We start from the raw sequence: 55,379 nt of genomic DNA on the forward strand, positions 1-55,379 counted from the left end.
AGCACTATGCGCGGCAGAACGCGGATGCCAAGCCCGGCGCCTATGTCCTGCTGGCCGTCAGCGATACCGGCTCCGGCATTCCTGCCGCCATACTGGACCGCGTGTTCGAACCGTTTTTCACCACCAAGGAAACCGGCAAAGGAACCGGGCTCGGATTAAGCATGGCCTACGGCTTCATCAAGCAGTCGAATGGTCACATCAAGATCTACAGCGAAGTCGGGCACGGCACGACCGTGAAGCTCTATTTGCCGCGGAGCGAGGCAGCGGCGCGCGTGGAGGCGCCCGCCACGGCGGTCGAACTGGATTCGACAGGCAATGAGACCGTGCTGGTGGTCGAGGACGACGCGATGGTGCGCGATTTCGTCGTCCAGCAGTTGCAGCAGCTCGGTTACCGGACGCGACTGGCCGAGAATGGCAGGGATGCCCTGGCGGCTCTCGATGGTGACGCCGAGATCGATCTGCTGCTGACCGACGTGATTCTGTCGGGTGCGCTGACGGGCAAGCAGGTCGCCGACGCAGCCCAGCGGCGGCGGCCGGACCTCAAGGTGCTGTTCATGTCCGGCTATACCGAGAACGCGATTGTGCATCACGGCCGGCTCGACCCGGGCGTCCTGCTGTTGTCGAAGCCGTTCCGCGCCACCGACCTCGCGCGGATGGTTCGCAGGGCGATTGCAGGCAACCAGCCCAGTAACGCGTGAGCTGTTGCCCAGCGCCGCCTCAGCCGAAGAACGCTTCGAACAAGAGTTTTACGTTCAGCGCGACGATCACGCCGGCGACGATCCATGCCACCGCGGCGACCGAACGGGAGATAGCGAACTTGCCCATCTTGCGCCGGTCGGAAACGAACTTCACCAGCGGGATCACCGCGAACGGCAATTGCATCGACAGCACGACCTGGCTGAACACCAGCAATTGGCTGGTGCCCCGCTCGCCATAGAGTGCGGTAACGATTACGACCGGAACGATGGCGATGCCGCGCGTGACGAGCCGCCGCGCCCAGCTCGGCAGGCGCAGGTGCAGAAAGCCTTCCATCACGATCTGGCCGGCCAACGTCGCCGTGACCGTCGAGTTGAGGCCGGAGGCAAGCAGCGCCACCGCGAACAGGGTGGAGGCGATGCCGAGCCCGAGTAGCGGCGACAGCAGCTCAAACGCCTGGCCGATCTCGGCCACTTCGGTGCGGCCGGTCGCGTGGAAAGTGGCGGCAGCGACGATCAGGATGGCGGCGTTGATGAACAGCGCCAGCATCAAGGCGATGGTCGAATCCGTCGTCGCCCATTTGATCGCCTCGCGGCGGCCCTTGTCGTTGCGTTCATAGGCGCGGGTCTGCACGATCGAGGAGTGCAGATAGAGGTTATGCGGCATCACGGTCGCACCGATGATGCCGATGGCGATGTAGAGCATTTCAGGGTTGGTGACGATCTCGGTCGACGGCATAAATCCCCGCAGCACCGCGGCCACCGGCGGCGCGGCGGCCGTGATCTGGATCGCAAAGCAGATCGCAATCACGATCAAAAGCGAGATGACGAAGGCTTCGAGGAAGCGGAAACCCTTGTTCATCAACAGCAGCAGCAGGAAGGCGTCGAGCGCGGTGATCAGCGCGCCGCCGATCAAGGGAATGCCGAACAGGAGTTTTAGCGCGATCGCAGTGCCGATCACTTCCGCCAAGTCGCAGGCGATGATGGCGGCCTCGCACGCCACCCAGAGCATGAAGTTGACCGGCCGGGAAAAGCTGGCGCGGCAGGCCTGGGCGAGGTCGCGGTCGGTGACAATGCCGAGCCGCGCCGCGAGCGCCTGCAACAGGATCGCCATCAGGTTCGACAGCAGGATCACCGACAGCAGCGTGTAGCCGAACTTGGAGCCACCCGCGAGGTCGGTGGCCCAGTTGCCGGGGTCCATGTAGCCGACCGAAACCAGGTAACCCGGGCCGAGGAAGGCCAGCAGCCGGCGCGACCAATGCCCACCAAAGGGCACCAGGATGGTCGAGTTGACCTCGGGCAGGCTGGCTTGGGCACCGGCGGCGGCATCGGCGCGCCAACCGGCCGCAGTCGTGTCGGTCATAGATACATTCTCGATCGCGGGCTTCGGGCCCAATGCGGGCGTTCGGGCGTCCATTTCAGTAAGATGGCCGATATCCACTTTTATTGCAACTCACTTGCAACTGCATCTAGCCAACTTCGCGACGGAACTTGGCCCTCGAAGGTGGACGCTTTGTCGGTAAGCGGGTGGGTTTGACCAGCCCGGAAGCCGACAATGCCGGCAAATCCATCCTGGAAGGGAATACCGCCATGTCACCCGCCGCCGACACGCCTCGCCTGCCCGCAACTTTCAACCGCCTGGCATGGTCCAACCTCGCCGCACAGTCGGCCGAGCAGATTGCGCTGGCGGCCGCCCCCATCGTCGCCGTGCTGCTGCTCGGGGTCGGCGAAGGTCAGACCGGCCTGCTGCAGACCGCACTCACCCTGCCCTTCATCCTGTTCGCGATCCCTGCCGGCCTGCTCGCCGACCGCATCTCGCGGCGCTGGGTGATGGCGGGCTCCGAGGCGCTGCGCGCCGCGGCGCTGGCCGGAATCCTGCTGCTGATCTGGCTCGGCCAGATGACGCTGCCGCTGCTTTCGCTGCTCGGCTTCATCGCGGTGTGCGGAACGGTCGCTTACAGCGTCGCCGCGCCCGCGCTGGTGCCCTCGCTGGTGACGTCGGAACAATTGCCCGCGGCGAATGCGCGCATCGAACTGGCGCGCACGATCGCGTTCGCCAGCGGCCCGGCGCTCGGCGGCGTGCTGGTCGGATGGGTCGGGGCCGCACCCGCCTTCGGATTTGCCGCGGCGTTGTCCGTGATCGCAGTCGTGCTGCTGTCGGGCATCTATGAACCGGCGCGCGCCCCTGCCCCGCGCCGCCATCCGCTGCAGGAGATCAGGGAAGGCGCCGCGTTCGTGCTGCATCACGCGCTGCTGCGGCCGGTGTTCATCACGCAGTTCATCTTCAACACCGCCTCGTTCCTGCTGCTCGCGGTGTTCGTGCCCTACGCCGTGCGCCACCTCGGCCTGTCGGCTACCGGCGTCGGCGTGACGCTTGGGATGTATGGCGTCGGCATGGTGGCGGGCGCGCTCGCGGCGACGCGGATAATGAAGCGGCTGACCTTCGGAATCGTCATCGGGCTCGGACCCGTCACCGGCTTCGTCGCCGCGCTGGTGATGGCGCTGACGACCATCGCGCCGACGCCATGGCTCGCGGCCTTAAGCTTCTTCCTGCTCGGCGCCGGTCCGATCCTGTGGGTGATCTCGACCACCACCTTGCGGCAATCGGTGACGCCGCCATCGTTGCTCGGACGTGTCTCCGCCATCAACATCATGAGCTACGGCGCCCGGCCGCTCGGCTCGGCGCTCGGCGCCGTCGTCGGCGGCCTCTATGGCGCCGAAACATGCCTCTATCTGGCGGCCGCGATCTTCGGCGCACAGGCGCTGGTGATCCTGCTGTCGCCGGCCGTCTCTCTGGCGCGACAGCCGGACATGGTGGGCGAGCCGGCGCGGTGTTAGCTGGCTGGTTCGTGCGCGAACTGAAATCGTCATTGCGAGCGCAGCGAAGCAATGACGGGGCAAAGCAGGCCTATCCTGCCAGATACCGCTCATACTTCCCCGCCACCACCTCATCCGCCGCAATGTCCGGATCGAGCGTGTAGAGGTCCTGTGCCCGGCCGATGCCGCGCAGGGCATAGCGGCCGGTGGATACCAGGTAGTTCCGCCCCGCGGCATCGAGGCCTGCGCGGAACGCCGACGACATCAGCAATTCCCGCTCGACCGAGCGGCACATCGAGGCGATGCGGCTGACCTCGTTGACGGCCGGCCCCACCACGGTGAAGTCAAGCCGGTCATCGCTGCCGATATTGCCATAGAACACCTCGCCGACATGCAGGCCGACATGGGCCGACGTCACCGTGCGGCCCTCGGCGGTGCGGCGGGCGGTGAGCGCCTTCATGTTGCGGCGGAAGCGATGTTCGGCGCGCAGCGCGGCGCGTTTTGCCACAGCCATGTTGTCATGGGTGAACATCGCCAGCACGCCGTCGCCGATCAGCTTCAGCACCTCGCCGCCGGCGTCATGGATGGCGTCGATCGAGGCCTGCGCATAATCGTTGAGGAACGGAATGATCTCGCCGGGCTCGATGCTCTCGCTGATCGTGGTCGAGCCGCGCAGGTCGGAGAACCACAGCACAGCGTTGATGCGCTCGGTGACGCCGCGCGCGATTTTTCCGCGCAACACTTGCTCGGCAGCGTCGCGCCCGAGATAGACCCGCCCAAGCGTCTTGGCGATATCGGCCTGCGCCGCGGTCTTGATCGCAAGGCCCAGCACCGGCACGAGGTCGCGCAGCGCTGCCAGCCCCTGCGCGCCAAAGCCCTCGTCGCGGCGCGTCACCCAATATGAGTAGACGCAATCCATCTGCCCCATGGTGCCGGCGTCACCGAAGCGGTGCGTATAGGCGACCAGATGCTTGTGACCCTTCTCGGCGAGTTCGTTCACGAACTTGAACCTGTGAGTCCCGCCATCGCCGAGGTCGATCGGCAACTCCTCGTAGCCGTTTTCGAGCATGTGATAGAAGATCGAACTGCGCCAGGCCTCCGCGGCTTCGCCCTCGTTGGTCGAGCCATATTCGAAGACGTCGCTTTCGTTGGTCTCGGCGTCGTTCCAGCGAAAGCCGCGGCCCTCGAAAATCGGATGCAGCGTGTCAATGAAGACCATCCCGCGCGATACGGGGAGGCCTTCGGCGCAACAGCGTTCGCAGAAACCGCGGATCAGGTCATTTTCGGGGAGGCCTGTGAGGCCCTGGCTGACCAGCCAGTTCATCAGGCGCAGACGAGGCGTGAGTTCCATGCGGCCATTATGCCGCGCAATCGTGACAGGCGAAAGCCTCGCGCCCCTCAACCCTTCGCGCGCGTCACCGCCTCGCCGTCTTCCTTGACGAAGGCTTGGACGGGGTTGTCGAGCAGATCGAGCACCAGCTCCGACGGCCGGCATAGCCGTACGCCCTTGGGCGTCACCACGATCGGCCGGTTGATCAGGATCGGGTGCGCCATCATGAAATCGATCAGCTCGTCGTCGCTCCATTTGGGATCGGCGAGGCCAAGCTCGGCGTAAGGCGTGCCTTTTTCGCGCAGCAGCTCGCGTGGCGAGATGCCGAGCGCTCCGATCAGTTCGACCAGCCGCGTGCGGCTTGGCGGCGTCTTCAGGTACTCGATCACCTCAGGCTCCTCGCCGCTCTGCCGGATCATTGCCAGCGTGTTGCGCGAAGTCCCGCAGGCGGGGTTGTGATAGATCGTGACGCTCATGGCCGGGCCTCCCTGGTCTTTACCGCCTCGTCCGCCCCGCGCAGCAGCCAGCTCATGAAGATCAGCGCCACGACCGCGCCGCACAGCTCCGCCGCGATAAAGCCGGGAAGATCGGCGGGGCGAATACCAGAAAACGTATTGGTCATCGAGCGCGCGATGGCAACGGCCGGATTGGCAAACGAGGTGGATGCTGTGAACCAGTAGGCCGCCGTGATGTAGAGGCCGACCAGCCAGGGCACAGCGGAACGGTTGAACCGGATGCCGGCGAGGATGGTCGCGACAAGGCCGAAGGCGGCGACGCCCTCGGCGAGCCATTGCGCGCCGCCGGTTCGGATTTTCAGCGAGGCATCGATCAGCGGCAGTGCGAACATCGCATGCGCGATCATGGTTCCGGCAAGCCCGCCCGCCACCTGCGCAGCAACGTAGCCCAGCGCATCACGCGGCGTCAGTTCACCCTTCAGGGCAAAGACCAGCGATACCGCCGGATTGAAATGTGCGCCCGAGATGGGCCCGAGAATGGTGATGAGAACCACGAGAATCGCGCCGGTCGGCAGCGTGTTGCCGAGCAGCGCCAGCGCGACGTCCTTGGTCAGGCTCTCGGCCATGATGCCCGAGCCGACTACGGTCGCAACCAACAGCGCAGTGCCGAGTGCTTCGGCCGCGAGCCGGCGCGGTAGATCAAATTCGGACATTAGCTCGCCTTCTCTTGGCCTGACGTCGAGCCAGCGATGCGGCCGATGTCGCGCAGCCGGGTACCCAGCGACAGGGCGTCGATGCTCTCCAGCGGCAGGCTCGTAAAGGCGGCGATCCGATTTTTGAGATAGCGGAACGCCTCGACGAAAGCCGCTTCCTTCTCGATGTCCGTTCCCTCAACGGCCGCCGGGTCCTCAATACCCCAATGCGCCGTCATCGGCTGCCCCGGCCATATCGGACAGGCCTCGCCAGCCGCATTGTCGCAAACCGTAAAGACGAAATCCATCACGGGTGCGTCGCTGCCCGCGAACTCCTCCCAGCTCTTCGAGCGCAATTCGTCTGTAGGGTAATCGAGGCGGTTGAGCACCTTGATCGCAAACGGATTGACCGTCCCTTTCGGCTGACTGCCGGCGGAGAAGGCGCGAAAATTGCGGCGACCGTCCTTGCGGAGGATCGATTCCGCCAGGATCGAACGGGCGGTGTTTCCAGTGCACAGGAAGAGAACGTTGTAGATGCGCTCAGGCATTGGCCTTCCTCCTCGGCTTCGGTGGACAACAAGGCGTGAGATCTTCGATCAATGGCCCGCAGATCTCGGGGCGCCCATCGCAACAATCCCGGAGCATGAAGAGCACGACGGCCTGAAAGGCCTTGAGATCGGCGCGATAGACGACCGATCGGCTGAAGCGCTGCGCCGTCACAAGCCCGGCGCGGGACAGGATTCCCAGATGCGACGACATGGTGTTTTGCGGCACCGCGAGTGCCCTGGCGATGTCGCCGGCAGGGAGCCCCTCCGGCTCGTGCTTCGTCAATAGGCGAAACACATCGAGCCGGGTGGATTGCGCAAGGGCGGCCAGCGCTAGAATGGCTTTTTCCGATTCCATATATCTAGACTTATCGATATATTATTTCCTGTCAACTCCAAGACAAGGATGCCGGTCGCCGATATTTCTATACTTCTAGAAATACGGTTGACGGGACTGGATTCGCGTGAAAGGATGGCCGCCATGAAAATCGACGACGCCGCCGCACATCTCGAAGCGCTGGGCAATCCGACCCGGCTCAAAATCTACCGCGCGCTGATCCGCGCCGGCGGTGCCGGGCTTGCGGTCGGGCGTCTGCAGGAGAAGCTGAAGATCGCGCCCTCCACCCTCTCCCACCACATCAAGGCGCTGGTGGTGGTGGGCCTTGTGACCCAGGTGCGCGATGCGACCACGCTGATCTGCCACGCCAACTACGAAGTGATGCGGGAGCTGGTGGGATTTCTGGTCGCCGAATGCTGCACCGAAAGCGCCGAAACAAAGGATGCCAAGACGGCGGCATAAGCGTCATCGTTTACGACCTGTATTTCGATATTTCCAGTTTTATGGGAGAATGCCATGAGCGAAGCGAAGACCGTCGCAATCATCGGAGCCGGGCCGGTCGGCCTCGCCGCCGCCGCCCATGTTCTGGAGCGCGGCCTGCAGCCGATCGTACTGGAAGCAGGCGACAAGGTCGGCCACGCCGTGCGGCAATGGGGCCACGTCCAACTGTTCTCGCCCTGGGAATACAACGTCGACAAAGCGGCGGCGCGGCTGCTGGCGACGACCGGCTGGAACTCTCCCGAACCCGAGCAGTACCCGACCGGCGGCGAAATGGTCGAGCGCTATCTCGAGCCGCTCGCCAACAACACCGCGCTCAAGGCCCATATCCGCACGTCGAGCCGCGTCACCGGTATCAGCCGGGCGGGCTTTGACAAGCTCAAGACCAGGGGCCGCGAAACGGCGCCGTTCGAAATCCGGTATCAGAACGGGAAAGGTCCTGAAATCGTCAAGGCCGATGCGGTCATCGACGTATCCGGCACCTGGCATTCGCCGAATCCGGCGGGCGCGAACGGCCTCCCCGCCATCGGCGAAACGGAGGCCACCGACAGGATCGTCTATGGCATGCCCGACGTATTGGGTAAGGACCGTGGGCGCTATGCCGGCAAGACCGTCGCGGTGCTGGGCGCCGGGCATTCCGCGATCGGCACGCTGACCGATCTGGCGAGGCTTGCGGCAGAAGTACCCGAAACCCGACCGGTCTGGCTGTTGCGCGGCAGCGATCCCGCCAAGGCATTTGGCGGCGGCGCCAATGACAAGCTGGTCGCCCGCGGCGAACTTGGCGCAGCCTTTGCCGCGCTGGTAACGGCAGGCCGGGTCAGGGTGGAAAGCGAATTTCGCGTCTCGCATCTCGTCGCCGACGGCCCTCGCCTTGTCGTCGGTGCCATATCGGGCTGCAGGGCCCGTCGGGCTGTGGTCGACGAACTCATCGTCGCGACGGGCTTTCGCCCGGACCTCGACTTTGCGCGCGAGTTGCGCATCCGGCTCGATCCGGCGATCGAATGTCCGGTCGCGCTGGCGCCGCTGATCGATCCCAACGAGCATAGCTGCGGCACCGTGCGGCCGCACGGCGCACGTGAACTGGCACAGGACGAACCCGGCTTCTATTTCGCGGGCATGAAATCCTACGGCCGTGCGCCGACCTTCCTGATGCTCACGGGATACGAGCAGGTGCGCTCGATCGCCGCCGACATCGCCGGCGATCGCACGGCCGCAGAGCGGGTCGAACTTGTGCTGCCGGAGACCGGCGTTTGCAACCGGTCGCTTGCGCCAGATGCCAGCAATTGTTGCGGTGGCCCTGCATTATCGGATGTTGACGCGTGTTGCGCCGCGGACGAGAAAGCAAAGCAGGACGGCAAGAGGGGGTGCGGTTGCGCGTCCTGACCAACGGGGAGTGAGCGGAATCTCGCTGGAAGGCCGATCCATCATTGTCGCGATGTGCCTGGGGCGGCTCGGCAGCCTGCTCCCGCACGTCGTCGTGCCGTCTACTCTCGCCGCATTCCTGATTCCGGAATGGAAGTTGAGCGGCGCGCAGGCGGGCTTGCTGGCCGGCTCGGGTGCTGCCGGCTACATGCTGACAGTGCCGGTTATCCTGCTCGGGCCGCTGGCGCTCTATTGGTCGAGAAGAGAGATGCCGTGAATCGCAGCCAGCTTTCCATCATTGTCGCGCTCGGCACCACGCAGACCCTGGCCTGGGCCTCGAGCTATTACCTGCCCGCGATCCTCGCCGATCCGATCGCGCGCGATCTCGGCGTGTCCTCGAACTGGATCTTCGCCGCCTTTTCCGCTTCGCTGGTCATTTCGGCCATGCTCGGGCCGCGGATCGGCCGGCAGATCGACCTGGTCGGCGGCCGGTCCGTATTGTCACTTTCCAACCTCGTGCTGGCCGCGGGGCTGACGCTGCTCGGCCTCACCTATTCGATACCGGTGCTGCTTACGGCCTGGCTCCTGCTCGGCATCGGTATGGGTGCGGGGCTCTACGACGCCGCGTTCGGCGCACTCGGCCGCATCTACGGCGACGCGGCGCGGCGCTCGATCACCGGCATCACCCTGATCGCGGGCTTCGCCTCGACCGTCGGATGGCCGCTGACCGCGTGGGGACTCGAAACCATCGGCTGGCGCAACACCTGCTTTGCGTGGGCGGCGGCGCACGTCCTGATCGGGCTGCCGATCAACTGGCTGATGCTGCCGCCGGTTGCCGGCGCGAAGGCGGCGGTTGCCGCTGCCGTCAAGCCGCACATTCCGCTCGACCGCACCATGATCCTGCTGGCGTTTGCCTTCGCCGCGGCGTGGAGCGTCACCGGCGCGATGGCCGCGCATTTACCGCGGATTCTGGAAGCCGCCGGCGCGACATCGCTGCAGGCAGTCGCCGCTGGCGCACTGATCGGTCCCTCGCAGGTAGCGGCGCGCATCTTCGAGGCAAGCTTTCTGTCGCGGTATCACCCGCTGGTGTCGGGCCGGCTGGCCTGCCTGACGCATCCGATCGGTGCCGCCATTATCGGATTGGCAGGCGGCGGCGCGGCGAGCGTGTTCGCCGTCTTTCACGGCACCGGCAACGGCATTTTGACCATCGCGCGCGGCACCATGCCGCTCGCAATCTTCGGTCCGCAGAATTACGCCTACCGCCTCGGGATCATCGGCGCCCCGGCGCGGATCGCGCAGGCCGGCGCCCCGCTAGCGTTCAGCCTCTTGATCGACGTCATGGGTAGCCACATCCTGATCGTGTCGTCGGCGCTCAGTCTCTCCGCGCTGCTGGCACTGTTGCTGCTGCGCGCACCGCCACCTCGAAGCGCGACGAAAGAGGAGGATGCCTGAATGATCACCCGCATCAATCCTCCCGAACTCGGAACGCCGCCCGGCTATTCGCAGATCGTCGAGGTGAAGGCGGGGCGCATCGTCTTCATCGCCGGCCAGACCGCGCTCGATCGCGACGGCAATGTGGTCGGCGGGAATGATTTCGCCGCCCAGGCGGAACAGGTGTTTCGAAACCTCACGATTGCGCTGGAGGCGAGCCAGTGCACGCCGGCCAATCTGGTAAAGCTCACGGTATTCCTCACCGAAAGGATAATCTCGGAGCCTATCGCGAAGCCCGAAACCGCTTCTTCGCCTTGGTGACGCCGCCAGCCGCGCCTGCGGTCACGCTGGTCGAGGTGTCGAAGCTCTACGGCCCGGATTTCCTGATCGAGATCGAGGCCATTGCGGCGGCGTGAGCGTCACGCGCATTCAAGGCTTCCTGACTTCCGACGTTGCGATCCAGATGCCGGCGAATACCGCAATAAGACCGAGCACGAGATTGGGCGTGATCGGCTCGCCGACCAACTGCGTCGCGAGCAGCCCCGCCGCGAGCGGATTGACAGTCATGGTGTTGGCGACACGCGTCGGCGACGCCCGTTCCAGCGCCAGCACCCACAGGATGAACGCCAGCGCGCCGCCGGCAACGCCGAGATAAATGCCGGCGGTCCATTGCGGCGTGCTGAACTGGCTCAACGCCGTGACGCTCTCCGTCAGCGACCCGACCACGATCAGCGCCGCGGCACCAGTTCCCATGCCGACCGTCAGGAAGCCAAGCGCGCTCGATCGCTGGATGAAGGGGCGAGACCAGACATTGTAGAACGCCATGCACAAAACAGCCGCGGTCATGATCAGTTCGCCACGCCAAGCTCCCGGCGGCGCGGCCGACAATCCCGTCGCGAGCGCGGCGGCGACACCGAATACCGCGACGCAGACCCCGATCGATTTCCGTTTCGTCAGCGGCTCGATGCCGAGCAGCGCGCCGACCACCATGGTGTGCAGCGGCAGCGTCGCCAGCGCGAGCGAGGCGCGCGCCGCGGTCGTGTAGGACATCGCGATGTTGTAGAGGACGAAGAACACGCCGAAGAAGCAAAAGCCCAGCGCGGCGACGGCCGGCCAGTCCCGGCGTTGCGGCCATCGCGCTTTCAGCAATAGCGTCACTGGCAGCACGCAGCAAAAGCCAATTCCCCAGCGCAGGATCGCAAGCGTAATCGGATCGGTGTTGCCGGCGAGATAGCGCGTGATCGCCGCCGCGGTGCCGCCGAGGCAACTCGAGACCAGCGCGATCGTGACCCCAACCCATTCGCCCACGCCGTCTCTCCGCATTCTAACGCGCCATCGGCCGCAGCGCTTGGCTGAACATATGATCGCAACAGATCGGTGCGCGAGCAAAAAGCGTTTGTCGCGTGAATCTTTCTGCCGGATGGCGACAGGTGTCAGCATGGCAGCAACTGTCAGCAGCGCGGTCATCGCCAGCAGGCCAGACGGTGCATCTTGCGCGCGAGGTCATGCCGGGCATAACCTGACTGCGGGGATATCGCAGCCTCCCCGTCAAATGGTGATCCCATTCAAGCGCTGCTCGCTTTTTTGTGGAGCGGGCACATGGATGGCACGACACTCGAACTGACGCTGTTTCTTCTCGCGACCTTTGCCGGCGCGGTTGTCGCCGGCCTCACCGGCTTCGCCTTCGGCCTCGTCGTCTCGGCGATCTGGCTCTACTTCCTTACTCCCCTGCAAACCGCGACGCTGATCATCGCATTCGGGCTGCTCGTGCAGGGCTATTCGGTCTGGAAGCTGCGTGGCGCGCTAGACTGGAAGAAACTCTGGCCGTTCGTGGCCGGCGCCGCGCTCGGCGTTCCCGTCGGCGTCGGCATCCTGACCTGGGCGAACCCCGCCCATGTGCGCATGGGCGTCGGCGCCTTCCTGGTGCTCTACAGCCTCTATGCGCTGCTGCGTCCCGCGATCCCGAAGGTCGAAGCCGGCGGCGCTGTAGCGGACGCCGGCATCGGATTCCTCAACGGCGTGCTTGGTGGCATCACCGGCCTCGCAGGAATCCTCGTCACCATCTGGTGCGGGCTGCGCGGCTGGCCCAAAGATCTACAGCGCACGGTGTTTCAGCCGGTGGCCGTTGCGATCTTCCTGATGAGCGCGCTGTGGATCGGCGCCAAGGGCGCGATCACGCCGGACACGATCAAGCTGTTCCTGATCGGATTGCCGGCGTTGCTCGCCGGCACCTGGCTTGGGCTGAAACTGTACGGCCGGCTCGACGAGGCTTCGTTCCGGAAGGTCGTGCTGCTACTGCTTCTGCTCTCAGGCGTCGCCCTGACGATTTAAGCGTGCGCGTGCGGACAGGTCTCGACCTCGATCGTGACGTGGCTAAGACCGCGCAGGCCGTCGAGCCGGCGCTTGTAGGTTGCCGGCGGCAGCGGGTGGTCGGAGACCACGGAAATCACCGCGGCACGATGGCCCGGACCGACCTGCCAGAGGTGCAGATCCGTGACGCGATCGCCCTTGGTCTCGAGCCGGTCGCGGATGACCATTTCGAGATTCTTGTCCGCATTGACGTCGAGCAGCACGGCACCGGACGCGCGCAGCAACCCGTAGGCCCAGCTCGCGATCACGAGGCTGCCGATGATTCCCACCGCCGGATCGGCCCACACCCATTGCGCATACATCGCCACCAGCAACGCCGCGATGGCGAGGATCGAGGTTGCGGCATCGGCCATCACGTGGACATAGGCGGCGCGCAAATTGTTGTCGTGATGATGATGGCTAGGGGAGTGAGCATGATCATGATCGTGGCCATGACCATGATGATGGTCGTGATCATCGCGCAGCAGCCAGGCGCTGACGATATTGACGACGAGACCGAGGGCTGCGACCGCAATCGCCTCGCCATAGGCGATCGGCACCGGACGAAGCAGCCGGACCGCGCTTTCATAGGCGATCTGAACCGCGATCATGCTCAGGATGATCGCGCTGGAAAAAGCGGCGAGATCGCCGAACTTGCCGGTGCCGAACGTGAAATGCGAGTTGCCTGCCTGCCGGCGCGCGAACAGATAGGCCAGCGCCGCAATCCCGAGCGCGGCGGCGTGGGTCGCCATGTGCCAGCCATCGGCCAACAGCGCCATCGATCCGGAAAGCCATCCGACGACGATCTCGCCGACCATCATGGTCGCGGTCAGCGCGACCACGAGCCGGGTCCGGCGCTCGTGACGGTCATGGCGGGAACCCAGAAACACGTGATCGTGGGTCCACTGGTCAATTGAATGTGAGTGCATGGTCATCCTCGGAGATATCGCCCGAATCCTGCGCCCAAATATCGGATTCGCGCCCGCAACTTCCAGGCGGCCGCGGCGTTAACGGCCCGGTTATTTGACAGCCTATCACGGTTTGGCTGTGATGCTGCCATGGGGGCTTGCGATCCCCCCACGAGGCGACATGCCCAAGTATCGCGTCCCGGTTCAACGAGGGGGCGCACGCGCATGTCCTTTTCCAGCTCATCCGACATTCAGTCAAAATTCGGCCGCGCAGTAGCGCGCATCGCCGGAAATATCGCTATGGCGGCCGAACATTCTTGGGGCGCACACGCAATCCGGAGAGACGCCATGAAACACCCCATTACGCTACTCGCGCTCGGCACCGTGCTGCTGTCTCAGGCCGCCCGCGCCGATGCCCTCGATTGGAAGAAAGTAGACGCCGCCCTCGGCAAGACCGCCACGGTGAGCGGCGAAGTGCACCGTTACGGGCTGCCGCGATCCGACCTGCGTGTCACGCTCGACGGTGTCGCGATCAAGCCGGCATTGGCGCTCGGAGGCTGGGTTGCCTTTGCGCCCATGCAGGGAGAGGCCATGTTGATGGGCGACCTGGTGCTGCTCGATACCGAGATCTCGCCCGTCATGACCAAATTGCTGGACAGCGGGCTGGAGATCACCGCCATCCACAATCACGTGCTCCGTGCCTCTCCGGCGACCTTCTACATGCATGTGGCCGGGCACGGCGATCCCGAGAAGATGGCAAGCGCCATCCGTGCCGCGCTTTCGTCGGCGAGCAAGACGCCGTTCGATCCGCCGGCCACCACCGCCACAGCCGCGCCGCCGGCGATCGATCTCGATACCGCAGGGATCGACGAGGCGATGGGCGCCAGGGGTACCGTGAATGGCGGCGTCTACCAGTACGGCATTCCACGGCGGGACCCGGCCAGGGAAGACGGAATGCAGGTGAACGCCGCGCTTGGCGGTGCGAATGCCATCAACTTTCAACCGACTGGCGGCGGCAAGGCCGCCATAACAGGCGATTTCCTGGTGACGGGGAGCGAGGTCAATCCGTTGATCCGGGCGCTGCGTGCCGGCGATATCGAAGTCACGGCGATCCACAGTCACATGCTCGCAGAAGAGCCGCGGATGTTTTTCGTCCACTTCTGGGCCAACGACGATGCCCTGAAACTGGCGCGCAGCGTTCGCACCGCGCTCGACAAGACGGCCGTCGCACAGCATTGACCGGTCGGCCGGTCAGACCCTTTTTCTCAGGCGGCTTGGTGCGCGCCTGAGATGGCCGGGCTGATGGCGGGGTGCGAGGGTTCCGCCAGATCGCGGTGCTTCTTTCCAGCGCCGCGAGGCATGCTGATCGGGCAGACAGTCGTTTGCGGACCAGTTTGCGCCTGGATGCGATCGCACGCACAAGCATCGCATCAAACCATTCCATAATTTCAATAAATTGCCATGGACATCCCTAGCGTGCCGCTAAGAAGTTTTTGGCATGAGGAAAAGCCAACCCTCGGAATTGGGCCATGGAAGAAGAAACCCGCCTACGTGAATTGGAAGCTGAGTGTCGACAGCGCGCGCTCAGCCAACCCGACAAAAAATGGTACTGGCTCGCCCAAGCGGCAAAATACCAGGTCCAGGCGAACCAGAAAATCGCCTTTCGTTCCGAGGAGTGCCACACAACCGACTCTCCCGAGGTCATCCTGGCGCACTGGCCGCATCGCCGTGACGAACGACGATTGATGGAGCCCCTTCCCCATGAGGGACGAACGGCTGACGAAGTGATCGCCCTGAAGACCGCCAACAAGAACGGCGCGCCAGGCTGGTAGTCTAACGCCCCTGCTCCTCCGGCGGCTTGATATGGCGGAACGAGAACAGTAGCGCCAGATCGTAGGCGATCTTGAGCGTGCCGCAGACCACCAGCGGCAGCCCCGTAAAAGACGTCATCAGTAGCGCGCCCGCAATCGCCGGGCTGATCGCGGATGCGAGGCTGCGCGGCACGGCGGTGACGCTGGCGGCCGTCGGGCGTTCCGCCGGCGTTACCACGGCCATGACGTAGGAGGTGCGGGTCGGCACGTCCATCTGCGACAGCGCCGAGCGCAACAGCAGCAACCCCAGCGCCAGATAGAGGTTCGGCGAAAACGCCGCCAGGATCAGGAAGATGCTGGAGGGAATATGCGTGAACACCATCGTGTTGACGAGCCCGATGCGCTTCGCAATCCAGGCCGCGACCGGATAGGAAAACGCGCTCAGCGTGCTCGACCAGAAGAAAAACAATCCGGCCGCGGACAGCGAGAGGTTGAAGCGCTCGAACAACCAGAGCACCAGCAACGACTGGGCGACGAAGCCGCCCGCGAAGGCGTCGATACTGAACAGCGCCGCGAGCTTGTAGACGGTGCCGCGCGAGGGGCCGAGCGGCGTCTGTGGCGCCCTCTCCTCACCGCGGGCGTGCGGCACGTAACGATACAGCGCCGCGCTCAGCATCCCGAGCGCCGCGTACGCATAAAACATCAGGCGGAACGCGCCGAGCGTGGTACTGCCGTGCGAAATCAAGAGATCAGGCAAGGTTGCTGCAAGCGAGCCGGCGGCGGTGCAGAGCGCGCCGATGAGGCTGTAGCGGGCAAACACCTGCGTGCGTCGGTCGTCGGTTGCGCTCTTTGCCAGCACAGCGTGCTCGAGCGGAACCAGCACGCCGAGATCGCCGCCGGAGGGGTTGATGGTGCCGATAAACGCGACGAGCGCGATCAAGGCGAAGTGCTCCACGGCCGGAAATGCAAGGCCGGTGGCAGCCATCAGACCTGCGCCAAAGATCAGGAGCGCGCGCAGATCATGGCGCGGCGCGATCCAGCCTGTGATCAGCGTCAGCAGCGCCGTTCCCAACAGCGACGCCGTCGCCACGATGCCGACCGCGACGGCGTCGTATCCGAGCGCCGTCATATAGGCCGGCAGGATGATGATGGCAAAACCGTCGCCGAATCCGCGTAGACCGCGCGCAACGTAGAGCCGCGAGATCAGCGCGCTTCCGGCGGAGGCCTTCGGTTCGGTCGCGATATCGGTCATCCCGGCATCCCATTAAGGCAAGACGTTCATCTTCACCTGGTCAAAGCGCGTCACGCTGTCCGACTTGGTCCACAGGGCCACGCCGCCGGCCTGCACAAAAGTCTTGTCCGTTGCGCTGAATAATTTCTTGCCGTCAAAGGAAACGGTGAAGCGATGGCCCTCTGCGCGGAGGCCCAGCGTATGCCATTCATTCGGCGCGACCTTCAAATTGGCGCCATCGAGTTGTTCGCGCCGGCCATTCACGACGCGATAGAAGCGGACGTTGTCCTCCAGCGCATTGGCGCGGGCCACATAGTAGTTGTCCGCGTCCTGCAGCCGCACGGCAATGCCGCCGGCCTGATCCGTCTTGCCGGCTACCGCCTTGAAGTGCACTTCGACGTCGACATTGGCAGCCGACAGGCCCTCAAGGATCGCCAGCGGAAACCGGTAGTCCGTCCGGTCGGTGCTGGTCTGCTCGATGGTCTGCCCCGTGGAAGACGTTCGATCCGGCGTGACGGTCCATTCGCCTTGCTGGCCGCGGCCGGTCCGCGCGAACTTGAATCCCGCCGGAGCTGATCCCGGCGTCATGCGATCGATGGCTATCATGGCGGCTCCTGTCTCAGCGCTCGCGGACAACGGCGCGAACGCGAGCGTGCACGTGGCAAGGACGGCGCTCAGATACAGCTTGATGATTTGAAAAAGATTCGGCCGGTTTCCGTACATGCGCAATCCTCGACACGTCGAGTGCGCAGAGCTTGGACGGTGGCCGTCTGACGGGGAGCCTGCTTTGTCCCCGGTGGGGAGAAGCTACGTCCGAACTTGGCGCTTCGCAAGCACAATGAGAAAACAGCACAATGAGAAAACCCGCCCGACGGCCAGGCCGCTCGGGAACCGTTGACAGATGAAGCCGCAGGCGGTTAATTCGACCCATGGGGATTTTTGCGATCTCCCCACGAGGCGACATGCCCAAGTATCGCGTCCCGTTTCATTTGACGAGGGCGCAGCCATGTCATCCTACACCACGATATCATCAGACAAGCTTTCCAAATTGATCGGCACGGCGAACACGCCTGTCCTGATCGACGTTCGCACCGACGAGGATTTCACCGCCGACCCGCGGCTGATTCCCGGCGCCGTCAGGCGCAACCACGAGCAAGCCGCCGATTGGGGCGAGGAGTTTTCCGGCCGCCCGGCCATCGTCGTCTGCCTGCGCGGCCAGAAACTGGCGCAAGGCACCGCCGCCTGGCTGCGGCATCTCGATGTCTCGGCCGAAGCGCTGGAAGGCGGTTTTGAAGGCTGGAAGGCGGCCAAGCTGCCGCTGGTGCCGGCGGAAAAGCTGCCCGCGCGCGACGCGAAGGGCCGCACCGTCTGGGTCACCCGCGCCCGGCCGAAGATCGACCGCATCGCCTGCCCCTGGCTGATCCGCCGCTTCGTCGATCCGAACGCGGTGTTCCTGTTCGTCACGCCGGCGGAAGTGCTCGCGGTTGGCGAGCGCTTCAACGCAGCTCCTTTCGACGTCGAGAACGTGTTCTGGAGCCACCGCGGCGAACTCTGCACGTTCGACGTGATGATCGAGGAATTCGGCCTGGCGACACCGCCTTTGCTGCGGCTGGCGGCGATGGTGCGCGGCGCCGATACCGGGCGGCTCGATCTCTCACCGGAAGCGCCCGGACTGCTCGCGGCCTCGCTTGGCCTGTCGCGGATGTTCGATGACGATCTTGAACAGCTCGAGGCCGGCATGACGCTGTATGACGCGTTCTACCGCTGGTGCCGCGACGCATCAGGCGAGACGCACAACTGGCCGACCAACAAGGCGAAATCGTAATGGATGCGACGATCGACAAGACGACCGAGGCAGGTGCAAGCCACGACCTCGGTCACGGCATCGGCTTCGGTGAAGCGTTCCGGGTCTGGCTGCGGGTCGCCGTGCTGAGTTTCGGCGGCCCGGCCGGGCAGATCGCGGTGATGCACCGAATCCTGGTCGAGGAGAAGAACTGGATCTCCGAGAGCCGGTTTTTGCATGCGCTGAACTACTGCATGCTGCTGCCGGGTCCGGAGGCGCAGCAGCTCGCGACCTATATCGGCTGGCTGCTGCATCGGACCGCCGGCGGCATCATGGCCGGCGGCCTGTTCATCCTGCCCGGCATCGTCGCCATCATGGCCTTGAGCTATATCTACGCAGCCTACGGCAATGTCGGCTTCGTCGAGGCGGTGTTCTTCGGGCTGAAGGCCGCGGTGCTCGCCATCGTGGTCCATGCCGTGGTCCGCGTCGGCAAGCGCGCGCTGCGCAACCGGGTGATGATTGCACTCGCGGCAATCGCCTTTGTCGCGATCTTCTTTTTCAACGTCCCCTTCCCGATCATCATCATCGCAGCCGGTGTGATCGGCTATATCGGCGCGCGCAGCGGACGGCCTGAATTCGCCGCCGTCGAGCACGGCGGCGGCAACAAGAAGACCGCCGCGGTCGACATCCTGCTCGGCGAGGAATTGCCCGATCACGTCCGCCCGAGTGTCGGCCGCGCGCTGCGCGTAAGCTCGGTCTGGCTGTTATTGTGGGTGGTGCCGGTGGCGGCGCTCCTGATCGGGCTTGGACAAGCCAATGTGTTCAGCCAGATCGCGCTGTTCTTTTCCAAGATGGCGATGGTGACGTTCGGCGGCGCCTATGCGGTGCTGGCCTATGTCGCCCAGCAGGCGGTCGAGCATTATCACTGGTTGCAGCCGCGCGAAATGCTCGACGGCCTCGGCATGGCCGAGACGACGCCGGGCCCGCTGATCATGGTGCTGCAGTTCGTGGGCTTCATGGCCGCCTATCGCGATCCTGGCACGCTGTCGCCGATGCTAGCGGCGACGCTCGGCGGCTTGCTGGCGACCTGGGTCACCTTCATTCCCTGCTTCCTCTGGATCTTCCTCGGCGCGCCCTACGTCGAGACGCTGCGCGGCAACAAGGGACTCGCGGGCGCGCTGACCGCGATCACCGCCGCGGTGGTCGGCGTGATCCTCAATCTATCGATCTGGTTCGGACTGCACACGCTGTTCCGGCAGACCACGCCGTTCCGCTCGCTCGGGCTGTCGTTCGATATGCCGGTGTGGGGAAGCCTCGATCTCGCAGCCTTCGCGCTGGCAGCGGCCGCGGCGACGGCGATCTTCCGGCTCAACGTCGGGATGTTGTGGGTGTTGGCGGGGTCGTGCGCGGCAGGCGTGGCGTTGAGGTTTGCGGGGATGGCTTGAACTCGGCCCGTGATCTCGTTTTGCGTCACACCCGCTCTGCCGGCGCCAGCTTGCAGACCTCGGCGGCGACCTCGATCTGCAGCGTGGAATGGTGGATGTTGAAACGGCGCGAGAGTTCCTCGCAGACCCCGTGCAGAAAGGCGTCGTCGGTGCCGCCGGGGCGCACCAGATGCGCGGTCAGCGCGGTCTCGTTGGTGCTCATGGCCCAGATGTGCAAATCGTGCACCTCCGAGACGCCTTCCAGCCCGGCGAGATAGTCCCGCACTTTCGCAAGCTCGATACCACGCGGCACGCCGTCGAGCGCAAGGTTGACACTGTCGCGCGTCAGCCCCCATCCGCTCCATAACACCACGGCGGCAATGACGAGGCTGATTGCGGGATCGAGCCACAGCCATCCGTTCAACATGATGATGAGCGCCGCGGCCACCACCCCGAGCGAGACGCCCGCATCCGCCGCCATGTGCAGATAGGCACCGCGAATATTGAGGTCGCCGTGACGGCCGCGCATGAACAGCAAGGCGGTGAAGCCGTTGATGGCGACGCCGAGCGCTGCGACCGCCACGACTGTCCAGCTCGCGACGGCCGCTGGGCTGTAGAGCCGATTGACCGCCTCGACCACGATGCCACCGACGGCCACCAGCAGCAGGCCCGCATTGAACAGCGCCGCCAGGATCGAGACACGGCGATATCCGTACGTATGCCGCTGCGTCGGCTGCTTCTGCGACAGCCACGCCGCGCCCCATGCCAGCAGCAGCGCGATCACGTCGGAGAGATTGTGGACGGCGTCGGAAATCAGGGCGAGCGAATTGGCGGCATAACCGAAGATCAGCTCGGCAATGACGAAGGCGGTGTTGAGCGAGGCGCCGATCGCGAATGCGGCGCCGAAATTGTCCGGCGCATGGCTGTGGCCGGCATGGCCATGGGAATGATCATGCACGTGGGAGTGATTGTGATGGGCGTGATCGTGCGCCATTCCGCCTCGATGAATTTCAATGGCGATTTATATAGCGCGCGGATTCTCGAATACTATTACAGTGAGGAGATGACGATGTCGCGGCCACCTCCTCCGTCGTCCCGGCCTTGAGCCGGGATCACCGCTCTCAATTGTTGAAGCGAGCTGGAGCTTCAGATCGTAGGGTGGGCAAAGCGAAGCCTGCCCACCCTTCGCGACGAACATACCGATAGATATGGTGGGCACGGCACTATTGCGCCTTTGCCCACCCTACATCTACTCCACCCCGCGCAAGAACTTGTTCGACTTCGGCAGGCCGTGTGCGAGGCGGCCGGCGTCGGCGCGGTTGCCGCGCCAGTCGGACAATTCCCTGGCGCTCATGCTCTGCTCACGACCGGCGGAATCCTTCCACGTCAGCCCCGCCTTGAGCTCGAACACCGTGACATCCGAGAGCTTGGCGCTGGAATATTTCTGCAGCCGCACGCCGCGGCCGCGCGCCATCTCCGGCACCTGGTCGAGCGGGAACAGCACCATCTTGTGGTTGGTGCCGATCGCGGCGACCGTATCGCCCGAAACGGTCGCGATCGCGCAAGCCTCGTTCGGCATGGTGACGTTGAGCACCTGCTTGCCCTTGCGGGTGTTACTGACGCAATCCTCTTCCTTGACCACAAAGCCCTGGCCTTCGCTGCTCGCGATCAGGAATTTGCGTTCGCCCTTGTTGACGAACAGCGACACGATGGCGGCGTCCTGCTCGAGGTCGATGAACATGCGGATCGGTTCGCCGTGGCCGCGCCCGCCCGGCAGTTTTGCGACGTCGAGCGAATAGAATTTGCCGTTGGTGGCGAACAGCAGCAGCTTTGACGTGGTTTCGGCGAAGAAGGCGTGGTCGAGCTTGTCGTCGGTCTTGAAGGCAAGGCCCGAGATATCCTCGACATGGCCCTTCAGCGTTCGTACCCAGCCCTTTTCGGAGATCACCACCGTGCACGGTTCGCGCTCGACAAAGGCTTCCTCGATCGCGGCCAGATCGTGCTCGGGCGCGTCGGCGAACATCGTACGGCGCTTGCCGAGCGGCGTCTTCGGCCCAAAGATGTCGCGAACCTTGCGGACCTGCTCGCCGACTTTGGACCACTGCTCGGTCTCTGAACCGAGCAGCGATTTGATGCCCTTCAACTCGCCGCGGAGGTTCTTGTCCTCGGTGCGGATTTCGAATTCCTCGAGCTTGCGCAAGGAGCGCAGCCGCATGTTGAGGATGGCATCGGCCTGGATTTCCGTGAGCTTGAACGCCTTGATCAGCGCCGGCTTCGGCTCGTCCTCGGTGCGGATGATCTTGATCACCTTGTCGATGTTCAAGTACGCGATCAGGTAACCGCCGAGTATTTCGAGCCGGTTCTCGATCTGGGTCTTGCGGTAGTTCGAGCGGCGCACCAGCACGTCGCGCAAATGGTCGAGCCATTCGCGCAAACATTCCGCAAGCCCCACCACTTTGGGGATCTTGCCCTTGATCAACACGTTGAGGTTCAGCGAAATCTTGCTCTCGAGCTCGGTGAGCCGGAACAGCGATTCCATCATCAGCGCCGGATCGACCGCACGGGATTTCGGCTCGATCACGAGGCGAACGTCTTCGGCCGACTCGTCCCTGACGTCGCCGACCAGTGGCAGCTTCTTCTCGTTGAGCAGTTCGGCGATCTTCTCGACCAGCCGGGACTTCTGCACCAGCCACGGGATCTCGGTGATGACGACGACCCAGGTGCCGCGCGCGCCCTCTTCCTGGATCCATTTGGCGCGGGTGCGGAACGAGCCGCGCCCGGTCATGTAGGCTTCGGCGATGCTTTCCTTGGAGTCGACAATAATGCCGCCGGTCGGGAAATCCGGCCCCTTGACCCACTTCAAGAGCGACTTCGACTTGGCGTCGGGCTTGTCGATCAGATGCAACGCAGCGTCGCAGAGCTCGGCCGCATTATGCGGCGGGATCGAGGTGGCCATGCCGACCGCGATGCCCTGCGCGCCGTTGGCGAGCAGGTTCGGGAAGCCACCGGGCAGAACCACCGGCTCCTTGCTCTGGCCGTCGTAATTCGGACGAAACTCGACACCGTCCTCGTCGATACCGTCGAGCAGCAGCCGCGCGACGTCGGTCATGCGCGCTTCGGTGTAGCGGTAGGCGGCCGGATTATCGCCGTCGATATTGCCAAAATTGCCCTGGCCGTCGACCAGCGGATAGCGCGAGGCGAAATCCTGCGCCAGGCGCACCATGGCGTCGTAGATCGCCTGGTCGCCATGGGGATGGAACGAGCCCATCACGTCGCCGACGATTTTTGCAGACTTCTTGAACGGCGTGCCGGGGTCGAGCCGCAACAGGCGCATGCCGTAGAGGATGCGCCGGTGCACCGGCTTCAGCCCGTCGCGGGCGTCCGGCAAAGCGCGGTGCATGATGGTCGAGAGCGCGTAGGCGAGATAGCGCTCTTCCAGCGCATCGCGCAGCATCACCTCGTGGATTTCGGCCGGTTCTTCCGGCGGTAGCTGTCGTTTTCCCATGGGGAGGCGTTAAACTTTTCGAGTGAATCGGGCAAGACGCGAGTGGGGGGAAACGATGGCACTCACCGTCGTCCCTGCGAACGCAGGGACCCATAACCACAGGTGTTTGTGGCGAAAAACGGCTGGGGCCACCGCGCCAATGGATGGGCCGCGGCGTATGGGCCCCTACGTTCGCAGGGGCGACGTCTGAGGGTGGCGTCTCAGGCGGATGAACTGATTCGCGCCCGATTTCTCGTCACCGCATTGATAAACCCATCCCTCGCGTCGGAATGGCCCTGCCCGCGCGGTTCCAGCACATGGCGGAGCAGGAACAGCCCGGTCAGCCGAAAGCCGTCCTGCAGGTCCTGGTCCGACCAGCTATTCGCTCCGCCCTCACCTTCGCGCAAAAAGGGCGGCAGCCGCAGCAGCCGGTCGCGGTAGGGCTCGCCGGCCCGCCGCGACACCGCGCCGCCTGATTTCGGCGAGACATAGATCAGGTCCGTGGTCTCGCCGGTGGCAGCGCAGTTTTCCAGATCGAGGCCGAAGCCTAATTCGGCGAGCATCGCGAGTTCGAACCGGATGAGGTGGGCCGCCGCGCCGCCGGCATCGTCAAAGTCGTCCAGCGTGCGGTCGAGCATTTCATAGATGTCTTCGTGCGGATCGCGCTCCGGCAACAGCCGCGCCAGCGAAGCCAGATGGGTGACGCCAAAGACCGCATGCGAGGACGCCAGCAGCGTTGCCGCGCGCAGCCGCGTGCCTTCGATCGCGTAGGTCCCGAGATGCTCGTCGAGCCGCGCCCGCCACACCGCGGTGACACTGTTGCCGGGCTGCAGCAGCGGCCGCATCCGCGACGAGGCGCCGCCGCGCACCAGGCCCAGATGCCGGCCATGCTCGCGCGTCAGCAACTCGACGATGGCGGAAGATTCGCCATGCCGCCGGACGCCCAGCACGATGCCTTCATCGGTCCATTCCATGGGGTGGAGTTTACAGGATTTGGGATCGAAGCGCAGCTCCCGCAGCTGCGTTCCCCGGATGCTGCGCAGCGCTTTCGGGATCGCGCTTCGCGCGCGACTCCGGAGGTGCGCTGCTGATCCGGGGTCCATCCGCATGGGTCCCGGCTCTGCGCTGCATCGCTTCGCGCTGCACCGCATCCGGGACACAAGCGCATCTCACGCGTTGAACCAGCCCACCGCATCGCCAGTGAAGGAGAAATACAGCCCCGCTGCGGTCAGCGCGCAGGAAATCACCTCGATGCCGCTGTCGAACGCCAGACCCTTCTGCCCGATCACCTGCACCAGCGAAATCACCGACAGCACGAGGGCTGCCGCCAGCACCCAGCGCGGCCAGTTCTTGCGGCGTTCGGCGGCGAGCCAGACGAAGTAGACCAAAAGCAGGGTCAGGCCGGCCGCCACCAGGGTGCCGACATTGATCATCTGCGCGGTCATATCGGCCCTCGGCGTGCGGTCCTGAAACGCCGCCGACACCGAATCCAGCGTCAGCGACAGATACAGCAGAACCTCAAACCACAGCACGTTTCGGGGTACGGTCATTCAGCCTGTTCTTCGTTGTTGTCTGATTGCGGCCTGACCATTGCAGATCATTCCTTGGGGAATTCCAGTCCCATTTCCCGGTAGCGGTCGGGATCGTCGCCCCAGTTCTCGCGCACCTTGACGAACAGGAACAGGTGCACGGGCTGGCCTACGATCTCGGCGATCTCCTTGCGCGAATCCGCGCCGATCGACTTGATGGTGGCGCCGCCCTTGCCGAGCACGATCTTGCGCTGGCTTTCGCGCTCGACAAAGATCGTCTGCTCGATCCGCACCGACTTGTCGTTGCGCTCGGTCCAGCTATCGGTTTCGACAGTCGACTGATACGGCAGCTCCTGGTGGAGCTGGCGGTAGATCTTTTCCCGGGTGATCTCCGCCGCCAGATGCCGCAGCGGCGCATCCGACATCTGGTCTTCGGGATAGTGAAACGGCCCCGGCGGGACGCTCTTCGCCAGCGTCTTGCGCAGGTCGTCGACGCCGTCGCCCGACAGCGCCGAGATCATGAAGGTGTGCTCGAACTTCATGCGCTCGTTGGCGGCCTGCGCCAGCGCCAACAGTTTTTCGCGCGGGATCAGGTCGATCTTGTTCAGCACCAGGATTTTCGGGTGTTGAACCGTCGCAAGCTTGTTGAGGATCGCATCAGCCTCCTCGTCGATCCCAGCCTTGGCATCGAGCAGCACGCAGACGAGGTCGGCATCATGAGCTCCGCTCCAGGCGGTGGACACCATGGCGCGGTCGAGCCTGCGTTTGGGCGCGAAAATGCCGGGGGTGTCGACCAGAATGATCTGGGCGTTGTCCTCGATCACGATGCCGCGGATCAGCGCCCGCGTGGTCTGCACCTTGCGCGAGACGATGGTGACCTTGGAGCCGACCAGGGCGTTGACCAGCGTGGACTTGCCAACATTGGGCGCGCCGATCAGCGCGACAAAGCCGCAGCGGGTCTCGCCGGACGAGCCGGGTGCAGGTTCAACTGTCATTGCTGCCGCCACCGACGCCTTCGCGTTCGATCATCACGGAGGCCGCGACCTTCTCGGCGGCGCGCTTGGAACCGCCGACGCCTTCGGCTGGCGCCAGTCCCGGCAGATCGACGGCGACGCGGAATTGCGGGTCGTGATGCGGCCCGGTGCGCTCGATCTCGCGATAGACCGGCGTCGGCAATCCCTTGCTCTGGGCCCATTCCTGCAGCACCGTCTTGGGATCGCGCAGCGGCCGGCGCGGCTTGCGCATCCGCTCCAGCCAGTTGCGCTCGACGAACTGCGACGCCGCCGCATAGCCGCCGTCGAGATAGATCGCCCCGATCACCGCCTCGCAGATGTCGCCGAGCACGGATTTGCGCAGGCGCGCGCCCGCGCCGGCCCCCACCGCGCCGAGCTTGATGTCGTCCAGCAGCCCGAGCGATTTTGCGACGTCGGCGCAGCTTTCCTTGCGCACGAGATCGGCGAGGCGCTTCGACAATTCGCCCTCGTCGGCCCTGGGGTAAGCCCGATACAGCATGTCGGAAATGATCAGCCCGAGCACGTGATCGCCGAGAAATTCCAGGCGCTGATAGCTGTCCGCGCGATGCCGCGTCGCGGGCTTCAGCGCGGAGACATGGGTAAAGGCGGTCGCCAGCAGCGCGGGGTCAGAGAACTTGTAGCCGATGCGCCCCTCGATCGCCGCAGCCGCCGCCTTGGCGCCGGCCTTGCCGCGCTTCTTCTTCGGCGCGGCCTTGCCGCCGGCATCCACCTGCTGGCCCGGCTCGTCCGAGGTCGATGCTTCAGGAATGATCGCGGTCTCGTCGTTCATCGCACGATTGTGAATAGGCGATTCCAGCGCACTGCGGTCGGCCAGCGCCAGAACATCCAGGCATGTTCGCCTTCGGCAATGGAAAAGAAGATCATCTGTGCCCGGCCGACGATATTCTCGAACGGCACATAGCCTACCGCCGACAGCACGCGGCTGTCGGTCGAGTTGTCGCGGTTGTCGCCCATCATGAAGAAGTGGCCGGCGGGCACGGTGTAGACATTGGTGTTGTCGTAAAAGCCGTTGTCGACGCAATCGAGCGATTCATAGCTGACGCCGTTCGGCAGCGTTTCCTTCCAGCGTTTGACGCGCGCGGTGGCGTCCGAGCCGCAGGGGTCCTCGCCGATGAAGTCGGAAAGCCGCTCGCGCTTGACCGGCTTGTCGTTGATGTGGAGCAGGCCTTCCCGCATCTGGATGCGGTCGCCGGGCAGCCCGATCACCCGTTTGATGTAATCGGTGGAGTCGTCCTTCGGCAGGCGGAACACCACGATGTCGCCCCGGTTCGGCTCCGAGCCGAAGATGCGGCCCGAGAACAGCGGCGGCGACAATGGTATGGAATAGTGGCTGTAGCCGTAGGAATATTTCGAGACGAACAGGTAATCGCCCACCAGCAGCGTCGCCTTCATCGATCCGGAGGGGATATTGAACGGCTGGAACAGGAAGGTGCGGATCACAAGCGCGATCAAGAGAGCGTGGATGACGACGCGGATGGTTTCACCCAAGCCGCTTTCAGATTTTGTGCTGGAGGTCACGCTCATCGCTTTCCCAATTCCCGCAGGCCTTTGCCCGCACGGTGCAGAACGTTTTCCGCACGCGAATCGCCTGGTACGTTCGCGTCAGGAAAATGGTCTCGATACTGATGTTGAGAGCCAATTCCGGCGCTAACCTTGAATCGGCCCTGGCTCGAACACGTTGCTTGCGGCGTTTTAGACGGTTGTTCGTGGGCGCGCAATCAAGCGGCTCGTGAAAACTTCGTAATCCATTGATAAATCAATGTTTTTTAGTTTTGCCTCGCTTCCCCGGCGCAAACGCCTGCGCGGCTCAAGATTTGCCGGGAACGACCGCCGAAATTATGACGAAGGCCTGCGCCAGCGGCCAGTCGTCGGTGATCGACAGATCGATCCGCGCTTCGAACCCCTCCGGCGTCAACGCCTCAAGCCGGGCCAGCGCGCCGCCGGTGAGTTTCATGGTCGGGCGGCCGCCCGGCAGGTTCACCACCCCCATGTCCCGCCACCAGACGCCACGCCGGATCCCGGTGCCGAGCGCCTTGGAACAGGCCTCCTTGGCGGCGAATCGCTTGGCATAGGTCGCGACCACCATCTTTTCGCTGTTGGCGCGGCGCGCCGCCTTGCCGCGTTCGGCGTCGGTGAAGATGCGGTCGAGAAAGCGGTCGCCGTGGCGTTCGATCACCCTGGCAACCCTGGTGATGTCGATCAGGTCGGAGCCGATGCCGATGATCATGCATAGCCTGCGATTTTCTGGCGGCCGCGGTCCATGGCGGCGCGCATCTGCCGCACGGTCTCGCCGAGGCCTACGAACAGCGCCTCCCCCATCATGAAATAGCCGATGTTGAGTTCGGCGATCTCGGGCAGTGCAGAAATCGTCTCCGCCGTCTGGTAGTCGAGGCCATGGCCGGCATGGACCTCCAGCCCCGCGGCGCGCGCCAATGCGGCGCCCGTGACTATACGCTGCCATTCCGCCTCGGCCTTCGCCGCATGGCCATCGACCACCGCGTCGCACCAGCCACCGGTGTGAATCTCGATCACGGGCGCGCGCAACTTCGCCGCCATCTCGATCTGGGCGGGATCGGCGGCAATGAACAGCGACACCCGGATGCCGGCATCGTTCAGCCGTGCGATGAAGGGCGCCAGCGCATTGTGCTGGCCGACGACGTCGAGCCCGCCCTCGGTGGTGAGCTCCTCGCGGCGCTCCGGCACCAGGCACACGGCGTGGGGTTTGGTGGCCAGCGAGATCCGCAACATGTCCTCGGTTGCCGCCATCTCGAAATTCAGCGGCTTCGATATCTCGGCCTTAAGCCGGGCCATGTCGTCGTCGCGGATATGGCGGCGGTCCTCCCGCAGATGCGCGGTGATGCCGTCGGCGCCGGCCTCGATCGCGGCCAGCGCCGCGCGCACCGGATCCGGCCGCGCACCGCCCCGCGCGTTGCGCAGGGTGGCGACGTGGTCGACATTGACGCCAAGGCGGAGCGGAAGTGCGGGCATGACGGTCTCACGGACTGAATTGCAGCAGCAGAGATAGCACGGCTGTCATGCGCGGGCGTGGCCCGCGCAGCCGCAATAACGATACCGCCTATCCATTGACGCGCTCAACCTTGGCGACGACGGCCTTGGCGCGCAATTGGGCGATAATTGCACTGAGATGCTTGAGGTCATAGACCTCGAGATCGATGGTCAGCTCGGTGAAGTCAGGCGAGCGGCGCGACATGCTGATATTGTCGATATTGCCGTCATGCTCGGCGATCACCGTGGCGACCTGGGCGAGGCTGCCGGGCTCGTTGACGTTGTGGACCAGGATCCGCGCCGGAAAGCGCTGCGGCATGGTTTCATCGATATCCCAGCGCACGTCCAGCCAGCGCTCAGGCTCTTCCTCAAAGTCCTTCAGCGCCGGCGACTGGATCGGATAGATCGTGATCCCCTCGCCCGGCGTCACGATGCCGACGATGCGGTCGCCCGGCACGGCGCCGCCGTTCGGCGCGAACTTCACCGGCAAATCGGAATTGATGCCGCGCACCGGGATGACGGACGTGCTGCGCGCCGGATGCGGCGGCGATTTCAGCTTCAGTTTGACCGCGAGGCTCTTCTTGGCCCCGTAGCGCACCATTCGCTCTTCCTTGTAGTCCGGATACATGGCGCGAGCGACGTCGGAGGCCTTCAGCTCGCCGCGTCCGACGGAAGCCATTACGTCCTCGATCGAGGCGCGCGCCAGCCGGGGCAGCGCGCCCTTCAGCTTGTCGTCGGCATATTCGATCTTGGCACGGGCAAACAGGCGATCGATGATGCGGCGGCCGAGGCCCGCATATTGATCGCGCACCGCCGTGCGGGTCGCGCGCCGGATCGCGGCGCGGGCCTTGCCGGTGATCGCAAGCGATTCCCAGGCCGAGGGCGGCGCCGACTGGGCCTGCGAGGTCAACACCTCGACCTCGTCGCCGTTCTGCAGCTCCGACGACAGCGGCGCGAACTTGCCGTTGATCTTGCAGCCGACCGCCGAGTTGCCGACATCGGTGTGCACGGCATAGGCGAAGTCGATCACATTGGCCTGGCGCGGCAGCGCGATCAGCTTGCCCTTCGGGGTGAAGCAGAACACCTGGTCGTGGAACAGCTCGAGCTTGGTGTGCTCCAGAAACTCTTCCGGATTGGCGCTTTCGGACAGGATGCCGACGGTATGGCGGAGCCAGGCAAAGGCATTGGATTCGTGCTGCAGCCGCTCGGTCGGCGAGCCCATGCCTTCCTTGTAGAAAGCATGCGCGGCGATGCCGAATTCGGCGATCTGGTTCATTTCCTCGGTGCGGATCTGCAGCTCGACGCGCTGGTTGCCGGGGCCGATCACGGTGGTGTGGAGCGAACGGTAGTCGTTCTGCTTCGGCGTCGAGATGTAGTCCTTGAAGCGTCCCGGCACCACCGGCCAGGTGGTGTGCACGACGCCGAGCGCGCGGTAGCAGGCCTCGACATCCGGCATCACGACGCGGAAGCCGAAGATGTCGGACAACTGTTCGAAGCCGACCGACTTGCGTTCCATCTTGGTCCAGATCGAAAACGGCTGCTTGCGACGGCCATAGACGCGCGCGGCGATGCCGTTCTTCTGCAGGTTCTTGGAAAGCTGGCTTTCGATCTCGCCGATCAAATTGCGGTTGCGCTCGGCCAGCGCATCCAGCCGCTGCATCACCACCGCATAGGCTTCCGGATCGAGCGTATGGAACGAGAGGTCCTCGAGCTCCTCGCGCATCTCCTGCATACCCATGCGGCCGGCGAGCGGCGCATAGATGTCCAGCGTCTCCTCGGCGATGCGGCGGCGCGACGCGTGCGGCACGAATTCCAGCGTGCGCATATTGTGCAGCCGATCGGCGAGCTTGATCAGCAGCACGCGGACGTCGTCGGCGATCGCCAGCAACAGCTTGCGCAGGTTCTCGGCCTGCTTGGCCTCGCGCGAGACCAGCTCCAGCCGCTTCAGCTTGGTGAGCCCTTCGACCAGCGCACCGATCTCGTGGCCGAAGATGTTGTCGATCTCGGCGCGCGTCGCTTCGGTATCCTCGATGGTGTCGTGCAGCAGCGCGGCTACGATGGTGGCGTCGTCGAGCTTCAGATTGGTCAGGATCGCCGCGACCTCGAGCGGATGCGAGAAATAGGGGTCGCCGGACGCGCGCGTTTGCGTGCCATGCGCCTTCATGGCGTAGACATAGGCGCGGTTGAGCAGGTCTTCGTTGGTGTCCGGGTTGTATGTCCGGACGCGCTCGACCAGATCGTATTGCCGCATCATGCGCGAGCGCGATTTCGGCTTCTCCGTCACAGGCGAGGTCGGCGCGACCGCGACCTGGCCGGTCGCGGCCTGCATTTGCCGGGAGTTGCGGCGCCAATACGCCATTCAATCACTGCCTTCTTCCACCAGACCCGGATCGGTCCCGCCCTCTGCGTATCTAATGCGTTTTCGAACGGCGATGCACGCCGCTCGGGCCGCGAAACGGTTCAATTTCGCTTGGGCCAACGGCCATCCAACGCCCAACCCGATGGCCCGCCGTCGAGGCGAACCAGCCGATTTCGGCCGCGCCGGCCAAGGACGCATTGTAACCGCAAAAATGTCAACAAAAGCAAAGGCCCGGACGGATGTCCGGGCCTTTGGCAGATCGGGGAGTTCGGGACGGGCCGATGTTCCGGATTATTCGTCCTCTTCGGGCTGCTCTTCCGGCGGCGCCAGGCCTTCCAGGCCCTTGAGGAGTTCTTCCTCGGTCATGCGCTCGACCGCGACCTCGGTATCGTCGGCATCGACGCTGGCGCCGGCTGAGCCGATCAACGGCACGGTATCGGGCTCTGGCTCGTCGACCTCGACGAATTTCTGCAGGGAATGAACCAGTTCCTCGCGCAGGTCTTCCGGGGAAATGGTGGAATCGGCGATTTCCCGCAGCGAAACGACCGGATTCTTGTCGTTGTCCCGATCAACCGTAAGTTGCGACCCGGACGAGATCATACGGGCGCGATGTGCCGCCAGCAACACCAGGTCGAACCGGTTGTCGACCTTATCAATGCAATCTTCCACGGTGACGCGCGCCATAGACTGTCGCTCCGTTGTTTGGGGCCAAATATGTCGGTTATGGGGGCTAGTTATAGCGGTGGAGGCCGTTTCGCAAGACTAAATTTGTGATTTGGCCTTCCTGATGGGCTCTGCTACCCCAACTCCGGGGCCAGAATGGGCCAGAGCGTCCAGACGCGGCGAGGTTGCCGTACAGGACAAGTAAATCTCTTCATTGCACTGTCAAAAGTATAGGTTTTTCGCCCTCCCCTCACCATAATTGCAGTGGTGACTGTCGTGGGGCACGATTCACTGAACTTTAGGCAACCGAACCAGAAAGTGCGCGCGGTCGAACGCCGCTGCGCTAGAAAAGCTAACAACAACGTGAGAACCATTTGATGTCACCCGCTTCCAACAAGATTGCGCTCTTCATCGATGGAGCCAACCTCTACGCAACGGCCAAGACGCTCGGCTTCGACATCGATTACAAGCGCCTTCTCAAGGAATTTCAGAGCCGAGGGACGCTGTTGCGTGCGTTCTACTACACGGCGATCATCGAGGATCAGGAATACTCCTCGATTCGTCCGCTGATCGACTGGCTCGACTACAACGGCTACACCGTCGTCACCAAGGCGACCAAGGAATTCATCGACGCTTCCGGCCGCCGCAAGGTGAAGGGCAACATGGACATCGAACTCGCTGTCGATGCCATGGAACTCGCCGAACATGTCGACCAGATCGTGCTGTTCTCGGGCGACGGCGATTTCCGCTCGCTGGTCGAGGCGGTGCAGCGTCGTGGCGTTCGCGTCACGGTAGTTTCGACCATTTCGAGCCAGCCGCCGATGATCGCCGACGAGCTGCGCCGCCAGGCCGACGTCTTCACCGACCTCGTCGAACTGCAGTCAAAACTGGGCCGCGATCCGTCCGAGCGCCCTGCCCCGCGCGAACCGCGTCATCACTCCCCGCAATTCCTGCAGCGCGCGACCACGGTGGCGCCGCGAGGCGGCGAGGATGATTTCGACGATTGAGAATGCGCCAGCACGCTGCTAGAGCCTCGGTTCTGATTGGAACAGAACCGGGGCTTTTTGTTTTGGCGCGCGTTCTCGACGCGAACCGGTATCGATCCCGGAACAGGTCCGGGGCGGGCTTTCGCTCGAAAACGCTTTGGAAACATGGCTAGTTTACCCGCCCCCGTAGCTGCCGAACCCGGCCGCAATTGCCCGCTCTGCCCGAGGCTCGCCGAATTTCGCGCACAGGCGCGCGCGAAAGCGCCGGATTGGCACAATGCGCCGGTGGCGTCGTTCGGCGATGGCAACGCGCAACTGTTGATTGTCGGGCTGGCGCCGGGCCTGCAGGGCGCCAACCGGACCGGACGCCCGTTCACCGGCGACTATGCCGGCGACTTGCTCTATGCGACCTTGCTCGAATACGGCTTTGCGAAGGGCGTCTATCAGGCGCGTCCCGATGACGGCCTGAAACTGGTCGATTGCCGGATCAGCAACGCGGTGCGCTGCGTGCCGCCGCAGAACAAGCCGTTGCCTGCCGAGATCAACACCTGCCGCCAATTCCTGGCCGCGACCATTGCAACCATGCCGCGGCTGCGCGCGATCGTGGCGCTCGGCCGGATCGCCCATGAAACCACATTGAAGGCGCTCGGGCTTCGCAACGGGGCCGCCCCCTTTGCACACGGTGCCGTGCATAGCGCGGGCGCCGTCAGGCTTTACGACAGCTATCATTGCTCGCGCTACAACACCAACACGCGGGTGCTGACGCCGGAAATGTTTCGCAACGTGTTTGCGAAGGTGCGGAAGGATCTGGATTCGCAGGATTCGTAGGGTAGACAAAGAGAAGCGTGCCCGCCGCCGCTTCGAAATCGTTGGCGTCAATGGTGGGCACGCTTCGCGTTGCTCACCCTACAAGGCACGCTTACGCCGGATTTTCCCTCAGCCACGCCAGCACGTCGGCGGCATTCCGGTCGGGCGGAAACACCGGATAGAACACGTGGGCAACGCGGCCGTTATCGATGATCAGCGCCAGCCGCTTGATCAGCGTCAGTCCGGCCACCTGCATGGTCGGCAGATTGAGGGCACGCGTCAGCGCCAGCTTCTCATCCGACAGCACCGGGAACGGCAGATGCAGCCGTGACGCCATCTCGGTCTGGTAGACGTTATCCTGCGTCGACAGGCCGAACACATGTCTGGCGCCGGCGGCTTTCAGCTCCGCAAACAGATCGCGAAACGAGCAGGTTTGCGGCGTGCAGCCGCGCGCGCCGGGGATCATGTCCCAATCATCGACGAGACTGATCTTGCCGGGCTCGCCGGTGCGCGGATAGGCGAACACCACCGTACGGCCGGGAAGCACCGAGAGCATCACCGAATTGTCGTCGGTTGCAAGCAGCGTGACCGGGGGGATCGCCATGCCGGCCAGATGGGCCGCCGCACCGTCGTCCTCCGGCGCCGGGATCTTGCTCCAGTCGACTTCGAGCAGGTTGGGTTGAGCCATCATTTCTTCCTCCAGGTGGCGAATGGCGAGTGGCGAATAGCGCTTTCCACTCCCCATTCGCCCGCTTCATCCCCGCGCCCGCATCAGGCGGCCCTTTTCCCGGCCCCAGTCGCGTTTCTTTTCGCTCTCGCGCTTGTCGTGCAGCTTCTTGCCCTTGGCAATCGCCAGCAGCAGCTTGGCGCGACCGCGTTCGTTGAAATAGAGTTTGAGCGGGATCAGCGTCATGCCCTCGCGATCGACCGCGCCCATCAGCTTGTTGATCTGCTTTCGGTGCAGCAACAGCTTGCGCGGCCGCTTCGGCTCATGGTTGAAGCGGTTGGCCTGCAGATATTCCGGGATATTGGCGTTGATCAGCCAGATCTCGCCGTCCTTGGAATCCGCATAGGATTCCGCAATTGTTGTCTTGCCGTTGCGGATCGACTTCACTTCGGTGCCGGTCAGCGAGATGCCGGCCTCGATCGTGTCCTCGATCGCGTAGTTGAACCGGGCCTTGCGGTTTTCGGCGACAACCTTGATCGGGCGCTCGTTCTTGTCCGCCACGTTAGCCCTTCTTGAGGAGATCGCGGATCTCGGTCAGCAGTTCTTCCTGCCTGGTAAGCTTCGGCGCCGGCGCGGCTTCGTCCTTGCGCTTCAGCTTGTTCATGGCACGAATGACCATGAACAGCACGAACGCGATGATGAGGAAGTTCAGCATCAGCGTCAGGAAATTGCCCCAAGCCAGTACGGCGCCCTGCTTTTTGGCGTCGGCCAGATTGGTCGCCGTCACCGACTTCGACAGACCCGTGAAATAATTGGAGAAGTCGAGACCGCCGGTAATCGCGCCGATGATCGGCATGATGACGTCGCCGACCAGCGAAGTGACGATGGCGCCGAAGGCCGCACCGATGATGACGCCGACAGCGAGGTCGACGACGTTACCCTTCATCGCAAATTCGCGGAATTCCTTCAGCATGTTGGCTTCCCCTCTTCGTTCGTCAGGCGAAGTGAGTCGTCCCCCTTAATTAATCAGGCCGGCATGCACCATGGCGCTGCGCACGGCGACCCGCGTCGGCTCGGACACCGGCACCATCGGCAGCCGCAGCTTCTCGTCGATCTTGCCGAGCAGCGAAAGCGCGTATTTCACCGGCGCCGGATTGCTTTCGATGAAGAGGTTGTTGTGCAGCGGCATCAGCTTGTCATGCAGCTTGAGCGCGGTGGCGTGATCACCCTTCTGCCAGGCCGCGTGGAATTCCGAGCAGAGCCGCGGCGCGACGTTTGATGTGACCGAGATGCAGCCATGGCCGCCATGCGCCATGTAGCCGAGGATGGTGGCGTCCTCGCCCGACAATTGGTTGAAGTCCTCGCCCATCGCCGCGCGCTGCTGCGACACCCGCACCATGCTCGCGGTCGCATCCTTCACGCCGGCGATATTCTTCAGTTCGAACAGCCGCGTCATGGTCTCGACCGACATGTCGATCACCGAACGGCCGGGGATGTTGTAGATGATGATCGGAATCCCGATCGCATCGTTGATCGCCTTGAAGTGCTGGTACATGCCTTCCTGGGTCGGCTTGTTGTAGTACGGCGTCACCACCAGCACGGCGTCCGCGCCCGCCTTCTCCGCGTGCTCGGCGAGCTCGACGGCCTCCTTGGTCGAATTGGAGCCTGCGCCCGCAATGACAGGCGCCCGCCCCTTGGCTTCGTCGATGCACCATTCGACGACGCGCTTGTGCTCGTCATGGCTCAAGGTGGGGCTTTCGCCGGTCGTGCCGACGGGCACCAGGCCGTGGGTGCCCTCGGCGATCTGCCAGCTCACCAGGCCGCGGAACGCGGCCTCGTCGAGCGAGCCGTTCTTGAATGGCGTGACCAAGGCGGTGAACGAGCCCCGGAACTTTGTCTTGGCTGCCATGGACTTCCTCCAAACGCTTAAGAAACGGCACGACCGAAACTGGATTTCAATTCATATCGGGTCTGGCGATCAGGCGAAAGGGCCGTACGGTATGGCGCTAGTGCTTTGTTTCGACGCCCTTTCTTGGCGCCGATCGAACAGCCCCTCCTCGAAGGGCCGATAGCCGCGATTTTGCCGCGGTGATGGCGCAAACAGGTCCGGCCGCAACGTTTTAGCATTTTGTCCACATATTCAATCAAATAGACCTAAGGCTCGAGCGACTGAATGATTCGCCGCCGCAGAGGACCGCCGTGATCCCTTCCGCCCGCGCCGCCGCCTTGCGATCGACCGCGCTGGCCACGGGCCTGGCGCTGGCTGTCGGACTGGCGGCTCTTCCCTTCGATGCCTGGGCCAAGGCAAAAGTTCCTTTGCCGAAGCCGCGGCCGATCGCCCGCAACGTCGTTCCCAAGTCCGCTGCACCGTCCGGCGCACACCCCAGCGCGCCCGCCCCCCACACCGCGGCGGCCCCCGCGGCGCCGGCCCCGGCGCCGCCGGTGCTGGCACCTGCAACGCGCCAGCATGCCGCCTTGCCGCCTGCGCGCAAGCACGTGGCGCCCGCAGCGGTAGCCGCGACGTCCACGACGTCGCAGGCCGACAAGGACGCACTGGAAAACGTCATCGAGCTGGTGCGCAAGCAGAAGCCTGGCGATGCAACCCAGGCGCAGGCTGCAATATCCGATCCGGTCGCCCGCAAGCTTGCGGAATGGCTGATCCTGCGCAGCGACAACAATGGCGCCTCCGTCGAGCGCTATCGCAGCTTTGTCTCGGCCAACCCGAGCTGGCCGTCGCAGACCTTCCTGCGCCGGCGCATCGAGGCCGCCCTTTGGGACGACCGGCGCGATGACGCCACGGTGTGGTCGTGGTTCGAAAACGAATCGCCGGTTTCGGCCAAGGGCAAGTTCGCGCTGGCCAAGGTGATGCTCGCGCGTGGCGATCGCGCCAATGCCGAGCGGCTGGTTCGCGAAGCCTGGCGCCACGACGGCATGTCGGAAGACACCGAGAGCGCGGCGCTCGATATGTTCGGCGCATTGCTGACGGGAGGCGACCACAAAGCGCGGATGGATTCGCTGCTTTACGGCACCGAGCAGGAAGCCGCCGGCATGCGCGCCGCCAAGCGGCTCGGTTCGGGCCATGTCGCGCTGGCCAAGGCGCGGATCGCAGCCAACAAGAAATCCTCCAACCTCAAGTCGCTGCTCGAGGCGGTGCCGCGGGAGCTGCACGGCGACCCCGGCTACACGTTCGCCAGGATCCAGTGGCTGCGCCGCGACGAGAAGTTCAACGAGGCCGCACAGCTCATGCTGGCCGCGCCGAAGGATCCGAACCGCCTGCACAATCTCAACGAATGGTGGATCGAGCGGCGCCTCCTGGCGCGCAAGATGCTCGACGTCGGCGAACATCGCACTGCCTATCTGATTGCGCGGGACGCGGCGCTGCCTTCCCGCGACATCTACAAGACCGAGCAGGAATTCACTGCGGGCTGGATTGCGCTGCGGTTCCTGAAAGATCCGGCGGTTGCCGCCCAGCACTTCGCGCGGATCGGCGTCGGCAGCGCCAATCCAACCGCGCTGGCGCGTGCCGGCTATTGGCAGGGCCGAGCGGCGGAGGCCGCGGGCCGCGCGCAGGAAGCCCGCGCAGCTTACGGCCGCGCCGCCGAGCAATCGACCAGCTACTACGGCCAACTCGCGCGCGCCAAGCTCGGCCTGCCTCAGCTCCAATTGAACGGCGTCCCGACCGGCCGCGGACGCGGGCTTGAGCGGCTGGAGATCGTCCGCGCCGTGCAGTTGCTTTATGAGCTCGACGAGCGCGAGCTTGCGATCCCGATTTTCGCCGACATGGGCGAGAATGGCGATCCCGATGCCCTGGTCGGCCTCGGCGAGCTCACCTCGCGCCACAGCGACGCCCGCGGCATGCTGCTGCTCGGCAAGGCCGCGCTCAACCGCGGCCTGCCGTTCGACCATTATGCCTATCCCGTCACCGGCATCCCCTCGTTCAAGCAGATCGGTCCCGAGGTGGAGCCCAGCGTCGTCTATTCGATCGCGCGGCAGGAAAGCGCCTTCAATCCGTCCGTGGTCTCGCCGGCCCAGGCCTACGGGTTGATGCAGGTGACGCCGGACGCCGGACGCTATGTCTGCAAGCGGGCCGGCGTCAGCTTCGACCTCAACCGGATGAAGACCGACTCGGTCTACAATGCCATGCTTGGCGCCGCCGAACTTGGCGGACTGCTCGAGGACTACCGCGGCTCCTACATCCTGACGTTTGCCGGCTATAATGCCGGCCGCGGCAGCGTCAAGAAATGGATCGAGCGTTACGGCGATCCGCGCGATCCCAAGGTCGACGCCGTCGATTGGGTCGAACAAATCCCGTTCTCCGAGACGCGGAACTACGTGCAGCGGATCATGGAGAACCTGCAGGTCTATCGCACGCGGTTCGGCGGTGGGACCAGGCTCCAGATCGAAGCCGACCTGCGCCGCGGCGCCAGCGTCGAATAGCGGATTTATTCGGCGCCGCCAACGCTTCGCGCGGCACGGCATCACACGCTAACGCTGTTACCGGCTCCTACCTTCCCTAACCAATATCACCGGGTGGCTTATTAGCAGGCGGCAGCACGGCATTGCCAGGCGTTGCGAACGACTGCTCCGGAGCGCGAATGCAAAACTCCGGCAGCGACGCCGGGGTTTTTGCTTTATGGCATTGATGCTCCGCGCGAAGCCGCAATAATATCCCTCGTCATTCCGGGGCGGCGCGCAGCGCCGAGCCCGGAATCCATTTCTCCGCTTGCTCATGGCCTACTACGTATACTTGCTCGCGAGCGACAAATACGGAACGCTTTATCTCGGCGTGACGAACGACATCGTTCGCCGCGTGTACGAGCACAAGAGCAAAGCGGTCGCTGGCTTCACGAAGCGATACGCCGTCGATAAATTGGTCTGGTTCGAAATTTACGACGATCCCACGTCGGCAATTGCGCGTGAAAAGGAATTGAAGAAGTGGCGGCGGGACTGGAAGATCAGGCTCATTGAAGAACGCAATCCGCAGTGGATTGATCTATATCCGCAAATATCGATCTGAGATTTTGGATAAATGGATTCCGGGCTCGATGCTCCGCATCGCCCCGGAATGACGAAGAAAAACCCCCGGCAGTTGAATGCCGGGGGTTCTTCGAGCGTTTCACGTCTATCGTGATCAGAAGTTACGCTGAGCGCGAAGCTGCAGCAAATACGTGTTCTGATCCTTGAACTCGTAGAGAGCGGTCGGCTTTGGAGGAGTCGCTGTGAACAAGGAACTGCCCGACATCTTCTGGTCCAGGTGCAACCACTGCGTTTCGGCCGAGAACGTCAGGTTCTTGACCGGAGTCCAGCGCGTAACAAGGCCAAGCTGCGAGACGTTGAAGTCGGGATTACAAGAATATGCGCCGGCGGCATTGCCAACCAACGCCTGGCCTGAGTGGTTGGCCGCGAATGCCGCGCAATAGGCGCCCTTGGCCGAGGTGGTTCCCGCACCCAGCAGGTTATCGTTCGCTCCACCGTCATATCGTACGCTGGAGTAGCCTCCAAACAGGCTGGTCGACCAGTACGGGTTCCAGTTGTGATTGAACGCACCACGGAAGCCCCAAGCCGTCGTGAGCTTGATGCCGTCCGTGCCGCCAGCGCCAGGAAGATAGACGCCGTCAGTGGTCGCACCGAATCCAACGCTCTGATAGGCGGACCCGCTGCTGCCGAACATCGCAAAGCTGGGCGAAGATCCGCTGTTGCCGAGCACGTTCTTGGTGTCGCCCTTTGCATAGGACACATCGAACTTGATGTCGTCGCCCGCACCGGTCGGGAGATTCTTGATCTGCAACGCTGCCATTACCGAACCGCCCCACTTTGATTCGGGGTGGCCAGAGATTTCCGAAAAGCCGTTCGCTGCACCCAAGGTCAGAGCATTGTACGAAGCGTTAACTTCGTGAGCCGCAGCCGAAATCTGGAACAGACCCCAAGCCTGGTCGACCCGGATGTTACCGACAATGTCGGGAGCATGCACGCCCGCATAGGCGTTGGTGCCGACTCCGTTCGCGTTAAGACTCTCGAGCGTAACAACGCCGGCAGCCGAGGTCGTGGCCAGGTTGAACACGTTGGTGCGGTTGAAGGTTAGCGGATCGTCAAGGCCGATGCTGGCCGACACGCCGTTGCCGAACTGGGCCGTGTACTGGATGTTGTTCAGGCCGGTGTCGGTGTTGTTGCCGCCGAGCAGGCTCGCATTGAGGTTGCCCGGGTAACCGTTCCAAGGGGTCGAGTAGGCCGAAGAAGACTTACCGAAGGTGAAGCCGGCGAACTGGATGAAGAGATACTCGGTGTTGATTTGGTGCCCGTTGCTCGTGGTTCCAACGTCCCTGACGCTGCCGCTCGGCGAGGTGAACGACCAGTCCAACTGACCGAAGGTACGGACCACACCATATTCGGTGGCGGTGCGGGTATCAACGGTCAACGCCATACGTGAACGGGAAGCGAAGTAATCGCGATAGCGATTGCCCTGGCCCAGATCGCCGTTCCAGGCCGGCGTACCGTGCGGTCCGCCGTTGAATGTCGTGTCAACGCGCAGATAACCACCGACCTTGATACAGGTGTCGGTGCCCGGGATGTAGAAGAAACCAGCGCCGTACAGCGAGCACACCCTCACGTACTCAACTGCCTTTGCCTTGACCGGAAGATCGGCCGCCTGCGCCGTGCCGATGGCGAGGATCCCCGCGACCGACCCAAGGATAAGTTTTTTAAATGTTGTCACTTTGTTGTTCCCCTTTTGCGTCTGCAGGCTTTGCATGCAGCAGCATGTTCATATGGCCGAACGAATACCGCTAAAACTTGAGTCGGCGCGTGACATGAACGTGAACAGCTCTGGTTTGTCCGTGGCTGTTGGTTTTGTGCAACATGTCGAGGCGTAAGGATCAGAAATCCCAATGCTATTGACGCGGATCACGCTACGTCCTCGGTGTCCTGGACGCGGCCACTCAACGAAAAATCCCCGGCAGTTTCCTGCCGGGGATTCTCTTAGACAGTTGTCAGACGTTCGAGATCAGAAGTTACGCTGAGCGCGAATGTTCAAGCTGACAGTATCCTGGTCCTTGAACTCGTAGACAGCGGTCGGCTTGGGAGCCGTCGGCGTCAGCACCGCAGCGCCGGTGAACTTCTGGTCGAGATGCATCCACAGAACTTCGGCCGAGAACGTCAGGTTCTTGACGGGAGTCCAGCGGGTGATCACACCAACCTGCGCGATGTTGAAGTCTGGGTTGCAAGTCGCGGCGCCTGCCGCGGCCGCCGCAAGGAAGCCGGGATTGCTCGCTGCGTAGGAAGCGCAGTATGCTGCCTTCGCGGTGCCGTCATAACGAACGGCAGAGTAGCCGCCGAACAAGCTAGATGACCAGTACGGATCCCAGTTGTGGTTGAACGCACCACGGACACCAAAGCCCTCCGTCAGATGCAGCGAACCGTCGCCGCCCGCTGACACCGGAAGGTAGACGGCATCCACCGCGGTACCAAAGCCGACGCTCTGGTAAGCGCCAGCGCCGCCACCGCCGAACATCGCATAGGGCCGTACGCCTGAGCTGGTGCCATTCGTGTTTTTGATGTCACCCTTGCTCCAGCTGACATCAAACTTGATGTCGTCGCCGGCGCCGGTCGGGATGTTCTTGATCTGCAACGCAGCCATCACCGAACCGCCCCACTTGGTCTCGGGGTGACCGGAGGGTTCCGAGAAGTTGTTCGCTGCGCCCAACGTCAGGTTGTTGTACGAAGCGCCAACCTCATGCAATGCGCCCGAAATCTGGAACAGACCCCAAGCCTGGTCGACGCGGATGTTGCCGACCACGTCGGGAGAGTGCACGCCGCCATAGGCATTTACGCCGGCGCCAAGCGCGCTGATGGTCTGAGCGGCAGCACTTCCGAGTGAAACGCCACCGGTAGCCAGATTGTAGATGTTGGCGCGGTTAAACGCGAGCGGGTCGTCCAGACCGATCGTGCCCGACACGCCGTTGCCGAACTGCGCGGTGTACTGGATGTTGTTCGTGCCGGTGACGGTGTCATGACCGCCGACTAGGAACGAGGTGTTGTTGCCCGGATAACCATGCCAAGGCGTCGCATAGGCCGAGGCAGAGCGACCGAAGGTGAAGCCGGCGAACTGCAAGAACAGCATTTCGACGTTAACCTGGTTGCCGTTGTTCAGGCCGCCAGCTTGGCCCGTGGGTCCCACTTCTCTGACGCTGCCGCTCGGCGAGGCGTGCGACCAATCCAACTGACCGAAGGTACGAACCACACCGTATTCGGTGGCAGTGCGGGTGTCGACGGTGAGCGCCATACGCGAACGGGAAGCGAAGTAGTCGCGATAACGATTCCGTTGACCCGGATCGCCGCTCCAAGCCGGCTCATCGTACGGCTCGCCGTTGAACGTGGTGTCAACGCGCAGATAACCACCCAGCTTGATGCAGGTGTCGGTGCCCGGGATATAGAAGAAACCCGCGCCATACAGGGAGCAGATCCTCACGTACTCGACCGCTTTGGCCTTGACGGGAAGATCGGCCGCCTGAGCTCCGCTCATGGCGATCAGACCCGCCGCTGAGCCGAGAATAAGGCTCTTAACCATCTTCATGTTAAACCTCCAAGTTGCTCTGTAGGGAAGGTTCCGGATCCGCTGGGTGTAACACCCTAAGGTTGGTTCCCTTGTCCCCTGAAACCCGCTTAGTCGCTTCGCGCCTTCGGACACTCCCGCATGAACGCGAGGGACTTAAGCGAACCACCTAAAACGGGACGACCTCGGGATGCCCCCCTCCGTCGCGCATTCACAATTACCGAGGACTTCTCCACACGCAATAAAGGAACCGCTTCGAACGGCCCGACCCCACCCCTTTTCCGAAGGGTGTTGCACAAATAACACGCGATTGTGATCGAAGTTTTTCTATAAGATACTGTTTCTATTCGATATTTTTGAATAGTTTCAATTGACACGACAATGTCAGAGTGGGCACCGCAACAATCGGCCCGTGCTCGCGAGCGCGCCTCTCTCGCATCGAATCGAAGACGAGGCTGCCGAATCCGCAGCGGGCGATTACGCACCTATTATAGAGACAAGGGACGAAGCTCCTCGCGTGCGGGCGCAGGCCGCGAGGCGTGCCTCACCGTCGATGAACGCCCGACCAGGGCAAAAAACCGACGAAAGATGGTGAAAGCTCGATATTCTCGCGATCGAAATGCACTTTATAGAGTGCGGCAGACCCGGGCGCCGCGTGGCGCGATCTGGAACCGGGATTTGCATGGAATCGAATCGGCCCGCCGGCGATATCGAATCAATTTCACGCGATTTCGACGCGGCGCGTGAGGCATACACAGCGAAAACGTCCCACAGCGGTCAGGTCTCGCGTCGTGCACGCCCGCGTGCCGATGCAGGCCGGCTGCGTGTCCCCAAAGACCATGGAGCCCGGAAAGATGCGCCTAACGGCGGGTACGGGAATTCGACCGCTCGCGGGGAACGCGCGCGAAGCGCCGGCGCCTCCAAATGGTCTCGGCGTAATCTGAATCTGCCGCTTGCGGCTGGCCCGCGCCTCAGGCATATCCGCGTTCATGGAGCTGTGGCCGAGTGGCTGAAGGCGGCGGTTTGCTAAACCGTTATAGGGTTGTAAAGCCCTATCGAGGGTTCGAATCCCTCCGGCTCCGCCACTCTTTGCCTGTCCAGCCCGGACGGGCTTCGGATGGCGGGCCACCCGACGGCCGGCCGGCAAGCAAGTATTTGCCCTTGATTCTTCGCTCATATGTAGCGCTGGGCGATGAAGCAACGGCTCGCAGCCTCGAACGGTATCCGCGAGGCGTGCCAGCCGCTCCTGCGCTTGCTGCGCCGGCCCTTCGATGAGGTCGACGCCCTGCTCGGTGACACCGTCAGTGAAAGCCTGGCCCAGATTGTCACCGGCGTGTTCGATGACGATGACGACGCTCTGTTCGCCTTGATCATCGATCGCTCGATCGACGGATTCATCCGTGACGCGTTGTTCGGCGCGGCGACAGCGCGATCGGTATCGGGAATTGCTCGTGCGGTTCTATGAGGAGCGCTCGGCCGAAGACGGCGATCAGGCCTGGGCGGACTGGCTGCAAGCAATCGCCCTGCTGGGCCTGCGCGACCTGGTGCCGCTCGTCGACAATGCCTTTCGCGAAGAGCGCATACCCGAGGAATGGATTGATCGTCGCCAGTTCGATGACGACATTGCCCCCGCCGAATACGCGCCCGATGACATCGATCGATTCACGCAATACAACCTCGGTTACATCGAGGACGTGCTGGTATCGCTGGATTGGACGCGCGGGACCGAAGACGTCTTCGAAGATGGCGACGAGGAAGCCCCGTGGATCGATTTCGCGCAACCGAGCGAGCCGGTCAGCAACCCCTGGCGTAACGTCGGACGCAACGATCCATGTCCCAGCGGGAGCGGCAAGAAGTTCAAGAAATGCTGCCTTGCCAGTGGCGGGCCGCCGGTGTGACGCCGGGCCGCCCGGAGCATCAATGCGCGGTCATCCACGCACGCGCCTCGCGCTGTGCGGTCGCGATTTCGGCATCCGACATCATCGCGGCGACCTCTCGGCGCATGGAGATCGCATCCGCGCGTCCCTTCAGTGCGGCGAGATTGAACCATTTGTGGGCCGCGACGAGATTGACCACGCCGGAACGACCGCTCGCCCAGTAAAGACCGCGCTCGAACAGCACGTCCGGGATCGCCGTCGCCTCCACCGGCATTGCCGTGTCCAGATCAATGAGTCCCTGAAACATCTGTAGCTCCCCTTTTTATCATTGCCGCCCTCCCCCGAGTGCGGCCCCTGTCCACTGTTAAACGCTGCTATTCCCCAACGCCGTTTTCCGGTCTGTTGTTGGGAGGATCATGACCGATCAAATTTGAAGGGCAGTTTAAGGTTCGCGATGAACGGGATGTAAACGCGTGCATCGGGCGGTCGAACGCGAAATCGCAGAAATGCCTGCGGCACAGCGAGAAGTCACCAATCGTGAAGTTCGGTTTACCCTGCGGTTTCGCAGAACGATAACCATTGCCGCAAGGCCGGTGTCATCATCATCCGTCACCGGGCAGGCCGCAACATGCCGCACCATGACGGTTCCGGCAGATGATCGGGCCCCCAGCAGCTTCTGCAGCCATTCGGGAAGTTCACGGCGCGCCGGATCCCGAATTTGCGAGCGATGACGCGCCTGGAGCAACCGGCGGACGCGGAACAACCGACGCCGGCGAACGATCATTATGAAATGAGGAAGGACTTCAGCGCCGGACGCCTGGTGCGTGGGCTATCGGAGCGCTCCGGCTAATGCGGGCGTTCCGGGGAACGAGGCGTTCCAGGGAACGAGGGCGTCGGCGAACACGTCAGGACCAGATTTCATGCCGGGCTTTGGCCCGGGTGAAATTGCGGGCTTAAGGATACCCGCACCGAACGAAGAAAAACCTGTTTCTTCTGCCGGACCGGTTTTGAAAGAGCGAACCTCTTTGGAAAGAACGCTCTTCCGAAATACGATCCAGCCGTTGACCTGATGTCTCGCCGACACCCTCTTTTCGTCGACCAGAGCCTTCAGACTTTTATCCGGGGCTCTAATGACGTGCCGGCATCAAGCCGCCGGCAATTCTTGGAGAAGCGAAGTTACTTCTTCTTCTTGGCGACCTTGCGGGTCTTCTTCGCAGTCTTCTTCACTGCGCTCTTCGCCTTCTTTGCCTTCTTAGCTTTCTTGGCCATGTTGCCCTCCTAATGTAGTGAGATGGCTTAATCGCTGCGTGCACTCGGGAATCGAGATGCACTACATCCCGAATACACCAACACATTCAAAAAAACAGCGTCCCGCTTAAGGAAGTGTTGACGCAGCGATGTGAGAGCGCGCGAAGCACTTCGTTCGATGGCACAACGACAAGCGCGCGCGTCGATGCAAAAAGTGCAACAACGACCGACATCGGCATTTGTCAATATTGAAGGAAGCGCCTGTGCTGCAGCCGTTTCTTGAATTCGTGCAAACGACGATCAACGTGCGCTCGGTGTCACCGCGACTCATTGCTGCCGTCAAAAAGTCCTGCGCACGGACTCTGAGTCGCGAATTTTGGCAATAAAAAAATTTTCGTGGTCACAGCGTTGGCGTCTCGTCGGCGCTCGCCAAAACCGGTTCTCCGGGCGAATCGCGGCCGACCGATTCGCGTCCGCGCTTTCATGCTCATGGTAAATTTCGGATCGCAACGAACGATCGATGCACGATCGCGCGCGTCTTGCGTGGCGTCATCGACGACGAGAGTCGTCCCGTTACGGGACGCTTCAGATGCCGAGCTTCGCCTTCAGGAGGTCGTTCACCGCCTGCGGATTGGCCTTGCCGCCGGACTGCTTCATCACCTGGCCGACGAACCAGCCGGCGAGTTGCGGCTTGGCTTTCGCCTGCGCGACCTTGTCCGGATTGGCCGCGATGATGTCGTCGACGACCTTCTCGATCGCGCCCAAATCCGTGACCTGCTTCATGCCGCGCGTTTCGACCAGTTCGCGCGGGTCGCCGCCCTCCGTCCAGACGATCTCGAACAGGTCCTTTGCGATCTTGCCGGAGATGGTGCCCTCGCCGATCAGATCGACGATCGCGGCAAGCTGCGCCGCCGACACCGGCGAGTCCGAAATTCCACGGCCTTGCTTGTTGAGACGGCCGAACAGCTCGTTGATTACCCAGTTGGCCGCAAGCTTGCCGTCGCGCGCCTTGTCGGCAAGGCCTGCGAGCACGGTTTCGTAGAAGACCGCGCTCTCGCGCTCAGCTACCAGCACGCTGGCATCGTAGGGCGAAAGGCCAAGGCTCTCGATGAAGCGCGCCTTCTTCTGGTCCGGCAATTCCGGCAGTTTCGCCTTCAGCCCATCGACATAGTCTTGCGTGAACTCAAGCGGCAGCAGGTCGGGATCAGGGAAATAGCGATAGTCGTGCGCCTCCTCCTTGGAGCGCATCGAGCGCGTCTCGCCCTTGTTGGGGTCGAACAGGCGTGTCTCCTGGTCGATCGTGCCGCCATCCTCGATGATCTCGATCTGGCGCCGCGCCTCATACTCGATCGCCTGGCCGATGAAGTTGATCGAGTTCATGTTCTTGATTTCGCAGCGGGTGCCGAGCGGCCCGCCCGGCTTGCGCACCGAAACGTTCACATCGGCGCGCAGTGAGCCCTTCTCCATGTCGCCGTCGCAGGTACCGAGATAACGCAGGATCGAGCGCAGCTTGGTCACATAGGTCTTGGCCTGCTCGGCGTCGCGGATATCGGGTTTTGACACGATCTCCATCAGCGCCACGCCGCACCGGTTGAGGTCGACATAGGACATGGTCGGCGACTGGTCGTGCAGCAACTTTCCGGCGTCCTGCTCCAGATGCAGCCGCTCGATCCCGATCGTCGCGGTCTTGCCGCCGTCCAGTTCGACCACGACCTCGCCCTCGCCGACGATCGGCGACTTGTACTGGCTGATCTGGTAGCCCTGCGGCGAATCCGCATAAAAATAGTTCTTGCGGTCGAACACCGAGCGCAGGTTGATCTGCGCATTGAGACCAAGACCGGTGCGGACCGCCTGCCTGACGCATTCCTCGTTGATGACGGGCAGCATGCCCGGCATCGCGGCATCGACCAGCGAGACATGGCTGTTCGGCTGGCCGCCGAATTCGGTCGAGGCGCCGGAGAACAGCTTTGACTTCGAGGTGACCTGGGCGTGCACCTCCATCCCGATCACGACTTCCCAGTCGCCGGTCTGGCCCTTGATCAGTTTTCCCTGTCTCACTGACGCGCTCATGCTTTTCCACTCCCGAGCAGCGCGGATACGATCCGCTCCCATTCGGCTTCAAGAGAATCCTTCGCGACCGGCCGGCCGGCCCGCCGGTACCAGTAGCCGGCATTGCCGAGATCGCCTTCGACGCGATGCAGATAGGCGTGCACCCAGGCGGCCTCGGCGCTGCCTTCGTCCTGCACGATCTTGTGCGCCCGATCCCAGTCGCCCTTGGCGGCCCACCACAATGCAGCCAGCGGCGGTTCCAGGTCAGGTGCCGGCGCAGTGTCCGCGAGTGTGGCGCGGAAATCCGCCATCGCTACCACCACCTCTGCGGCGTGAAGCGGCCAGCCGCCTGCTCCACGATATCGCCGAGCGAGAACAGCGTCGCCTCGTCGAACGGGCGGCCGATCAGTTGCAGGCCAAGCGGCAGGCCTTGCGCGTCCTTGCCGGCAGGCACCGCAATGCCCGGAAGTCCCGCCATGTTCACCGTGACCGTGAAGATGTCGTTGAGATACATCTCGACCGGATCGGCGCCGCCCTTCTCGCCAACGCCGAAGGCGGCCGACGGCGTCGCCGGTGTCAGGATCGCGCTGACGCCCTTGGCAAAACAGTCCTCAAAATCCTTCTTGATCAGCGTGCGGACTTTTTGCGCGCGCAGGTAATACGCGTCGTAGTAACCGGCCGAGAGCACATAGGTGCCGATCATGACGCGGCGGCGCACTTCATCGCCAAAGCCTTCGGCGCGGGTGTTCTCATACAATTCGCCGATCGAACGGCCCGGCACCCGCAGGCCGTAGCGCACGCCGTCGTAGCGCGCGAGGTTGGAGGAGGCTTCCGCCGGCGCCACGATGTAATAGGCCGGCAGCGCGTATTTGGTGTGCGGCAGCGATACCTCGACCAGTTCGGCGCCGGCCGCCTTCAGCCACGCCGCGCCTTCGCTCCAGAGCTTTTCGATTTCCGCCGGCATGCCGTCGAGGCGGTACTCCTTCGGGATACCGATCTTCATGCCCCTGACGGATTTTCCGATCGCGGCCTCGTAGTCCGGCACCGCGCGATCGACTGATGTAGTGTCCTTCGGATCGTGGCCTGCCATCGAGCGCATCAGGATCGCGGAATCGCGCACCGTGCGCGCGATCGGGCCTGCCTGGTCCAGCGAGGAGGCGAACGCCACGATGCCCCAGCGCGAGCAGCGGCCATAGGTCGGCTTGACGCCCACCGTCGCGGTGAAGGCGGCGGGCTGGCGGATCGAGCCACCGGTGTCGGTCGCGGTTGCGCCCATGCAGAGCAGCGCCGCCACGGCGGATGCCGATCCGCCGGAAGAGCCGCCCGGCACCAGCGAAGTGTTGGAACCTTCGCGCCGCCACGGATTGACGACCGGGCCGAAGCACGAGGTCTCGTTCGACGAGCCCATCGCGAACTCATCGTTGTTGAGCTTTCCGAGCATCACGGCGCCGTCGCGCCAGAGCTGCGAAGTCACGGTGGATTCGTAAGGCGGCACGAAATTGCCAAGGATCTTTGAGCACGCCGTGGTGCGCACGTCCTTGGTCGCGAACAGGTCCTTGATCCCAAGCGGAATGCCCGCCAGCGGACCGCCCTCGCCCTTGGCGATTTTGGCGTCGATCGCGCGCGCCATGGCACGCGCCTGGTCCGGCGTTTCCAGCACGAAAGCGTTGAGCGAACGCGCCGCTTCGATCGCGGCGAGATGCGCGTCCGTCAGTTCAAGCGAGGTGAAAGACTTGTTCGCGAGGCCGGCTTTGGCCTCGGCGATCGTCATCGATGTCAGGTCGGTCATTTATTGATCGGGCTGCAGAAGAACGGAGAAAGCGTCTTGTCGTTGGCAGGGTCGTTGGCGCGGGCCTTGTCGGCGGCCTCGAGCTGATCGAGAACGGCGTCCATCGCCTTATCGGGATCGGCGGCCTTGCCCTGCCGCGCCATCGCGTCGAGATAGTTCATGTAGGCCTGATAGGCCTTTTCATCGTCGCAGAGCAGACACATCCGACTTCCGACCTTCAAGTAGAGTTATTCCACCACCTTCGGCACCAGGAAGAAATGATTTTGCGTTTCCGGCGCGTTCCTGACGATGTCGTCAGGGATCTCGCCGTCATTGACCACGTCGGCACGCTTCTTCATTTCCATCGGGGTTACCGAGGTCATCGGTTCGACGCCGTCGACGTTCACCTCCGAAAGTTGCTCCACGAAAGCCAGCATGGCGTTCAACTCGCCCTGCAGATGGGGAACCTCGGCCTCGGTGACCGCAATTCGCGCCAGATGCGCTATGCGGCGAACGGTGGCAGCATCAACGGACATAAATATAGGCCTCAAACGGAGAATTCGCATCTGCCGTATAGCAGAGACCGCTTTTGCGCCGCAACAGCAGGGAACAGGCGGAGCCGGCCTAGGGACGCCGAATACCCACCTTTGGAGTCAGAAGTCGACCCACCCCGACGCACGAGATTTTGAGCGTCAGCGCCCATTTCCCTCGCAAAAGCGCCTGACGAAACCATTTCGCCGCCTTACGTAGTCGTCCTGAAACAGTCGGGGAATGTAGTCGCGGCCAGGACATTGGAGGCCGTGTATGTCGACCATCGAAAATGACAGCGCCGGATCGGAAAGCTGGGATCCTGTTTTCTGGTCCATCGGGACCGTACTCGGCGTCGCGATCATCTACCTCGCCTGCTTAACCTGACCACGGGAGAGAGAGCCATGTCCCAGGCTAAAATCCTGCAGGAAAAGGCGGAAATGTTTGAGCGCCGCGCGGAAAGCGCGACCGATCCGATCTCAAAGCAGCATTACAAGGAAATGGCGGCGCATTACCGGTCGCTGGCGGCCGAGCATCTTGAGGTCCACCGCGACGAACCGGCACACTAGGACAGCACAAAACCCGCTCCAAACCGCCAGCTAGCCGCTCAACGCGCTGAGCCGCGCCAGCGCAGCGCCTGCGAGCGCACGCGTCAACTCGGCCGCCGGCATCTCGCGGCCCATCCGCACCGCCTGCCCGGCCCAGAGATTGGTGAAATCGACGTTGCCGAGCTTTTCGGCCGCCGCCTTGAGCGGCCCGAGCGCGGTGGCGGCGTGCGGGAATGCCGGCGCATCCGGCGAGATCGGGCCGACCTCGCGCATGACGCGGTTGGCGACGCCGCGCGCAGGCCGTCCGGTCATGACATTGGTGATGACGGTGGAATCGTCGTGGGCCTGGGCCAGCGCGATGCGCGCAGGTCCGATCACTCTGGATTCCGGGCAGCGCAGATAGGCGCTGCCGATCTGCACGCCGGAGGCGCCGAGCGCAAATGCCGCCGCGATGCCGCGCCCGTCGGCGATACCGCCGGCCGCGATCACCGGCACCTTCACCGCATCGACCACCTGCGGCACCAGCGCAAAGGTGCCGGGCTGCTGGGCGATATTGTCGGTCAGGAACATGCCGCGATGGCCGCCCGCTTCGGCGCCTTGCGCGATGATGACGTCGGCGCCGTTCTCTTCCAGCCAGATCGCTTCCTTCACGATCGTTGCCGACGACATCACGATGGCACCAGTCGCCTTGACGCGCTTGAGGAGCGCCGGATCCGGCAGACCGAAATGGAAGCTCACCACTTCCGGCTTCAGTTCCTCGACGACAGCGCACATCGCATCATCGAACGGCGCACGGTTGGCGGCGCTGATGGGCGCGGCAGGATCGATGCCCAATTCCTTGTAGTAAGAGCCAAGCCTGGCCTTCCAGCCGGCTTCGCGCGCGGGATCGGCATCGACCGGCGCGTGGCAGAAGAAGTTCATGTTGAGCGGTGCCGAGACGCGCTGGCGGATGATGTTGACCTGCTCACGCGCCTTGTCGGCCGAGATCATCGCACACGGCAGCGAGCCGAGCGCCCCACCCTGCGCTGCCGCGATCACCAGTTCGGCATCCACGACGCCGGCCATCGGCGCCAGCACGATCGGAAATTCGGTCTTGAAGAGGTCGATGATCCGGCGGTCTGGCCACATGGTTCTGCTCGCTTGAATGAATTGAAGAGACGTAAGGATCAGGCGGCGGAGGAGTTCCGCCGCCCGTTCAGTATCTGGTCGGCCTCGGTGACGATCCTGTCAACGATTTCGGCCGCCGGCGGGATATCATGGACCAGCCCGACGGCTTCGCCCGCGATGACGGCGGCGATATCGAAATTGCCCGCGGCCTTCGCCGCCGCGTATTCGGCCGCGACCGCCTGGACGTTTTGCATGAGTTCGACCTCGCGCCCCATCCAGCGCCGCGCATGATCGTTGATCAGGCAGCGGCCGGTAAACGGTGCCGGCCAGACATTATTGCGCGAGAGATCGAAGATGATGCCGCGCACGCTGTTGCCGCTCGACGCCGCGCAAATGTGCCGTTTCGCTTCCTCCGCGCCGTCGCACTCCTGGCTGGCATAAAAACGCGTGCCGAGCAGCACGCCGGACGCGCCCAGCATCATCATCGCGGCAAGCCCGCGGCCATCGCCGATGCCGCCGGCGGCCGCCACCGGCACCCGGCCGGCCGCGAGGTCGACGATCGCCGGCACGATGTCGATGGTGGTACGCGACGCGCCGTGGCCGCCGGCCTCCGTTCCCTGCGCGATCAGAATGTCGGCGCCCGCCTCCAGCGCCTGCCGCGCCATCGCCTCGTCCTGCACCTGGCAGATCAGAAGCGCGCCCGACGATTTGATGCGCGGTGCAAACGGTTTTGGATCGCCGAATGAAAGCATGATCGCGCGCGGACCGGCTTCAAGCGCGATGTCCAGCAGCGCCGGCTGCTTCGCAAGGCTCCAGGTGATGAAGCCGATGCCGAAGGGATCGGAGATATCGGCAAGCTTGGCTGTCTCCTGCTCCAGCCACGCCTTGTTACCGTAGCCGCCGCCAAGAATTCCGAAGCCACCGGCGGCGCTGACGGCCTTGGTGAGACGGGCGCCCGCGATGACGTCCATCGGCGCCGACAGGATCGGATGCCGGATGCCTAAACGAGCAGTCAACGGTGTCGATATCGGCATGTCTCTTCCCTGAAGTCTGGACACCCAGATTAGGCCGAACTATCATTCTCTAAAAATGAATACTAGAGAACTCAGGCATCTCTAAAATGGAACGGGACGGACCCATGGAGTTGAGCGATCTCCTGACCTTTTCGACGGTTGCACGGTTGGGCGGCATCACCCGCGCCGCCGACGAGCTCAACACCGTGCAGTCCAACGTCACGCAACGGGTGAAGGCGCTGGAAGCCGAGATCGGCACCGCGCTGTTCGAGCGGCACAGCCGCGGCATGACGCTGACCGGCGCCGGCCGCCGGTTGCTGCCCTACGCGCAGCGGATGGCCGCGCTGTCCCGCGAGGCGCTCCTGGCCGCGCGCGATGACGGCGAGCCGAAAGGACCGCTCGCGATCGGATCGATGGAGACGACGGCGGCCGTCCGCCTGCCGTCCCTGCTCGCCGAATTCCATCGCCGCTTCCCGGCGGTGCGGCTGAGCTTACGCACGTCGACGACGGCGGAGCTGGTGGCCGGCGTGCTCAACGGTACGTTCGACGGCGCATTCGTCGCAGGCCCGATCGAGCATGCCGAACTCGAAGCGACGGTCGCGTTCCGCGAAGAACTGGTACTGGTGGCGGCGCGGCGCTGGCAGACCCTCGCCGCTTTGCGCGCAGGCACGCCGGAATCTGGGCCGACCGCGCTGGTGTTCCGCACCGGCTGCACCTACCGCCAGCGGCTCGAGCAGATTTTTTCGGAATTCGGCTGGCCGTCTTCCGCGCGGTTCGAGCTCGGCACGCTCGACGGCATGATCGGCTGCGTTGCCGCCGACATGGGCGTAACGTTATTGCCGCGCGCCGTGGTCGGGCGGAACGACAGCGTCAGCATTCACACGCTGAACCCGGTGCAGTCCAAGGTCGAGACGCTTTTCATCGCCCGCCGCAGCGCGCATCAATACAGCGCGTTGCAGGGCTTTGTTTCCTGCCTGAACGGCAATGGCGAGGTTATCGCCGCCTGACATACCAGCGCCGCACCGCAGGGCTGGCCAAGGACGAGGCCAACTAGCGTGGCGTTCTCGCATGGACGCCACGCCATGATCGGCTTTGCGCGCATGACGCACCGGTGTTATGCGGGGTCATGCCCGCCCCCATCCTTCCCCTGATCGACGCCGTCACGCACTGGCCCGAGCGCGGCGCCCTGATCGGGCTCGACCTCGGCACCAAGACCATCGGGGTCGCCGTCTCCGATCCCGACCGCCGGCTGGCAACCGGCGTCGAGACGATCCAGCGCAAGGCCTTCAAGGCCGACGCGGCGAGGCTGTTGGCGATATCGGGCGAGCGCAACGCGGTCGGCTTCGTGCTTGGGCTACCCATCAACATGGACGGCAGCGAGGGTCCGCGCGCGCAATCGACTCGCGCCTTTGCTCGCAATTTTTCCAACCTCACCGGCCTCGCCATCGCGCTGTGGGACGAGCGGCTGTCGACGGCTGCCGTCGAGCGCGAGCTGATCGGCATGGACGTTTCCCGGGCCCGCCGCGCCGAGGTGATCGACGAGCATGCCGCGATCTTCATCCTGCAGGGCGCGCTCGACCGGCTGACGAAGCTGCGCAGGGACGCGTAAGCGATGGCGGTGGTCATTGCGGCGCTGCTGCCGGTGTTTTTGCTGATCGTGCTCGGCTTCATCCTGAAGCGGACGCTGATACAGCCCGAGACGCAGTGGCATGGGCTGGAACGACTGACTTACTATGTGCTGTTTCCGCTCCTGCTGATCCAGACGCTGGTGAAGGCCGATCTCACCAGAGTGCCGGTGGCCGGCGTCGGCGGCGCGCTGATGCTGTCGGCGCTCGCGATGTCGCTGCTGTGTCTTGCGCTGCGTCCCCTGCTCGCCCGCGCCGCGATCGATGGTCCCGCCTTTACCTCGATCCTCCAGGGCGCGACGCGCTGGCAGACTTATGTGGCGCTCGCCGTCTCCGGCAGTCTGTTCGGTGACCTCGGGCTGGCGCTGGCGTCGGTCGCGATGGTCGCCATCATCCCGCTGGTCAACGTACTCAGTGTCTCGGTGCTAGCCCATTACGCCTCGCCGGCAAAGCGTTCGGCCGGTTCAATTGTCGTGACGGTGGTGCGCAATCCACTAATCTGGGCCTGCGCGGTCGGGCTGGCGCTCAACGTCACGCACATTCCACTGCCCAAACTCTGGCACGAGGTGGCGGATGCGCTCGGCCGCTCTTCGCTCGCCATTGGCCTCTTGGTGACCGGCGCCGGCCTGCATCTCGAAGGCCTGTTCAGGCCGAGCCTCGCCGCCGGCGTCGCGGTGTTCCTCAAGCTGGTGCTGATGCCGGTGATCGCGGTCGCGTTGGGGTTAAGATTTGGACTTGCCGATTCCAACCTCGCCGTCGTGACCGTCTGTTCGGCGGTGCCCGCGGCGTCAAGCGCCTATGTGCTGGCGCGGCAAATGGGCGGCGACGCGTCGCTATTGGCGCAGATCATCACACCGCAGACCAT

Annotated in this window: 57 protein-coding genes and 1 tRNA gene (2 of these 58 cut by a window edge); 23 read left to right on the plus strand and 35 right to left on the minus strand. The window is 63.6% G+C overall.

Going from position 1 to position 55,379, the window contains the following annotated elements; translation table 11 throughout:
- On the plus strand, positions 1–698 hold the end of the coding sequence (locus tag V1288_RS30530) for an ATP-binding protein (protein WP_334360553.1). It extends 1,831 nt beyond the left edge of the window; 698 of the gene's 2,529 nt are visible here — the last part of the coding sequence; the start codon falls outside the window, past its left edge; its stop codon occupies positions 696–698.
- Between the two features lie 19 nt (positions 699–717).
- On the opposite strand, the gene V1288_RS30535 is transcribed toward V1288_RS30530, so the two are convergent.
- Positions 718–2,112: an Nramp family divalent metal transporter gene (locus tag V1288_RS30535; RefSeq protein ID WP_442893995.1), complete on the minus strand. Its 1,395-nt coding sequence runs from the start codon at positions 2,110–2,112 to the stop codon at positions 718–720.
- Between the two features lie 173 nt (positions 2,113–2,285).
- Here V1288_RS30535 and V1288_RS30540 point away from each other — a divergent pair, with 173 nt between their 5' ends.
- Entirely contained in the window at positions 2,286–3,533 is a 1,248-nt protein-coding gene (locus tag V1288_RS30540) for an MFS transporter (protein WP_334361447.1), read from the plus strand.
- 70 nt (positions 3,534–3,603) lie between these two features.
- On the opposite strand, the gene V1288_RS30545 is transcribed toward V1288_RS30540, so the two are convergent.
- The 5 genes from V1288_RS30545 to V1288_RS30565 are packed head-to-tail and all read right to left on the minus strand — an operon-like array spanning position 3,604 to position 6,892.
- Entirely contained in the window at positions 3,604–4,863 is a 1,260-nt protein-coding gene (locus tag V1288_RS30545) for an adenylate/guanylate cyclase domain-containing protein (protein WP_334360555.1), read from the minus strand.
- Between the two features lie 47 nt (positions 4,864–4,910).
- Positions 4,911–5,318 (minus strand): arsenate reductase (glutaredoxin), encoded by a 408-nt coding sequence (gene arsC, locus V1288_RS30550; RefSeq protein WP_334360556.1) that lies wholly within the window; start codon positions 5,316–5,318, stop codon positions 4,911–4,913.
- A complete protein-coding gene (locus V1288_RS30555) occupies positions 5,315–6,010 on the minus strand; it encodes an MIP/aquaporin family protein (RefSeq protein WP_334360557.1) in 696 nt (231 codons plus the stop codon). The genes arsC and V1288_RS30555 overlap by 4 nt, the downstream gene beginning before the upstream one ends.
- The gene (locus V1288_RS30560; protein ID WP_334360558.1) at positions 6,010–6,537 is read right to left on the minus strand and encodes an arsenate reductase ArsC; all 528 of its coding nucleotides are present in this window, start codon (positions 6,535–6,537) and stop codon (positions 6,010–6,012) included. Before V1288_RS30560 ends, V1288_RS30555 begins: the two co-directional genes overlap by 1 nt.
- Positions 6,530–6,892, minus strand: coding sequence for an ArsR/SmtB family transcription factor (locus V1288_RS30565; RefSeq protein ID WP_334360559.1), 363 nt, complete (start codon positions 6,890–6,892; stop codon positions 6,530–6,532). Before V1288_RS30565 ends, V1288_RS30560 begins: the two co-directional genes overlap by 8 nt.
- A 123-nt stretch (positions 6,893–7,015) precedes the next feature.
- On the opposite strand from V1288_RS30565, the gene V1288_RS30570 reads away from it, so the two are divergent.
- From V1288_RS30570 to V1288_RS30590, 5 genes are read left to right on the plus strand one after another with little or no spacing between them, the layout of a single operon-like run.
- On the plus strand, positions 7,016–7,333 hold the full coding sequence (locus tag V1288_RS30570; protein ID WP_334360560.1) for an ArsR/SmtB family transcription factor: 318 nt from the start codon (positions 7,016–7,018) through the stop codon (positions 7,331–7,333).
- Positions 7,334–7,387: 54 nt separating this feature from the next.
- Positions 7,388–8,752 carry an NAD(P)-binding domain-containing protein gene (locus V1288_RS30575; protein ID WP_334360561.1) on the plus strand — a complete coding sequence of 455 codons (1,365 nt, stop codon included), beginning with the start codon at positions 7,388–7,390 and terminating at the stop codon, positions 8,750–8,752.
- Between the two features lie 10 nt (positions 8,753–8,762).
- Positions 8,763–9,008, plus strand: a complete 246-nt coding sequence (locus tag V1288_RS30580; RefSeq protein WP_334360562.1) for a hypothetical protein — start codon at positions 8,763–8,765, stop codon at positions 9,006–9,008.
- Positions 9,005–10,183, plus strand: a complete 1,179-nt coding sequence (locus V1288_RS30585) for an MFS transporter (RefSeq protein ID WP_334360563.1) — start codon at positions 9,005–9,007, stop codon at positions 10,181–10,183. Before V1288_RS30580 ends, V1288_RS30585 begins: the two co-directional genes overlap by 4 nt.
- Entirely contained in the window at positions 10,184–10,483 is a 300-nt protein-coding gene (locus V1288_RS30590) for a RidA family protein (protein ID WP_334360564.1), read from the plus strand.
- 108 nt (positions 10,484–10,591) lie between these two features.
- Here the strand turns inward: V1288_RS30590 and V1288_RS30595 are convergent, their stop codons facing one another.
- On the minus strand, positions 10,592–11,470 hold the full coding sequence (locus V1288_RS30595; protein WP_334360565.1) for a DMT family transporter: 879 nt from the start codon (positions 11,468–11,470) through the stop codon (positions 10,592–10,594).
- 291 nt (positions 11,471–11,761) lie between these two features.
- Between V1288_RS30595 and V1288_RS30600 the strand changes: the two genes are divergently transcribed.
- The gene (locus V1288_RS30600; protein ID WP_334360566.1) at positions 11,762–12,493 is read left to right on the plus strand and encodes a sulfite exporter TauE/SafE family protein; all 732 of its coding nucleotides are present in this window, start codon (positions 11,762–11,764) and stop codon (positions 12,491–12,493) included.
- On the opposite strand, the gene dmeF is transcribed toward V1288_RS30600, so the two are convergent.
- Positions 12,490–13,440, minus strand: a complete 951-nt coding sequence (gene dmeF, locus V1288_RS30605; RefSeq protein WP_334360567.1) for a CDF family Co(II)/Ni(II) efflux transporter DmeF — start codon at positions 13,438–13,440, stop codon at positions 12,490–12,492. The genes V1288_RS30600 and dmeF overlap by 4 nt on opposite strands.
- Positions 13,441–13,767: 327 nt before the next feature.
- Here dmeF and V1288_RS30610 point away from each other — a divergent pair, with 327 nt between their 5' ends.
- Both V1288_RS30610 and V1288_RS30615 read left to right on the plus strand, forming a co-directional pair.
- Positions 13,768–14,658 (plus strand): DUF1259 domain-containing protein, encoded by an 891-nt coding sequence (locus V1288_RS30610; protein ID WP_334360568.1) that lies wholly within the window; start codon positions 13,768–13,770, stop codon positions 14,656–14,658.
- 290 nt (positions 14,659–14,948) lie between these two features.
- Positions 14,949–15,251: a hypothetical protein gene (locus tag V1288_RS30615; RefSeq protein ID WP_334360569.1), complete on the plus strand. Its 303-nt coding sequence runs from the start codon at positions 14,949–14,951 to the stop codon at positions 15,249–15,251.
- 1 nt (position 15,252) lies between these two features.
- On the opposite strand, the gene V1288_RS30620 is transcribed toward V1288_RS30615, so the two are convergent.
- Both V1288_RS30620 and V1288_RS30625 read right to left on the minus strand, forming a co-directional pair.
- The gene (locus V1288_RS30620; protein WP_334360570.1) at positions 15,253–16,482 is read right to left on the minus strand and encodes an MFS transporter; all 1,230 of its coding nucleotides are present in this window, start codon (positions 16,480–16,482) and stop codon (positions 15,253–15,255) included.
- Between the two features lie 12 nt (positions 16,483–16,494).
- A complete protein-coding gene (locus V1288_RS30625; RefSeq protein WP_334360571.1) occupies positions 16,495–17,067 on the minus strand; it encodes a hypothetical protein in 573 nt (190 codons plus the stop codon).
- A gap of 400 nt (positions 17,068–17,467) precedes the next feature.
- Between V1288_RS30625 and V1288_RS30630 the strand changes: the two genes are divergently transcribed.
- Both V1288_RS30630 and chrA read left to right on the plus strand, forming a co-directional pair.
- Positions 17,468–18,286: a chromate resistance protein ChrB domain-containing protein gene (locus V1288_RS30630; protein WP_334360572.1), complete on the plus strand. Its 819-nt coding sequence runs from the start codon at positions 17,468–17,470 to the stop codon at positions 18,284–18,286.
- The gene (gene chrA / locus V1288_RS30635; protein ID WP_334360573.1) at positions 18,286–19,689 is read left to right on the plus strand and encodes a chromate efflux transporter; all 1,404 of its coding nucleotides are present in this window, start codon (positions 18,286–18,288) and stop codon (positions 19,687–19,689) included. Before V1288_RS30630 ends, chrA begins: the two co-directional genes overlap by 1 nt.
- Before the next feature lie 25 nt (positions 19,690–19,714).
- Here the strand turns inward: chrA and V1288_RS30640 are convergent, their stop codons facing one another.
- The 11 genes from V1288_RS30640 to rpoZ all read right to left on the minus strand — a co-directional run bounded on the left by V1288_RS30640 (position 19,715) and on the right by rpoZ (position 31,764).
- Entirely contained in the window at positions 19,715–20,662 is a 948-nt protein-coding gene (locus V1288_RS30640) for a cation diffusion facilitator family transporter (protein WP_334360574.1), read from the minus strand.
- Between the two features lie 255 nt (positions 20,663–20,917).
- The gene (parC, locus tag V1288_RS30645) at positions 20,918–23,173 is read right to left on the minus strand and encodes a DNA topoisomerase IV subunit A (RefSeq protein WP_334360575.1); all 2,256 of its coding nucleotides are present in this window, start codon (positions 23,171–23,173) and stop codon (positions 20,918–20,920) included.
- Positions 23,174–23,373: 200 nt separating this feature from the next.
- Positions 23,374–24,126 (minus strand): DNA repair protein RecO, encoded by a 753-nt coding sequence (recO, locus tag V1288_RS30650; protein WP_334360576.1) that lies wholly within the window; start codon positions 24,124–24,126, stop codon positions 23,374–23,376.
- Positions 24,127–24,321: 195 nt separating this feature from the next.
- Positions 24,322–24,702: a hypothetical protein gene (locus tag V1288_RS30655; RefSeq protein WP_334360577.1), complete on the minus strand. Its 381-nt coding sequence runs from the start codon at positions 24,700–24,702 to the stop codon at positions 24,322–24,324.
- Between the two features lie 47 nt (positions 24,703–24,749).
- Positions 24,750–25,676 carry a GTPase Era gene (gene era, locus V1288_RS30660; RefSeq protein WP_334360578.1) on the minus strand — a complete coding sequence of 309 codons (927 nt, stop codon included), beginning with the start codon at positions 25,674–25,676 and terminating at the stop codon, positions 24,750–24,752.
- Positions 25,666–26,484 (minus strand): ribonuclease III, encoded by an 819-nt coding sequence (gene rnc, locus V1288_RS30665; RefSeq protein WP_334360579.1) that lies wholly within the window; start codon positions 26,482–26,484, stop codon positions 25,666–25,668. The genes era and rnc overlap by 11 nt, the downstream gene beginning before the upstream one ends.
- Positions 26,481–27,239, minus strand: a complete 759-nt coding sequence (lepB, locus tag V1288_RS30670) for a signal peptidase I (protein WP_334360580.1) — start codon at positions 27,237–27,239, stop codon at positions 26,481–26,483. The genes rnc and lepB overlap by 4 nt, the downstream gene beginning before the upstream one ends.
- Positions 27,240–27,522: 283 nt before the next feature.
- Positions 27,523–27,942: a holo-ACP synthase gene (acpS, locus tag V1288_RS30675; RefSeq protein ID WP_334360581.1), complete on the minus strand. Its 420-nt coding sequence runs from the start codon at positions 27,940–27,942 to the stop codon at positions 27,523–27,525.
- Entirely contained in the window at positions 27,939–28,703 is a 765-nt protein-coding gene (locus V1288_RS30680; protein ID WP_334360582.1) for a pyridoxine 5'-phosphate synthase, read from the minus strand. The genes acpS and V1288_RS30680 overlap by 4 nt, the downstream gene beginning before the upstream one ends.
- Positions 28,704–28,791: 88 nt before the next feature.
- Positions 28,792–31,080, minus strand: a complete 2,289-nt coding sequence (locus V1288_RS30685; protein ID WP_334360583.1) for a RelA/SpoT family protein — start codon at positions 31,078–31,080, stop codon at positions 28,792–28,794.
- A gap of 291 nt (positions 31,081–31,371) precedes the next feature.
- Positions 31,372–31,764 carry a DNA-directed RNA polymerase subunit omega gene (gene rpoZ, locus V1288_RS30690; RefSeq protein ID WP_024512695.1) on the minus strand — a complete coding sequence of 131 codons (393 nt, stop codon included), beginning with the start codon at positions 31,762–31,764 and terminating at the stop codon, positions 31,372–31,374.
- Positions 31,765–32,120: 356 nt separating this feature from the next.
- Here rpoZ and V1288_RS30695 point away from each other — a divergent pair, with 356 nt between their 5' ends.
- A complete protein-coding gene (locus V1288_RS30695; protein ID WP_334360584.1) occupies positions 32,121–32,750 on the plus strand; it encodes a LabA-like NYN domain-containing protein in 630 nt (209 codons plus the stop codon).
- A 144-nt stretch (positions 32,751–32,894) separates the two neighbouring features.
- Positions 32,895–33,557: a uracil-DNA glycosylase gene (locus V1288_RS30700; RefSeq protein ID WP_334360585.1), complete on the plus strand. Its 663-nt coding sequence runs from the start codon at positions 32,895–32,897 to the stop codon at positions 33,555–33,557.
- Positions 33,558–33,648: 91 nt separating this feature from the next.
- Here the strand turns inward: V1288_RS30700 and V1288_RS30705 are convergent, their stop codons facing one another.
- From V1288_RS30705 to dapA, 4 genes are all read right to left on the minus strand, one after another.
- Positions 33,649–34,224 carry a peroxiredoxin gene (locus V1288_RS30705; RefSeq protein WP_334361448.1) on the minus strand — a complete coding sequence of 192 codons (576 nt, stop codon included), beginning with the start codon at positions 34,222–34,224 and terminating at the stop codon, positions 33,649–33,651.
- A gap of 66 nt (positions 34,225–34,290) precedes the next feature.
- Entirely contained in the window at positions 34,291–34,764 is a 474-nt protein-coding gene (gene smpB, locus V1288_RS30710; RefSeq protein ID WP_334360586.1) for an SsrA-binding protein SmpB, read from the minus strand.
- A gap of 1 nt (position 34,765) precedes the next feature.
- Complete coding sequence (gene mscL, locus V1288_RS30715) at positions 34,766–35,176, minus strand: large conductance mechanosensitive channel protein MscL (protein ID WP_334360587.1); 411 nt, start codon at positions 35,174–35,176, stop codon at positions 34,766–34,768.
- A gap of 45 nt (positions 35,177–35,221) precedes the next feature.
- Positions 35,222–36,112 (minus strand): 4-hydroxy-tetrahydrodipicolinate synthase, encoded by an 891-nt coding sequence (dapA, locus tag V1288_RS30720; RefSeq protein WP_334360588.1) that lies wholly within the window; start codon positions 36,110–36,112, stop codon positions 35,222–35,224.
- A gap of 290 nt (positions 36,113–36,402) precedes the next feature.
- Between dapA and V1288_RS30725 the strand changes: the two genes are divergently transcribed.
- Entirely contained in the window at positions 36,403–38,640 is a 2,238-nt protein-coding gene (locus V1288_RS30725) for a lytic transglycosylase domain-containing protein (protein WP_442893875.1), read from the plus strand.
- 292 nt (positions 38,641–38,932) lie between these two features.
- On the plus strand, positions 38,933–39,220 hold the full coding sequence (locus V1288_RS30730; protein WP_334360589.1) for a GIY-YIG nuclease family protein: 288 nt from the start codon (positions 38,933–38,935) through the stop codon (positions 39,218–39,220).
- Positions 39,221–39,334: 114 nt separating this feature from the next.
- Here V1288_RS30730 and V1288_RS30735 read toward each other — a convergent pair whose 3' ends face one another.
- Together V1288_RS30735 and V1288_RS30740 are read right to left on the minus strand one after the other, a co-directional pair.
- The gene (locus V1288_RS30735) at positions 39,335–40,951 is read right to left on the minus strand and encodes a porin (protein WP_334360590.1); all 1,617 of its coding nucleotides are present in this window, start codon (positions 40,949–40,951) and stop codon (positions 39,335–39,337) included.
- A 252-nt stretch (positions 40,952–41,203) separates the two neighbouring features.
- Positions 41,204–42,772: a porin gene (locus tag V1288_RS30740; protein WP_334360591.1), complete on the minus strand. Its 1,569-nt coding sequence runs from the start codon at positions 42,770–42,772 to the stop codon at positions 41,204–41,206.
- A 970-nt stretch (positions 42,773–43,742) separates the two neighbouring features.
- Between V1288_RS30740 and V1288_RS30745 the strand changes: the two genes are divergently transcribed.
- From V1288_RS30745 to V1288_RS30755, 3 genes are all read left to right on the plus strand, one after another.
- A tRNA-Ser gene (locus V1288_RS30745) sits at positions 43,743–43,836 on the plus strand.
- Between the two features lie 107 nt (positions 43,837–43,943).
- On the plus strand, positions 43,944–44,216 hold the full coding sequence (locus V1288_RS30750) for a hypothetical protein (protein WP_334360592.1): 273 nt from the start codon (positions 43,944–43,946) through the stop codon (positions 44,214–44,216).
- Positions 44,203–44,649, plus strand: a complete 447-nt coding sequence (locus V1288_RS30755) for an SEC-C metal-binding domain-containing protein (RefSeq protein ID WP_334360593.1) — start codon at positions 44,203–44,205, stop codon at positions 44,647–44,649. The genes V1288_RS30750 and V1288_RS30755 overlap by 14 nt, the downstream gene beginning before the upstream one ends.
- 19 nt (positions 44,650–44,668) lie before the next feature.
- Here V1288_RS30755 and V1288_RS30760 read toward each other — a convergent pair whose 3' ends face one another.
- The 6 genes from V1288_RS30760 to gatC all read right to left on the minus strand — a co-directional run bounded on the left by V1288_RS30760 (position 44,669) and on the right by gatC (position 50,229).
- Positions 44,669–44,935 (minus strand): hypothetical protein, encoded by a 267-nt coding sequence (locus V1288_RS30760; RefSeq protein ID WP_334360594.1) that lies wholly within the window; start codon positions 44,933–44,935, stop codon positions 44,669–44,671.
- A 1,526-nt stretch (positions 44,936–46,461) separates the two neighbouring features.
- Positions 46,462–47,946, minus strand: coding sequence for an Asp-tRNA(Asn)/Glu-tRNA(Gln) amidotransferase subunit GatB (gene gatB, locus V1288_RS30765; protein WP_334360595.1), 1,485 nt, complete (start codon positions 47,944–47,946; stop codon positions 46,462–46,464).
- The gene (locus V1288_RS30770) at positions 47,943–48,236 is read right to left on the minus strand and encodes a hypothetical protein (protein ID WP_334360596.1); all 294 of its coding nucleotides are present in this window, start codon (positions 48,234–48,236) and stop codon (positions 47,943–47,945) included. The genes gatB and V1288_RS30770 overlap by 4 nt, the downstream gene beginning before the upstream one ends.
- A gap of 2 nt (positions 48,237–48,238) precedes the next feature.
- Complete coding sequence (gene gatA, locus V1288_RS30775; protein ID WP_334360597.1) at positions 48,239–49,714, minus strand: Asp-tRNA(Asn)/Glu-tRNA(Gln) amidotransferase subunit GatA; 1,476 nt, start codon at positions 49,712–49,714, stop codon at positions 48,239–48,241.
- Complete coding sequence (locus tag V1288_RS30780; RefSeq protein ID WP_334360598.1) at positions 49,711–49,917, minus strand: hypothetical protein; 207 nt, start codon at positions 49,915–49,917, stop codon at positions 49,711–49,713. The genes gatA and V1288_RS30780 overlap by 4 nt, the downstream gene beginning before the upstream one ends.
- Before the next feature lie 24 nt (positions 49,918–49,941).
- Complete coding sequence (gatC, locus tag V1288_RS30785; RefSeq protein WP_334360599.1) at positions 49,942–50,229, minus strand: Asp-tRNA(Asn)/Glu-tRNA(Gln) amidotransferase subunit GatC; 288 nt, start codon at positions 50,227–50,229, stop codon at positions 49,942–49,944.
- Positions 50,230–50,625: 396 nt separating this feature from the next.
- Here gatC and V1288_RS30790 point away from each other — a divergent pair, with 396 nt between their 5' ends.
- Positions 50,626–50,790 (plus strand): hypothetical protein, encoded by a 165-nt coding sequence (locus tag V1288_RS30790; protein WP_334360600.1) that lies wholly within the window; start codon positions 50,626–50,628, stop codon positions 50,788–50,790.
- 30 nt (positions 50,791–50,820) lie between these two features.
- On the opposite strand, the gene V1288_RS30795 is transcribed toward V1288_RS30790, so the two are convergent.
- The gene (locus tag V1288_RS30795) at positions 50,821–51,897 is read right to left on the minus strand and encodes an NAD(P)H-dependent flavin oxidoreductase (protein ID WP_334360601.1); all 1,077 of its coding nucleotides are present in this window, start codon (positions 51,895–51,897) and stop codon (positions 50,821–50,823) included.
- A gap of 38 nt (positions 51,898–51,935) precedes the next feature.
- The gene (locus V1288_RS30800) at positions 51,936–52,910 is read right to left on the minus strand and encodes an NAD(P)H-dependent flavin oxidoreductase (protein ID WP_442893876.1); all 975 of its coding nucleotides are present in this window, start codon (positions 52,908–52,910) and stop codon (positions 51,936–51,938) included.
- 104 nt (positions 52,911–53,014) lie between these two features.
- On the opposite strand from V1288_RS30800, the gene V1288_RS30805 reads away from it, so the two are divergent.
- The 3 genes from V1288_RS30805 to V1288_RS30815 all read left to right on the plus strand — a co-directional run.
- Positions 53,015–53,896 carry a LysR family transcriptional regulator gene (locus tag V1288_RS30805; RefSeq protein ID WP_334360603.1) on the plus strand — a complete coding sequence of 294 codons (882 nt, stop codon included), beginning with the start codon at positions 53,015–53,017 and terminating at the stop codon, positions 53,894–53,896.
- Between the two features lie 119 nt (positions 53,897–54,015).
- Positions 54,016–54,498: a Holliday junction resolvase RuvX gene (gene ruvX, locus V1288_RS30810; RefSeq protein WP_334360604.1), complete on the plus strand. Its 483-nt coding sequence runs from the start codon at positions 54,016–54,018 to the stop codon at positions 54,496–54,498.
- 3 nt (positions 54,499–54,501) lie between these two features.
- Positions 54,502–55,379 carry the 5' portion of an AEC family transporter gene (locus tag V1288_RS30815; protein WP_334360605.1) on the plus strand. 52 nt of this gene lie beyond the right edge of the window, so 878 of the gene's 930 nt are visible here — the first part of the coding sequence; its start codon is at positions 54,502–54,504; its stop codon lies off the right edge, out of view.

This window comes from Bradyrhizobium sp. AZCC 2176 (assembly GCF_036924645.1).
Lineage (GTDB): Bacteria > Pseudomonadota > Alphaproteobacteria > Rhizobiales > Xanthobacteraceae > Bradyrhizobium.

Coding starts and splice junctions, on each gene's coding strand:
- V1288_RS30655 (WP_334360577.1), bottom strand. CDS start 24,702: ATGACCGTACCCCGAAACGTGCTGTGGTTTGAGGTTCTGCTGTATCTG.
- recO (WP_334360576.1), bottom strand. CDS start 24,126: ATGGAATGGACCGATGAAGGCATCGTGCTGGGCGTCCGGCGGCATGGC.
- mscL (WP_334360587.1), bottom strand. CDS start 35,176: ATGCTGAAGGAATTCCGCGAATTTGCGATGAAGGGTAACGTCGTCGAC.
- chrA (WP_334360573.1), top strand. CDS start 18,286: ATGGATGCGACGATCGACAAGACGACCGAGGCAGGTGCAAGCCACGAC.
- V1288_RS30575 (WP_334360561.1), top strand. CDS start 7,388: ATGAGCGAAGCGAAGACCGTCGCAATCATCGGAGCCGGGCCGGTCGGC.
- V1288_RS30735 (WP_334360590.1), bottom strand. CDS start 40,951: ATGCAAAGCCTGCAGACGCAAAAGGGGAACAACAAAGTGACAACATTT.
- V1288_RS30615 (WP_334360569.1), top strand. CDS start 14,949: ATGGAAGAAGAAACCCGCCTACGTGAATTGGAAGCTGAGTGTCGACAG.
- V1288_RS30565 (WP_334360559.1), bottom strand. CDS start 6,892: ATGGAATCGGAAAAAGCCATTCTAGCGCTGGCCGCCCTTGCGCAATCC.
- V1288_RS30795 (WP_334360601.1), bottom strand. CDS start 51,897: ATGTGGCCAGACCGCCGGATCATCGACCTCTTCAAGACCGAATTTCCG.
- lepB (WP_334360580.1), bottom strand. CDS start 27,239: ATGAGCGTGACCTCCAGCACAAAATCTGAAAGCGGCTTGGGTGAAACC.
- ruvX (WP_334360604.1), top strand. CDS start 54,016: ATGCCCGCCCCCATCCTTCCCCTGATCGACGCCGTCACGCACTGGCCC.
- acpS (WP_334360581.1), bottom strand. CDS start 27,942: ATGATCATCGGCATCGGCTCCGACCTGATCGACATCACCAGGGTTGCC.
- gatC (WP_334360599.1), bottom strand. CDS start 50,229: ATGTCCGTTGATGCTGCCACCGTTCGCCGCATAGCGCATCTGGCGCGA.
- gatB (WP_334360595.1), bottom strand. CDS start 47,946: ATGAGCGCGTCAGTGAGACAGGGAAAACTGATCAAGGGCCAGACCGGC.
- V1288_RS30760 (WP_334360594.1), bottom strand. CDS start 44,935: ATGTTTCAGGGACTCATTGATCTGGACACGGCAATGCCGGTGGAGGCG.
- V1288_RS30705 (WP_334361448.1), bottom strand. CDS start 34,224: ATGGCTCAACCCAACCTGCTCGAAGTCGACTGGAGCAAGATCCCGGCG.
- V1288_RS30535 (WP_442893995.1), bottom strand. CDS start 2,112: ATGGACGCCCGAACGCCCGCATTGGGCCCGAAGCCCGCGATCGAGAAT.
- V1288_RS30750 (WP_334360592.1), top strand. CDS start 43,944: ATGAAGCAACGGCTCGCAGCCTCGAACGGTATCCGCGAGGCGTGCCAG.
- arsC (WP_334360556.1), bottom strand. CDS start 5,318: ATGAGCGTCACGATCTATCACAACCCCGCCTGCGGGACTTCGCGCAAC.
- V1288_RS30570 (WP_334360560.1), top strand. CDS start 7,016: ATGAAAATCGACGACGCCGCCGCACATCTCGAAGCGCTGGGCAATCCG.
- dmeF (WP_334360567.1), bottom strand. CDS start 13,440: ATGCACTCACATTCAATTGACCAGTGGACCCACGATCACGTGTTTCTG.
- V1288_RS30780 (WP_334360598.1), bottom strand. CDS start 49,917: ATGTGTCTGCTCTGCGACGATGAAAAGGCCTATCAGGCCTACATGAAC.
- dapA (WP_334360588.1), bottom strand. CDS start 36,112: ATGGCAGCCAAGACAAAGTTCCGGGGCTCGTTCACCGCCTTGGTCACG.
- V1288_RS30700 (WP_334360585.1), top strand. CDS start 32,895: ATGGCTAGTTTACCCGCCCCCGTAGCTGCCGAACCCGGCCGCAATTGC.
- parC (WP_334360575.1), bottom strand. CDS start 23,173: ATGGGAAAACGACAGCTACCGCCGGAAGAACCGGCCGAAATCCACGAG.
- rpoZ (WP_024512695.1), bottom strand. CDS start 31,764: ATGGCGCGCGTCACCGTGGAAGATTGCATTGATAAGGTCGACAACCGG.
- rnc (WP_334360579.1), bottom strand. CDS start 26,484: ATGAACGACGAGACCGCGATCATTCCTGAAGCATCGACCTCGGACGAG.
- V1288_RS30740 (WP_334360591.1), bottom strand. CDS start 42,772: ATGAAGATGGTTAAGAGCCTTATTCTCGGCTCAGCGGCGGGTCTGATC.
- V1288_RS30540 (WP_334361447.1), top strand. CDS start 2,286: ATGTCACCCGCCGCCGACACGCCTCGCCTGCCCGCAACTTTCAACCGC.
- V1288_RS30695 (WP_334360584.1), top strand. CDS start 32,121: ATGTCACCCGCTTCCAACAAGATTGCGCTCTTCATCGATGGAGCCAAC.
- V1288_RS30730 (WP_334360589.1), top strand. CDS start 38,933: ATGGCCTACTACGTATACTTGCTCGCGAGCGACAAATACGGAACGCTT.
- V1288_RS30590 (WP_334360564.1), top strand. CDS start 10,184: ATGATCACCCGCATCAATCCTCCCGAACTCGGAACGCCGCCCGGCTAT.
- V1288_RS30800 (WP_442893876.1), bottom strand. CDS start 52,910: ATGCCGATATCGACACCGTTGACTGCTCGTTTAGGCATCCGGCATCCG.
- V1288_RS30620 (WP_334360570.1), bottom strand. CDS start 16,482: ATGACCGATATCGCGACCGAACCGAAGGCCTCCGCCGGAAGCGCGCTG.
- V1288_RS30545 (WP_334360555.1), bottom strand. CDS start 4,863: ATGGAACTCACGCCTCGTCTGCGCCTGATGAACTGGCTGGTCAGCCAG.
- V1288_RS30685 (WP_334360583.1), bottom strand. CDS start 31,080: ATGGCGTATTGGCGCCGCAACTCCCGGCAAATGCAGGCCGCGACCGGC.
- V1288_RS30805 (WP_334360603.1), top strand. CDS start 53,015: ATGGAGTTGAGCGATCTCCTGACCTTTTCGACGGTTGCACGGTTGGGC.
- V1288_RS30770 (WP_334360596.1), bottom strand. CDS start 48,236: ATGGCGGATTTCCGCGCCACACTCGCGGACACTGCGCCGGCACCTGAC.
- V1288_RS30555 (WP_334360557.1), bottom strand. CDS start 6,010: ATGTCCGAATTTGATCTACCGCGCCGGCTCGCGGCCGAAGCACTCGGC.
- gatA (WP_334360597.1), bottom strand. CDS start 49,714: ATGACCGACCTGACATCGATGACGATCGCCGAGGCCAAAGCCGGCCTC.
- era (WP_334360578.1), bottom strand. CDS start 25,676: ATGACAGTTGAACCTGCACCCGGCTCGTCCGGCGAGACCCGCTGCGGC.
- V1288_RS30625 (WP_334360571.1), bottom strand. CDS start 17,067: ATGATAGCCATCGATCGCATGACGCCGGGATCAGCTCCGGCGGGATTC.
- V1288_RS30560 (WP_334360558.1), bottom strand. CDS start 6,537: ATGCCTGAGCGCATCTACAACGTTCTCTTCCTGTGCACTGGAAACACC.
- V1288_RS30630 (WP_334360572.1), top strand. CDS start 17,468: ATGTCATCCTACACCACGATATCATCAGACAAGCTTTCCAAATTGATC.
- V1288_RS30610 (WP_334360568.1), top strand. CDS start 13,768: ATGAAACACCCCATTACGCTACTCGCGCTCGGCACCGTGCTGCTGTCT.
- V1288_RS30600 (WP_334360566.1), top strand. CDS start 11,762: ATGGATGGCACGACACTCGAACTGACGCTGTTTCTTCTCGCGACCTTT.
- V1288_RS30640 (WP_334360574.1), bottom strand. CDS start 20,662: ATGGCGCACGATCACGCCCATCACAATCACTCCCACGTGCATGATCAT.
- V1288_RS30790 (WP_334360600.1), top strand. CDS start 50,626: ATGTCCCAGGCTAAAATCCTGCAGGAAAAGGCGGAAATGTTTGAGCGC.
- V1288_RS30680 (WP_334360582.1), bottom strand. CDS start 28,703: ATGCCCGCACTTCCGCTCCGCCTTGGCGTCAATGTCGACCACGTCGCC.